At 70.2% G+C, this 51202-nt stretch carries 74 protein-coding genes, 2 tRNA genes and 1 pseudogene (2 of these 77 cut by a window edge); 10 read left to right on the top strand and 67 right to left on the bottom strand.

Annotated features, from left to right (window positions below; translation table 11 throughout):
- From AB0C75_RS03545 to AB0C75_RS03525, 5 genes and pseudogenes are all read right to left on the bottom strand, one after another.
- A pseudogene (locus tag AB0C75_RS03545) lies at positions 1-431 on the bottom strand (dolichyl-phosphate beta-glucosyltransferase); its annotated part reaches 304 nt to the left of the window's first position; the annotation flags it as partial.
- A 111-nt stretch (positions 432-542) separates the two neighbouring features.
- A complete protein-coding gene (locus AB0C75_RS03540) occupies positions 543-2132 on the bottom strand; it encodes a HAMP domain-containing sensor histidine kinase (RefSeq protein ID WP_362886651.1) in 1590 nt (529 codons plus the stop codon).
- A 37-nt stretch (positions 2133-2169) separates the two neighbouring features.
- On the bottom strand, positions 2170-2907 hold the full coding sequence (locus tag AB0C75_RS03535) for a response regulator transcription factor (RefSeq protein WP_362886649.1): 738 nt from the start codon (positions 2905-2907) through the stop codon (positions 2170-2172).
- Positions 2908-3077: 170 nt separating this feature from the next.
- Positions 3078-3959 carry an amidohydrolase family protein gene (locus tag AB0C75_RS03530; RefSeq protein ID WP_362886647.1) on the bottom strand — a complete coding sequence of 294 codons (882 nt, stop codon included), beginning with the start codon at positions 3957-3959 and terminating at the stop codon, positions 3078-3080.
- Positions 3960-4090: 131 nt separating this feature from the next.
- Positions 4091-4978, bottom strand: coding sequence for a DUF2797 domain-containing protein (locus AB0C75_RS03525; protein ID WP_362886645.1), 888 nt, complete (start codon positions 4976-4978; stop codon positions 4091-4093).
- A gap of 116 nt (positions 4979-5094) precedes the next feature.
- On the opposite strand from AB0C75_RS03525, the gene AB0C75_RS03520 reads away from it, so the two are divergent.
- Together AB0C75_RS03520 and AB0C75_RS03515 are read left to right on the top strand one after the other, a co-directional pair.
- Positions 5095-6039, top strand: a complete 945-nt coding sequence (locus AB0C75_RS03520) for an RNA polymerase sigma-70 factor (protein ID WP_362886643.1) — start codon at positions 5095-5097, stop codon at positions 6037-6039.
- A 105-nt stretch (positions 6040-6144) separates the two neighbouring features.
- A complete protein-coding gene (locus AB0C75_RS03515) occupies positions 6145-7341 on the top strand; it encodes an FAD-dependent oxidoreductase (protein ID WP_362886641.1) in 1197 nt (398 codons plus the stop codon).
- A gap of 331 nt (positions 7342-7672) precedes the next feature.
- On the opposite strand, the gene AB0C75_RS03510 is transcribed toward AB0C75_RS03515, so the two are convergent.
- Positions 7673-7828: a hypothetical protein gene (locus AB0C75_RS03510; protein ID WP_362886639.1), complete on the bottom strand. Its 156-nt coding sequence runs from the start codon at positions 7826-7828 to the stop codon at positions 7673-7675.
- A gap of 108 nt (positions 7829-7936) precedes the next feature.
- Positions 7937-8134, bottom strand: coding sequence for a hypothetical protein (locus AB0C75_RS03505; RefSeq protein ID WP_362886637.1), 198 nt, complete (start codon positions 8132-8134; stop codon positions 7937-7939).
- Between the two features lie 170 nt (positions 8135-8304).
- On the opposite strand from AB0C75_RS03505, the gene AB0C75_RS03500 reads away from it, so the two are divergent.
- Entirely contained in the window at positions 8305-9240 is a 936-nt protein-coding gene (locus AB0C75_RS03500; RefSeq protein ID WP_362886636.1) for a LuxR C-terminal-related transcriptional regulator, read from the top strand.
- Positions 9241-9353: 113 nt separating this feature from the next.
- Positions 9354-9611 carry a helix-turn-helix transcriptional regulator gene (locus tag AB0C75_RS03495; protein WP_362886634.1) on the top strand — a complete coding sequence of 86 codons (258 nt, stop codon included), beginning with the start codon at positions 9354-9356 and terminating at the stop codon, positions 9609-9611.
- A gap of 30 nt (positions 9612-9641) precedes the next feature.
- On the opposite strand, the gene AB0C75_RS03490 is transcribed toward AB0C75_RS03495, so the two are convergent.
- The 40 genes from AB0C75_RS03490 to AB0C75_RS03295 form a co-directional block, all read right to left on the bottom strand.
- The gene (locus tag AB0C75_RS03490; protein ID WP_362886633.1) at positions 9642-10187 is read right to left on the bottom strand and encodes an NUDIX domain-containing protein; all 546 of its coding nucleotides are present in this window, start codon (positions 10185-10187) and stop codon (positions 9642-9644) included.
- A gap of 9 nt (positions 10188-10196) precedes the next feature.
- Entirely contained in the window at positions 10197-11318 is a 1122-nt protein-coding gene (locus tag AB0C75_RS03485; protein WP_362886632.1) for an adenosylhomocysteinase, read from the bottom strand.
- A 189-nt stretch (positions 11319-11507) separates the two neighbouring features.
- Positions 11508-11684, bottom strand: a complete 177-nt coding sequence (locus AB0C75_RS03480; protein ID WP_362886631.1) for a hypothetical protein — start codon at positions 11682-11684, stop codon at positions 11508-11510.
- A gap of 106 nt (positions 11685-11790) precedes the next feature.
- Positions 11791-12975, bottom strand: a complete 1185-nt coding sequence (locus tag AB0C75_RS03475; RefSeq protein WP_362886630.1) for a helix-turn-helix transcriptional regulator — start codon at positions 12973-12975, stop codon at positions 11791-11793.
- A 162-nt stretch (positions 12976-13137) separates the two neighbouring features.
- Positions 13138-13401, bottom strand: coding sequence for a hypothetical protein (locus AB0C75_RS03470; RefSeq protein ID WP_362886629.1), 264 nt, complete (start codon positions 13399-13401; stop codon positions 13138-13140).
- Positions 13402-13404: 3 nt separating this feature from the next.
- Positions 13405-13662, bottom strand: a complete 258-nt coding sequence (locus tag AB0C75_RS03465; protein ID WP_362886628.1) for a hypothetical protein — start codon at positions 13660-13662, stop codon at positions 13405-13407.
- Positions 13663-13672: 10 nt separating this feature from the next.
- On the bottom strand, positions 13673-14455 hold the full coding sequence (locus AB0C75_RS03460; protein ID WP_362886627.1) for an N-acetylmuramoyl-L-alanine amidase: 783 nt from the start codon (positions 14453-14455) through the stop codon (positions 13673-13675).
- Between the two features lie 78 nt (positions 14456-14533).
- Positions 14534-15739, bottom strand: a complete 1206-nt coding sequence (locus AB0C75_RS03455; RefSeq protein WP_362886626.1) for a hypothetical protein — start codon at positions 15737-15739, stop codon at positions 14534-14536.
- A gap of 1 nt (position 15740) precedes the next feature.
- The gene (locus tag AB0C75_RS03450) at positions 15741-16679 is read right to left on the bottom strand and encodes a hypothetical protein (protein WP_362886624.1); all 939 of its coding nucleotides are present in this window, start codon (positions 16677-16679) and stop codon (positions 15741-15743) included.
- A gap of 3 nt (positions 16680-16682) precedes the next feature.
- Positions 16683-17867 (bottom strand): hypothetical protein, encoded by a 1185-nt coding sequence (locus tag AB0C75_RS03445; RefSeq protein WP_362886623.1) that lies wholly within the window; start codon positions 17865-17867, stop codon positions 16683-16685.
- 16 nt (positions 17868-17883) lie between these two features.
- Positions 17884-18867 carry a phage tail protein gene (locus AB0C75_RS03440; RefSeq protein ID WP_362886621.1) on the bottom strand — a complete coding sequence of 328 codons (984 nt, stop codon included), beginning with the start codon at positions 18865-18867 and terminating at the stop codon, positions 17884-17886.
- Positions 18868-22437: a phage tail tape measure protein gene (locus tag AB0C75_RS03435; protein WP_362886619.1), complete on the bottom strand. Its 3570-nt coding sequence runs from the start codon at positions 22435-22437 to the stop codon at positions 18868-18870. It lies immediately after the preceding gene.
- Between the two features lie 3 nt (positions 22438-22440).
- Positions 22441-22746, bottom strand: a complete 306-nt coding sequence (locus AB0C75_RS03430) for a hypothetical protein (RefSeq protein WP_362886617.1) — start codon at positions 22744-22746, stop codon at positions 22441-22443.
- 116 nt (positions 22747-22862) lie between these two features.
- Entirely contained in the window at positions 22863-23186 is a 324-nt protein-coding gene (locus tag AB0C75_RS03425) for a hypothetical protein (protein ID WP_362886615.1), read from the bottom strand.
- Positions 23187-23294: 108 nt separating this feature from the next.
- Positions 23295-23969 (bottom strand): phage tail protein, encoded by a 675-nt coding sequence (locus tag AB0C75_RS03420; protein WP_362886614.1) that lies wholly within the window; start codon positions 23967-23969, stop codon positions 23295-23297.
- Positions 23970-24032: 63 nt separating this feature from the next.
- Positions 24033-24422, bottom strand: a complete 390-nt coding sequence (locus tag AB0C75_RS03415) for a hypothetical protein (RefSeq protein ID WP_362886612.1) — start codon at positions 24420-24422, stop codon at positions 24033-24035.
- A complete protein-coding gene (locus AB0C75_RS03410) occupies positions 24422-24733 on the bottom strand; it encodes a hypothetical protein (RefSeq protein WP_362886610.1) in 312 nt (103 codons plus the stop codon). The genes AB0C75_RS03415 and AB0C75_RS03410 overlap by 1 nt, the downstream gene beginning before the upstream one ends.
- Complete coding sequence (locus AB0C75_RS03405; RefSeq protein ID WP_362886608.1) at positions 24730-25068, bottom strand: hypothetical protein; 339 nt, start codon at positions 25066-25068, stop codon at positions 24730-24732. The genes AB0C75_RS03410 and AB0C75_RS03405 overlap by 4 nt, the downstream gene beginning before the upstream one ends.
- Entirely contained in the window at positions 25065-25610 is a 546-nt protein-coding gene (locus tag AB0C75_RS03400) for a mobile element protein (protein WP_362886606.1), read from the bottom strand. The genes AB0C75_RS03405 and AB0C75_RS03400 overlap by 4 nt, the downstream gene beginning before the upstream one ends.
- A 1-nt stretch (position 25611) precedes the next feature.
- Positions 25612-26298, bottom strand: coding sequence for a hypothetical protein (locus AB0C75_RS03395; protein WP_362886604.1), 687 nt, complete (start codon positions 26296-26298; stop codon positions 25612-25614).
- On the bottom strand, positions 26295-26558 hold the full coding sequence (locus AB0C75_RS03390; protein WP_362886602.1) for a hypothetical protein: 264 nt from the start codon (positions 26556-26558) through the stop codon (positions 26295-26297). The genes AB0C75_RS03395 and AB0C75_RS03390 overlap by 4 nt, the downstream gene beginning before the upstream one ends.
- Entirely contained in the window at positions 26558-27844 is a 1287-nt protein-coding gene (locus AB0C75_RS03385) for a phage major capsid protein (protein ID WP_362886600.1), read from the bottom strand. The genes AB0C75_RS03390 and AB0C75_RS03385 overlap by 1 nt, the downstream gene beginning before the upstream one ends.
- Positions 27841-28665, bottom strand: coding sequence for an HK97 family phage prohead protease (locus AB0C75_RS03380; RefSeq protein ID WP_362886598.1), 825 nt, complete (start codon positions 28663-28665; stop codon positions 27841-27843). The genes AB0C75_RS03385 and AB0C75_RS03380 overlap by 4 nt, the downstream gene beginning before the upstream one ends.
- Before the next feature lie 2 nt (positions 28666-28667).
- Entirely contained in the window at positions 28668-29366 is a 699-nt protein-coding gene (locus tag AB0C75_RS03375) for a hypothetical protein (protein WP_362886596.1), read from the bottom strand.
- A complete protein-coding gene (locus AB0C75_RS03370; protein WP_362886594.1) occupies positions 29363-30706 on the bottom strand; it encodes a phage portal protein in 1344 nt (447 codons plus the stop codon). Before AB0C75_RS03370 ends, AB0C75_RS03375 begins: the two co-directional genes overlap by 4 nt.
- A 14-nt stretch (positions 30707-30720) precedes the next feature.
- Complete coding sequence (locus tag AB0C75_RS03365; RefSeq protein WP_362886592.1) at positions 30721-32502, bottom strand: terminase TerL endonuclease subunit; 1782 nt, start codon at positions 32500-32502, stop codon at positions 30721-30723.
- Complete coding sequence (locus AB0C75_RS03360) at positions 32471-32953, bottom strand: phage terminase small subunit P27 family (protein WP_362886590.1); 483 nt, start codon at positions 32951-32953, stop codon at positions 32471-32473. Before AB0C75_RS03360 ends, AB0C75_RS03365 begins: the two co-directional genes overlap by 32 nt.
- 112 nt (positions 32954-33065) lie before the next feature.
- Positions 33066-33209: a hypothetical protein gene (locus AB0C75_RS03355; protein ID WP_362886588.1), complete on the bottom strand. Its 144-nt coding sequence runs from the start codon at positions 33207-33209 to the stop codon at positions 33066-33068.
- Between the two features lie 2 nt (positions 33210-33211).
- The gene (locus AB0C75_RS03350) at positions 33212-33601 is read right to left on the bottom strand and encodes an HNH endonuclease (RefSeq protein ID WP_362886586.1); all 390 of its coding nucleotides are present in this window, start codon (positions 33599-33601) and stop codon (positions 33212-33214) included.
- A gap of 80 nt (positions 33602-33681) precedes the next feature.
- The gene (locus AB0C75_RS03345; protein ID WP_362886584.1) at positions 33682-34074 is read right to left on the bottom strand and encodes a hypothetical protein; all 393 of its coding nucleotides are present in this window, start codon (positions 34072-34074) and stop codon (positions 33682-33684) included.
- A gap of 37 nt (positions 34075-34111) precedes the next feature.
- Positions 34112-34399: a MerR family transcriptional regulator gene (locus tag AB0C75_RS03340; protein ID WP_362886582.1), complete on the bottom strand. Its 288-nt coding sequence runs from the start codon at positions 34397-34399 to the stop codon at positions 34112-34114.
- Between the two features lie 183 nt (positions 34400-34582).
- Positions 34583-34741, bottom strand: a complete 159-nt coding sequence (locus AB0C75_RS03335) for a hypothetical protein (protein WP_362886580.1) — start codon at positions 34739-34741, stop codon at positions 34583-34585.
- Between the two features lie 83 nt (positions 34742-34824).
- Positions 34825-35022: a hypothetical protein gene (locus AB0C75_RS03330; protein WP_362886578.1), complete on the bottom strand. Its 198-nt coding sequence runs from the start codon at positions 35020-35022 to the stop codon at positions 34825-34827.
- Positions 35023-35212: 190 nt separating this feature from the next.
- Positions 35213-35809, bottom strand: coding sequence for a hypothetical protein (locus AB0C75_RS03325; protein ID WP_362886576.1), 597 nt, complete (start codon positions 35807-35809; stop codon positions 35213-35215).
- Positions 35806-36318, bottom strand: coding sequence for a hypothetical protein (locus tag AB0C75_RS03320; RefSeq protein ID WP_362886574.1), 513 nt, complete (start codon positions 36316-36318; stop codon positions 35806-35808). The genes AB0C75_RS03325 and AB0C75_RS03320 overlap by 4 nt, the downstream gene beginning before the upstream one ends.
- Positions 36315-36881 carry a hypothetical protein gene (locus tag AB0C75_RS03315; RefSeq protein WP_362886572.1) on the bottom strand — a complete coding sequence of 189 codons (567 nt, stop codon included), beginning with the start codon at positions 36879-36881 and terminating at the stop codon, positions 36315-36317. Before AB0C75_RS03315 ends, AB0C75_RS03320 begins: the two co-directional genes overlap by 4 nt.
- Positions 36878-37045, bottom strand: a complete 168-nt coding sequence (locus AB0C75_RS03310; protein WP_362886570.1) for a hypothetical protein — start codon at positions 37043-37045, stop codon at positions 36878-36880. Before AB0C75_RS03310 ends, AB0C75_RS03315 begins: the two co-directional genes overlap by 4 nt.
- Entirely contained in the window at positions 37042-37491 is a 450-nt protein-coding gene (locus AB0C75_RS03305) for a hypothetical protein (protein WP_362886569.1), read from the bottom strand. Before AB0C75_RS03305 ends, AB0C75_RS03310 begins: the two co-directional genes overlap by 4 nt.
- 138 nt (positions 37492-37629) lie before the next feature.
- Complete coding sequence (locus AB0C75_RS03300; RefSeq protein WP_362886567.1) at positions 37630-37797, bottom strand: hypothetical protein; 168 nt, start codon at positions 37795-37797, stop codon at positions 37630-37632.
- The gene (locus AB0C75_RS03295; protein WP_362886565.1) at positions 37797-38141 is read right to left on the bottom strand and encodes a hypothetical protein; all 345 of its coding nucleotides are present in this window, start codon (positions 38139-38141) and stop codon (positions 37797-37799) included. Before AB0C75_RS03295 ends, AB0C75_RS03300 begins: the two co-directional genes overlap by 1 nt.
- A 136-nt stretch (positions 38142-38277) precedes the next feature.
- Here AB0C75_RS03295 and AB0C75_RS03290 point away from each other — a divergent pair, with 136 nt between their 5' ends.
- Together AB0C75_RS03290 and AB0C75_RS03285 are read left to right on the top strand one after the other, a co-directional pair.
- Entirely contained in the window at positions 38278-38532 is a 255-nt protein-coding gene (locus AB0C75_RS03290; protein ID WP_362886563.1) for a hypothetical protein, read from the top strand.
- A gap of 401 nt (positions 38533-38933) precedes the next feature.
- A complete protein-coding gene (locus AB0C75_RS03285) occupies positions 38934-39149 on the top strand; it encodes a hypothetical protein (protein ID WP_362886562.1) in 216 nt (71 codons plus the stop codon).
- Positions 39150-39152: 3 nt separating this feature from the next.
- Here the strand turns inward: AB0C75_RS03285 and AB0C75_RS03280 are convergent, their stop codons facing one another.
- The 18 genes from AB0C75_RS03280 to AB0C75_RS03195 all read right to left on the bottom strand — a co-directional run bounded on the left by AB0C75_RS03280 (position 39153) and on the right by AB0C75_RS03195 (position 47454).
- Positions 39153-39872, bottom strand: a complete 720-nt coding sequence (locus AB0C75_RS03280; protein WP_362886560.1) for a DNA methyltransferase — start codon at positions 39870-39872, stop codon at positions 39153-39155.
- Positions 39873-39987: 115 nt separating this feature from the next.
- A complete protein-coding gene (locus tag AB0C75_RS03275) occupies positions 39988-40734 on the bottom strand; it encodes a hypothetical protein (RefSeq protein WP_362886558.1) in 747 nt (248 codons plus the stop codon).
- A 25-nt stretch (positions 40735-40759) separates the two neighbouring features.
- Entirely contained in the window at positions 40760-41074 is a 315-nt protein-coding gene (locus AB0C75_RS03270) for a hypothetical protein (protein WP_362886556.1), read from the bottom strand.
- The gene (locus AB0C75_RS03265) at positions 41071-41439 is read right to left on the bottom strand and encodes a hypothetical protein (protein WP_362886554.1); all 369 of its coding nucleotides are present in this window, start codon (positions 41437-41439) and stop codon (positions 41071-41073) included. Before AB0C75_RS03265 ends, AB0C75_RS03270 begins: the two co-directional genes overlap by 4 nt.
- Positions 41436-41768: a hypothetical protein gene (locus tag AB0C75_RS03260; RefSeq protein ID WP_362886552.1), complete on the bottom strand. Its 333-nt coding sequence runs from the start codon at positions 41766-41768 to the stop codon at positions 41436-41438. Before AB0C75_RS03260 ends, AB0C75_RS03265 begins: the two co-directional genes overlap by 4 nt.
- Positions 41765-41983 (bottom strand): hypothetical protein, encoded by a 219-nt coding sequence (locus tag AB0C75_RS03255; protein WP_362886551.1) that lies wholly within the window; start codon positions 41981-41983, stop codon positions 41765-41767. Before AB0C75_RS03255 ends, AB0C75_RS03260 begins: the two co-directional genes overlap by 4 nt.
- Positions 41980-42297, bottom strand: a complete 318-nt coding sequence (locus AB0C75_RS03250) for a hypothetical protein (protein WP_362886549.1) — start codon at positions 42295-42297, stop codon at positions 41980-41982. The genes AB0C75_RS03255 and AB0C75_RS03250 overlap by 4 nt, the downstream gene beginning before the upstream one ends.
- Positions 42294-43754: a hypothetical protein gene (locus AB0C75_RS03245; RefSeq protein WP_362886547.1), complete on the bottom strand. Its 1461-nt coding sequence runs from the start codon at positions 43752-43754 to the stop codon at positions 42294-42296. Before AB0C75_RS03245 ends, AB0C75_RS03250 begins: the two co-directional genes overlap by 4 nt.
- Positions 43755-43930: 176 nt before the next feature.
- A complete protein-coding gene (locus AB0C75_RS03240; RefSeq protein WP_362886546.1) occupies positions 43931-44371 on the bottom strand; it encodes a hypothetical protein in 441 nt (146 codons plus the stop codon).
- A complete protein-coding gene (locus AB0C75_RS03235) occupies positions 44368-44574 on the bottom strand; it encodes a hypothetical protein (protein ID WP_362886544.1) in 207 nt (68 codons plus the stop codon). The genes AB0C75_RS03240 and AB0C75_RS03235 overlap by 4 nt, the downstream gene beginning before the upstream one ends.
- Positions 44571-44813, bottom strand: a complete 243-nt coding sequence (locus AB0C75_RS03230) for a hypothetical protein (RefSeq protein WP_362886543.1) — start codon at positions 44811-44813, stop codon at positions 44571-44573. The genes AB0C75_RS03235 and AB0C75_RS03230 overlap by 4 nt, the downstream gene beginning before the upstream one ends.
- Complete coding sequence (locus AB0C75_RS03225; protein ID WP_362886541.1) at positions 44806-45111, bottom strand: hypothetical protein; 306 nt, start codon at positions 45109-45111, stop codon at positions 44806-44808. Before AB0C75_RS03225 ends, AB0C75_RS03230 begins: the two co-directional genes overlap by 8 nt.
- Positions 45112-45238: 127 nt before the next feature.
- Positions 45239-45865, bottom strand: coding sequence for a hypothetical protein (locus tag AB0C75_RS03220; protein WP_362886539.1), 627 nt, complete (start codon positions 45863-45865; stop codon positions 45239-45241).
- A complete protein-coding gene (locus AB0C75_RS03215; protein WP_362886537.1) occupies positions 45862-46260 on the bottom strand; it encodes a helix-turn-helix transcriptional regulator in 399 nt (132 codons plus the stop codon). Before AB0C75_RS03215 ends, AB0C75_RS03220 begins: the two co-directional genes overlap by 4 nt.
- Positions 46257-46607 carry a phiSA1p31-related protein gene (locus AB0C75_RS03210; protein ID WP_362886535.1) on the bottom strand — a complete coding sequence of 117 codons (351 nt, stop codon included), beginning with the start codon at positions 46605-46607 and terminating at the stop codon, positions 46257-46259. The genes AB0C75_RS03215 and AB0C75_RS03210 overlap by 4 nt, the downstream gene beginning before the upstream one ends.
- Complete coding sequence (locus AB0C75_RS03205) at positions 46604-46924, bottom strand: hypothetical protein (RefSeq protein ID WP_362886533.1); 321 nt, start codon at positions 46922-46924, stop codon at positions 46604-46606. Before AB0C75_RS03205 ends, AB0C75_RS03210 begins: the two co-directional genes overlap by 4 nt.
- A gap of 90 nt (positions 46925-47014) precedes the next feature.
- Complete coding sequence (locus AB0C75_RS03200; protein WP_362886531.1) at positions 47015-47224, bottom strand: DNA-binding protein; 210 nt, start codon at positions 47222-47224, stop codon at positions 47015-47017.
- The gene (locus tag AB0C75_RS03195) at positions 47221-47454 is read right to left on the bottom strand and encodes a helix-turn-helix transcriptional regulator (RefSeq protein ID WP_362886529.1); all 234 of its coding nucleotides are present in this window, start codon (positions 47452-47454) and stop codon (positions 47221-47223) included. Before AB0C75_RS03195 ends, AB0C75_RS03200 begins: the two co-directional genes overlap by 4 nt.
- Before the next feature lie 348 nt (positions 47455-47802).
- On the opposite strand from AB0C75_RS03195, the gene AB0C75_RS03190 reads away from it, so the two are divergent.
- Both AB0C75_RS03190 and AB0C75_RS03185 read left to right on the top strand, forming a co-directional pair.
- Positions 47803-48042 carry a hypothetical protein gene (locus tag AB0C75_RS03190; protein ID WP_362886527.1) on the top strand — a complete coding sequence of 80 codons (240 nt, stop codon included), beginning with the start codon at positions 47803-47805 and terminating at the stop codon, positions 48040-48042.
- A 109-nt stretch (positions 48043-48151) separates the two neighbouring features.
- Complete coding sequence (locus AB0C75_RS03185; RefSeq protein ID WP_362886525.1) at positions 48152-49345, top strand: site-specific integrase; 1194 nt, start codon at positions 48152-48154, stop codon at positions 49343-49345.
- Positions 49346-49448: 103 nt separating this feature from the next.
- Here AB0C75_RS03185 and AB0C75_RS03180 read toward each other — a convergent pair.
- Positions 49449-49521: transfer RNA gene (locus AB0C75_RS03180), tRNA-Arg, on the bottom strand.
- Positions 49522-49726: 205 nt separating this feature from the next.
- Positions 49727-49817 (bottom strand) — tRNA-Ser (locus AB0C75_RS03175).
- Positions 49818-50157: 340 nt separating this feature from the next.
- Between AB0C75_RS03175 and AB0C75_RS03170 the strand changes: the two genes are divergently transcribed.
- Positions 50158-50628 (top strand): SSI family serine proteinase inhibitor, encoded by a 471-nt coding sequence (locus tag AB0C75_RS03170; RefSeq protein WP_362886523.1) that lies wholly within the window; start codon positions 50158-50160, stop codon positions 50626-50628.
- A 547-nt stretch (positions 50629-51175) separates the two neighbouring features.
- On the top strand, positions 51176-51202 hold the 5' portion of the coding sequence (locus AB0C75_RS03165) for a PAS domain-containing protein (RefSeq protein WP_362886521.1). Its footprint extends 4143 nt past the window's final position; the window shows 27 of its 4170 coding nt (coding positions 1-27); the start codon lies at positions 51176-51178; the stop codon falls past the right edge of the window.

Genomic DNA, 51202 nt, shown 5'->3' with positions numbered 1-51202 from the left:
ATGGCCAGGTCGGAGTGGCCGGAGATCAGCGGGGCGACCAGCGGCAGCAGGGCGTTGAGGTCGGTCGAGAGGTCGACGTCCATGTAGGCGAGTACCGGGGAGTCCGAGTGGGACCAGACGGTCCGCAGCGCCCGGCCCCGGCCCTTCTCCTCCAGCCGGTACGAACGCACCTCGGGGACGAGGTCCGCGAGCCCGGCCGCCACCTGGGGCGTACGGTCGGTGCTCGCGTTGTCCGCCACGGTGATCCGGAAGCCGTAGGGGAACGTACGCGCCAGATGGTCGTGCAGGCGCAGCACGCACGTTTCGAGGTCCTTCTCCTCGTTGTACACGGGGATCACGATGTCGAGTACGGGAGCGCCGGCTGCGCCGACCGCTGTGGCCAGGAGATGGTCCCGGGCCGGCAGGGTGCTCCAGGGAGTGTCGGTTCGCATGACACCGACACTCGCCAACCGCGCTGTCACGTCCGTGTGCTGAGCCTGTGGTCGGCCTGTGAGTGCACCACGGAAGCGTCGCCGGGTGTATTTCCCCGGTTCATGGGCGTGTCATGAGGCCGTTCCCCGGGGTGCCGTAGAGGTTCTCCGGCCCTCCCCCGTGGACCGCGGGACGTTCTCCGGCCCTCCCCCGTGGACCGCGTCGGCCGGCAGATGGACCGCGAACACCGTGTCGCCCGGCACCGAACGCACCTCGGCCAGCCCTCCGTGGGCGGAGACGACGGCCTGCACGATGGCAAGCCCGAGCCCCGTCGACCCGGCGTGCCGGGAGCGCGAGGCGTCACCGCGCGCGAACCGTTCGAAGACCCGTGGCTGTAGCTCGGCCGGGATGCCCGGCCCGTTGTCCTGGACCTCCAGGGTCACCCAGGGCAGATCCCTGCGCGCCTGACGGAGACGGACCGTGACCGTGGTGCCCGGCGGGGTGTGCGTGCGGGCGTTGGCGAGCAGGTTGACCAGCACCTGCTGGATCCTGGTCGGTTCGGCCGACACCGTCGTGGGCACCTCGGGCAGTTCGAGCCGCCAGTGATGGGTGGCTCCGGACGTGCCGTCGGGGGTCCGGTCCGCGACGCGCGCATCGCTCACCGCGTCGATGACGAGCGGCGAGAGGTCGGTGCTCTCGTACGAGAGCGGGCGCCCGGCGTCGAGACGTGCCAGGAGAAGGAGATCCTCGACCATGCCCGTCATCCGTTCCGCCTCGGACTCGATCCGTCCCAGGGCGTGCCGGGTGTCGGGGCCTGTGCTCTCCCGTCCCCTGCGCGTCAGTTCGGCGTACCCGCGGATCGAGGCGAGCGGTGTGCGCAGCTCGTGGCTGGCGTCCGCGACGAACTGCCGTACCCGCGTCTCGCTCTTCTGCCGGGCCTCAAGGGCCGAACCGACGTGGCCCAGCATCCTGTTGAGTGCCGCGCCGACCTGGCCGACCTCCGTACGAGGATCGGCCTCGGCCTCCGGGACGCGTTCGAGGAGGGCGACCTCGCCGCTGTGCAGCGGGAGTTCGGAGACCCGTGTCGCTGTGGCGGCCACCCTGCGCAGCGGGCGCAGGGCGACACCGACCATCGCCGCACCGGCGATACCGGCGGCGATGAGACCGGCCCCGGTGACACAGACCTCCACGACGATCAGAGTGTTGACGGCCTTGTCCACCTCGGCCGTGGGAATGCCGACCAGCACGGACGTGCCGTCGCCGGACGGGGCGACCTGTACGCGATAGCCGCCGAGCCCGGGGAGCTCGACGTCATGCGCTTCGCCGTCCGGGGCCACGTCGGCGGCTGCGAGGGCGTTCGCCTGCGCGCCGGTCAGCTCCTCGGCACTCTGCCTGGCGTCCGGACCCTTGATCACCTTCGAGCTGGTGACGGACCCGCCGGAGACCACAGCGCCGAACGTGTCGAGCGTGCCCCTGCCTATGAAGGCCAGCGGATCCTCGGCATTGGCCTCAGGGCCGCCCCGGTCGATCTTGCCGCTGCCCGGCGGAGGCTCCTTGGCCAGCATGGCGATGTCGTGCAGCTGGCTGTCCAGCTTCCCGTCCATGTAGCTCTGGAAGGCGATCGCGGTGACCGACCCGATCACGGCCGCGACGACCGCGATGAGCGTCACCGCGTGGACGACGAGCCGGGTACGCAGGGTCCAGGGGCGGCGCGCGCTCATACGGCTACGCGTGCTCGTACGGCTACTCACCCGGCTGCTACTCACCCGGCTTGATGAGGTATCCCGCCCCACGCCGGGTGTGGATCATCGGGGTGCGGCCCGCGTCGATCTTCTTGCGCAGGTAGGAGATGTACAGCTCGACGACATTGGCCTGGCCGCCGAAGTCGTAGTTCCACACCCGGTCGAGGATCTGCGCCTTGCTGAGCACCCGGCGCGGATTGCGCATCAGGAAGCGCAGCAGCTCGAACTCGGTCGCCGTGAGGTGGATGGAGTCATCGCCCCGGCTCACCTCGTGGCTGTCCTCGTCCAGCACCAGGTCACCGACGACGAGCGTCGACTCGCTGCGGACCGTGGCGGTGCCCGAGCGCCGGATCAGCCCGCGCAGCCGCGCCACGACCTCCTCCAGGCTGAACGGCTTGGTGACGTAGTCGTCGCCACCCGCCGTGAGCCCGGCGATCCGGTCCTCCACCGCGTCCCGCGCTGTCAGGAACAGCACCGGCACATCGTTCAGCTCCCGCCGCAGCCGGCCGAGCACGGCAAGACCGTCCATGTCGGGGAGCATCACATCGAGGATCACCGCGTCGGGGCGGAAGTCACGCGCCGTACGGACAGCACCCGCGCCGTCCCCCGCGCTGCGCACCTCCCAGCCCTCGTAGCGCAGGGCCATGGAGAGCAGCTCGGCAAGCGGAGCTTCGTCGTCCACGACCAGTACGCGGATGGGGTTGCGGTCGGGCCTGAGCAGTTCTGTACGCCCCAGGGGCGAGGTCGTCGTCATGGCTCAAGCCTGTGAGACGGCCGTGAGAGAGAGCTTTCGCCTACCTGTGAATTTCCTGAGAATCGCGTCGGTGGAGACGTCGGTGGAGGTTCGAGGTGCCGGTTACGGTCGCGTCAAGGCCGGTGGGGGCGGTCGTAGGCGTCCGCAAGTACCGGGCCCATTCTGGGGGCCTACCCGAACAGCCGGCTCGCGTTGTCGTGGCAGACCGCTCGCAGCCACGCGTCACCGAGCCCCAGCCGTTCGAGGGCGTGCAGCTGGTGGGCGTACGGATACGGAATGTTCGGGAAGTCCGTGCCGAGCAGGATCCGGTCCCCCAGATCGGCGAGACGCCCGCGCAGGCCGGCCGGGAACGGCATGAAACTCTCGGCGAAGTCGGTGAACGCCACGGTCGTGTCGAGCCGCACCTCGGGATGCGCCGCCGCCAGCGCGAGGAATTCCGCATACTCCGGCATCCCCATGTGCGCCACCACCAGCTTCAGCCGGGGATGGCGGGACAGCACCCGGCCGATCGGCCCTGGACCCGTGCAGGCACCTGGCGCGGGCCCGGAACCGCAGTGCGCGACCACCGGGATCCCGGCCTCCGCCAGCAGTCCCCACACGGGATCCAGCAGCGGATCGTTCGGGTCGTAGGCCCCCACCTGGATGTGCGCCTTGAAGACGCGCGCCCCCGCCTCGACCGCCTCACGCACATAGGCCCCCGCGTCCTCCTCAGGGAAGAACGTCGCGGTGTGCAGACAGTCCGGGACCCGCGCGGCGAAGTCCGCCGCCCAGCCGTTCAGCCAGGCCGCCATGCCGGCCTTGTGCGGGTACAGCATCGAGGTGAACCGGAGCACGCCGAAGGAGCGCAGCAGCGCGAGGCGCTCATCCTCGTCCCGCCGGTAGGTGATCGGCCACTCGAGCCCGGTCAGCGGGCCCGCAGAGTCGAAGTACGCCCACACCTTGTCGAGCACGCGCTCGGGCATGAAGTGTGTGTGGACGTCGATGATCCCGGGCAGCCCGAGTCGCTGCCAGAACCGCACGACATCATCACGGTCGCGCTCGTCGCCGCTCATCCGCCCCACCTGTCTCGTCTGCCCCCGCCCGTCTCACATGCCGCGTACGCCTTGCATGCCGCGTAGGCCTCGTACGCCTTGCACGCCTCGCACGTCTCATGCGGCACCGGGAACGCTCTCCGGCGACGATCTCAGAACAGCCCGTCCTGCACTCCACCGGCCCCCAGGGCCACGACCGGCACACCGACTCCCGCCCGCGCGTCGGCGGCCACCAGGTCCCATCCGGGGAGGAGCCGGGTGTCCAGCACCACGATCCCCGCGTCACCGGCCTCCAGATGCAGATCGGGCCCGGCCGCCGCCACCAGCCGCCCGGCGACCACACCGCCGTCCACCAGGCCGGTCACCACCCGTGCCGCCGGCCCGGCACCGTCGAGGCCGAACACCCCGGCGTGGTCGATCGCGTCGAACGGCAGCCGCTCCAGCGCCTCCGGCCAGCCGGCACCCTCCAGGGCGGCGGCCCGCCGGTACAGCTCCTCGATCTCGGCGGCCCGTTCCGCCGCCCCCGGCAGCTCGCCCCGCGCCGCGCGCTTGCGCGCGTACGGGATCCGGTCGGGCACCCCGAGCGCCGAGCGCAGCAGCTCCTCCGTGCGCCGCGCGGCCATCAGCGGGCCGCGCCCCAGCCAGCTGAACACCACGGCCCCCTGCTCACGCAGCCGCGCCGCGTCCCGCGCCTCCCCGGTGATCCCGACCTTGACCATGCCAGGACCGAACCAGGCCAGATAGACCCGGTACGTACGCGGGTCGTCGGCGATCGTGTCGGCGGCCACCGAATGCGCCCGGTCAAGGCGTGCGCACTCCGGGCACCGCGCCCCCGTGCTCCGTACGGGCACCACGGCCGCGACCGGGCACGGGGTGCCACGCGCCCCCACGCAGTGCCGCGCCCCCTCGGCCCGGAACCCGAGCTCCTTCCCGTACGCCAGGACACTGGCCCGCCCCTGCCCGGCCCCGTCGCTCCGCACCCAGCCGAGCACGGGCCCGTCGTGGGGCCAGCGAAGCCCGGTGCACCGCCAGCCGCCCATGCCACCCCTTGCCCGTGCCCTTGCCGATGCCCGTGCCGGAACTCGGAAGTCGAAGACACCACTCTCGCTCAGACGCCGGGGCGAACGGCTGCCGCCCCGGCGCTAGGATCCGGGCCATGGCTCCGACCGCGAACGACATGGACCGGTTCGAGACCTTCATGCCCCGCCTGAAGGCCATCGCCTACCGCCTCCTCGGCTCCGCGAGCGATGCCGAGGACGCCGTACAGGACACGTTCCTGCGCTGGCAGGCAGCCGAGACGGACCGTATCGAGGTCCCGGAGGCGTGGCTGACGAAGGTCCTCACCAACCTCTGCCTCAACCAGCTCACCTCGGCCCGCGCCCGGCGCGAGACGTATGTGGGCCAGTGGCTGCCGGAGCCGCTGCTCGCCGGGGACCCGATGCTCGGCCCCGCCGACACCGTCGAGCAGCGCGAATCCGTGTCGTACGCCATGCTCCGCCTGATGGAGCGCCTCTCCCCCGACGAGCGCGTGGTGTACGTGCTGCGGGAGGCCTTCGACTACCCGCACCGGAAGATCGCGAAGATCCTCGACATCACCGAGGCGGGCTGCCAGCAGATCTTCCACCGCGCCAAGAAGCACATGGCGGACGGCAGGTCCCGCACGGAGATCGACGAGGCCGCGGCCCGGCGGATCGTCGAGGAGTTCCTCGCGGCCGCCACCAGCGGCCGCACCGAGCCGCTCGTACGCCTGCTCACCGACGACGCCGTCTCGATCGGCGACGGCGGCGGGAAGGTCCCGGCCCGCACCAAGGCGTTCGAGGGCGCCGTCGCGGTCGCGAAGTTCATGCGGGGCCTCTTCAAGCCCGGCAAGGCCAAGCGGCTCATCGTCGGCGGCTCCCCCGAGGTGTACATCTCGAGCGCCAACCACGCCCCCGCCGTCCTGGTGGTACTCGACGGCCGGGTCATCGGTGTCATGTGCCTGGACATCACGGCCGAGGGCATCACCGCGGTCCTCAACCAGGCCAACCCCGACAAGCTCGAACGCGCGACCCGGCGGTGGGAGGCCTCCGACCACGGAGAACCCCTGTTCAACGCCTTCTGACCGCACCTCCAGCTGCGATGTGACCTGCTTCACACCACATCCCTGTCAGGAAACGACGGGCTGCCCGGTTCAAGGGACGAAGCCGCGCGAGACAGGAGCCAGGAAATGAAGCATCGCATCATCGTTCTCGGAGCCGGATACTCCGGAGCCATCGCCGCCGGCCGCCTCGCCAAGAGGCTGCGCCGCGAGGATGTCACCATCACCCTCGTCACCGCCGAGCCCGACTTCGTCGAGCGGGTGAGGATGCACCAGCTGGCGGTCGGCCAGGAGCTCAGGCCCCGGCCCTTCGACAAGATGTTCGCGGGCACGGGCGTCGACCTCAGGCTCGCGAAGGTCACCTCGGTCGACGTCGACCGAAGGACTGTCGCCGTCATCGACGCGAACGGCGCCGACGAGCTGGAGTACGACAGCCTCGTCTACGCCCTCGGCAGCGGCTGGAACAGCCAGGGCGTCCCCGGAACCGCCGAGCACGCCCACGAGATCGCCGGCCGCCCCGGAGCACTCCGGCTCCGCGAGCGCCTGGCGGGCCTGGAAGCCGGACAGCCCGTGGTCGTCATCGGCGGCGGCCTCACCGGTCTGGAGGCCGCGACCGAGATCGCCGAGACCCGCCCGGACCTCGACGTCGCCCTCGCCGTACGCGGCGGGCTCGGCGAGACGCTCTCGCCCAAGGGCCGCAACCACCTGCGCAAGGTCTTCGGCAAGCTCGGCATCACCGTCCACGAACACACCGACGTCACAGGCGTGGAGGCCGACCACGTCACCACCGCCGACGGCACGGCCGTCCCGTCCGCCGCCACCGTCTGGACCACCGGCTTCGCGGTCCACCCGATCGCGGATGCCACCGCCCTGGAGGTCAACGGCACGGGTCAGATCGTGGTCGACGGGGCCATGCGCTCGGTCTCGCACCCGGACGTGTACGCCATCGGCGACGCGGCCATGGTGATGGGCCCAGGCGACAAGCCGCTGCGGATGTCGTGCGCCTCGGGCATCCCCACCGCATGGCAGGCCGCAGACGCCATCGCGGCGGCCCTGACCGGCGGGAAACCGCCGAACACACCGCTGCGCTACTTCAACCAGTGCATCTCCCTGGGCCGCAAGGAAGGCCTGATCCAGTACGTCACCGCCGACGACCGCGCCGTCGAACGAGCTCTGACAGGCCGGTTCGCCGCGTTCTACAAGGAAGTGGTCTGCAAGGGCGCGGCCTGGGGCGTCGCCAACCCGACACTGGGCCTCCCGACCAGGCGCCGCCCCGTCGTACGAACCCAGCCCCAGCAAGCCTCCCCCGTCCCGGAGTCGGCCTGACACACCTCGCGCCCGAGGCCCGCAGCACCGGCACGCACCCGGCCCCGGGCCCCAACTCGGGCCCCGCACACCGACATACGCGAGAGGCCCCCAGGACTTCTCCTGGGGGCCTCTGGCCTGCTGTGCACTCGGCAGGATTCGAACCTGCAACCTTCTGATCCGTAGTTGTATGACGGCCGTCCATGGTGTCCATACAGTCCAGGAGTGAGGCTCTAAGGCCATGCGGAGCGGCCTGATTCCCACCGCTCTCGCGCAGTCTGTGAGACGAGTGTGAGAAAACGTGAGGGGCCGACCCGCTGGGGCGGCCCCTCCACAAGAGGGCTGGGAGCAGTCACGGTACCGGGCTGTCCCTGTCGAGGGCGCCCGCTATTCGGGCGGCCGCGATCTCTGCTCGTAGCGACTCGATCTGACGCCGCACGCCCCGGCCGAGCAGGAGAATCGCGACGATTCCCACGACGATGAGAACTCCGAGTGCCACCGTGATCATGTTGCTGCCTCTCCCCGTTCTTGGTTCTGTACTACGGCCTGGTGGACGGTGACGTCTGCCAGACCTGCCCCGGCCGCTCAGTCTCGGCCGGCGGGCCCTGCCCGCGTGCTACCCCCAGCCGAGATCGCTGGGCAGTGCGGCAGAAGTAGGAGACGGAGCGGCACCGGGCCCGGCTGCGCCCGGCTCGAGCTCCTCGGTGACGGTGCGCGTCGAGGTGGCGCTGCCCTCGTCGGCGATGGCGGGGATGGCGGGGATGGCAAGCACGGCAGCCAGTGCGGCGCCGACAGCCAGGATGCGGATTCTCATCGGGATCCTCCATGCGGATATGCCTCGAACAACTGTCCGAGTCACTTGCAGTGAGGTCATGGTTACATGTGATTGACAGGTGAACCAAGGGACCTGTCGTGCCAGAATCGGCACCTGCGCGAAGTGGCATCAGTAACACATGGGGGGTTGTACGGATGTTGAGTAAAACTTTGCGGCCGACCGAGATCGCCGCCTACCAGTCCATCGCAGCCGGCGAGCACCCCGAGTCCTCCCTGGCCACTGACAGGCTCGCAGCGCTCGGGCTGGTGGAGCGCCGACCGCACGACGGGGCATGGGTCGCGCACGACCCTCGCGCCGCCGCTCAGAGCCTCATGGGGGACGCCCTCGCAGAGTTCCGCGAGCTGGTGGCACGCATGCACGAGATCCCCACCCTTGCCGCACTGGCAGTCGACTACGACCCGCATCGGATGTACGGAGGGCCGGCCTCTGAGTTCCTGGCGACTCGGGACTCGATGAACGGGCGCATCGGGGACGTGTCGGCCGCCGCCTCCACGTCCGTACTCACCGCACAGCCGGGAGCACCGGCAGACCGTGACCCCCGCGTCGTCGCCCTCGGGGCGCAGCGCATCATCGAAACGCTCAGCGCGGGCGCCGAAGTGCGGAGCCTCTACACCAGCGCAGCCGTAAGCCACAGCCAGACCGCCGCGTACGTAGGGGAGATCATCTCTGCCGGAGCAGAGGTGCGCACTCTGTCCGGCAGGTTCCCCCGCATGATGATCGTGGACAGCCGTCATCTGTTCGTGGAGAACCACATCATCACCGGGGCCGACAACGATGCGGGCTGGCATGTCACCGACCGCGGCTGTGTCGCCTGGGCGGAGACCGTGTTCGGAACCCTGTGGGACCGGGCAACCCGCTGGAGCGGCCCCGGGCTGGACGCGAACGTCGTGACGACCGGCCGCCAGCGGCAGATCTTGGTGGAGCTCGAGGCGGGATACACCAAGCAGCAGGCCGCGAAGCGTCTGGAGATCAGCGAGCGCACCGTGACCGGGGAACTGTCCGCGCTCCGTCGGGCGCTGACCATGCGGACGCTCTATCAGGTGATGGCGTGGTGGGCGACCAGCCTGGACCGGGATCTGCCGTAGCACCTGCCCCCCCCCATCTCTGATCTTGCTGGGTCGCAGCGCGCAGCACAAGATCCAAAAATGCAGCTAGGTAGCTGCTGACTTCAGCCTAGGCAGGCCACAGCGTTTGTCGAGTGCCGCGCCAAGATCATCCGCCCTGGCTCCTCAACGAGCGTCGACGCCTCGGCGTCCAGATACGGGAGAGGCGCATGCGGCAAAACTTCACTCAGGAGGAACTCGCGGAACGCGCCGGCGTTTCTCGAGACACTGTCCAACGCATTGAGCGCGCCGCCAACAACCCTCGGCTGACCGATCTGCTCCAGATCGCCCGGGCGCTCGAGGTCCCGCTGGCTGAACTTGTACGGGACCGAACGGAGCCCCCGGCCGCCTGAGGGGGACAGGCGGCCGGGGGCGGTCGATGGCTACACCATGGCGGTCAGCACTCGGCTGCGCAGAGGCTCGGTGACGAGCATGTCGGCGAACTGCCAGGACGCCGCAGTGACCTCTTCCTCCTGGAGAACGAAGTCATCCGCCGTGGTGTGGAACATGAAGCGGAAGTCAAAGTGGAGGTGTTCCTCCTCCTGCTTCGCGGGGTTCGCCGGGATAATGTGCGCGTCGATGTGCAGCGGGAGATCCATGCTCAGCGTCACCTGGTCGGCGGTGATGCCGGTCTCCTCCGTTAGCTCACGCAGCGCCGCCCCGACGAGCGTCTCGTCCTGGGGCTCTACGTGGCCGCCGGGCAGTAGCCACTTCGAGAGCGCACGGTGCTCGATGGTCAGGACCCGACCGTCGGGGCGGTGGAGCACGGCGCCGGCGGTGACGTGGCCGCGGAACTCCTTGCGCGAAGTGATTCCGTCGCCCGCCCTGTCGAGGACTTGGAGCAGCGAGGAGAGCGGCTCGGCGTCCTCGGGGTGCTGGACGAGGTACGCATCGAGCGTCTCGCGGATGTGGTGGGCAGTGATGGGCATGGGGGCTCCTTAGCGGTTGAAGTAGCTCAGCCAGGTGGACGCGATGGTGGCCCGGTCGGTGGGAGCCACCTCGTGCATACCGTCTCCCAGCGCGCCGTGCGCGAGCATGCGGATGCTCGCCAGGATCTCCGCCTGGATGAGGAAGATGAACGGGCCGACGCTGGCGCCGTGCAGGAAGTTGACGGCGTTGCCCCCGTTCAGCAGGTAGAAGTAGTGGCCGGTGGTCTGGTAGCGGGTCACGTGGTCGCCGGACGGTGTGCGGGTATAGACGTCGGGCAGGCCGTCCAGGTCGAGCTCGTCTTCCGACGACGTAACTGTGGCGACGTAGGCGCCGTTACGGAGTGCGGAGAAGTCCTCGCTGCGCAGGGAGACCGAGCCGGTGGCGCACAGGACCAGACCGGCGCCTTGCAGTGCTGCGTCCCGGTCCCGTGCCACCGTGAAACCCTGTGAGAGCGCCTGTGTGCGCCGCACAGGGTCGATGTCGTACACAGTGACCTGGACACCCTTGGCGTGCAGCAGGCGGGCGATGCTCGATCCGAGCTTGCCGAACCCCATGACGAGGGCGGGGCGGCCGTGCAGGATGTCACCGCGCGCCCGCATGAGGGCCTCTGTGGAGAACACGACGGACTGGCCGACGAGGAAGTCCTCGGGGTCCTTCAGCGGCGACCGGGCTACGGACACGACGGGGCAAGGGAGCTTCTCGATCCCGGCGTACCGGCGGTGGCCGTTCTCGGTGTCCTCGACCACGCCCAGGATGCGCCCGGAGAAACGGTCACAGATCGCATCGAGGCTGGGCGCGAAGTACCCGCCAACGTCCAGGAGCACGAGCTCCTCGCCGGCCGCGCGCGACTCAAGGAAGTCGACCGCCGCGTCCGGGTCAGTGAACAGTTCGCGGGAGAGAACGGCGCACTGGGTGATCTTCTCCACCGCGCGCTGGGCCGACGCGTCAATCGACTTCGGCTTGGGGAGGACGGCCCGCAGCTGGGTGGCGGCTGCCACTGCTCGCACGAAACTGGGGCGCTCCGGTAACAGGTGGGTGATGAGCAGGGACGCGACCACCTCCGAGGGGCGGAATTGGGTGTTGATCCGGGCGAAGTACGCGTCGAGCCGGGCGTTTTCGAACGCTTCCATGGGCGTCGCCTTTCGGGTCTCAAGCGCGGGTGCGATGGCAGGGGCAGGCGCAGCGGCTCACTTCGATGGGGCGCTCCCACGCGGGCGCGCCCGGTAGCCGTAGCTCGCGCGGCCCGGAGCATTCGCTGTGCTCGCCGATGCGGCAGGCAGGAGCGAGCGTCTCTCTGGACGGCGCAGACGGTGCGGTCTTCACGGCTGCGGCTGTGCGGGCGGGATGGGTGATGCGGAGGCGCAGCGTGGGCACTTACAGGCGGCCCACGCGGAGACCGGCTCGACGTGGGCCAGAGGGGCGACCTCGATCTCCGGCCGCACGACGTGTCTGTTTCCGTCGCGGTCGACCGCGTACACCTTCAATGTCATTGCCATGGTCGACACTCCATGTCGTCACTGACTGGTGACCACATGGTGAACCCACGTAAAGGCCCCAACTACCATCACTTGGTGGTAGTTGGGGCCAAGGATTGACTCAACGTTAGGCGCCCAGCCAGGAGCCGTAGGAGAGGAACGAATCCGGCAACTGGCGCTTCGCCGCCTCCAGCCCCGCGTACGTCTCCCGAACCGTCTGGTGATAGCGCGCCTGCTGCGGAGCGGTCCTCCTCGCCCGCAGCAGATTGGCAAACGCATCGTCGAGCTGCCCGCTCCACATCTGCGCCCGCGCAAGCTCTGCGAAGTGGTGTGATTTCCTCGAGGCCGGCCACGTCTTCGGCATGGCCACGGCCCGGCCGATCTGTGCGGCCTGCCCATACTCGTCCAGTTCAGCGAGGACGCTGACCCGGTGGACCGCTACGTTCGTCGGACCGAACGACAGCCAGTGCACATCCGACGCGTCCCCGGTAGCGGCCGCGATCCGGTCCGCTTCGGCGAGGTGCCCCTCGGCACGACCGCGGTCCTGCGCCCTCCCAGCCACGACCGCGGCCCCGAGATGCAGCTGCCCCGTGACGACGTCCCGTTCTCGGCCGGCGTCCGCCTGCTCCAGCGCGGACAGGCCGACGTGTACCAGACGCTGCCCAGTTCGGTACTGCCCGGCCCGCAGGTACGTGAGCCCTCGCATATAGCGGCTCATCGCCCCGACCACCGCGGACGATGCGCGCTGCGCCGCCCAGTCCATGCGGGCCAGGGCGATCGCGGCGAGGTCCGGATGCCCGAGCTTCGACGTGACGTCGTACGCGGTGCGGTAGTACGACGCGAGGACCGACCACCCTTGCGTCGTGTTCTCGAGGTGTGCCGCGGTCGTCTGCTCGAGGATCAGCCCCGGGAGCTGGCTGGCGACGCGCTTGATCTCACCGGCGCGGACCGCGACGAGGAGGCCCTGCGCGTCGTCATCGAGGAGGCGGCCCGGCCGGGGCGAGATCTCTGGGTCCGGCCCGAGGTCGTACACATCGAGCGCCTCGCGGATCGGCTGGATCAGAACGTCCAGCTCATCCGCGCGGAGCTCCGTGGTGTACGGCTGGCCGGTGACGGTGGCCACCTCGACACGCAGCGCGCGGGCCACGGCGGCAATGAGCCGCGGGGACGCGGGCAACGTGCCTTGCTCGGTCTTCGTGAGGGTGGAGTACGGGACTTGGGCCAGGTCGCACAGGGCCCGTTGGGTGAGGTGGCGCTCGAGGCGCAGGCGCTTGATGCGCGCGCCGGTGTGGTCATGGGGCAGAGCATGCATACTGAACTCCGTTCTGACTCGACACCAGAACGGTACCCCCGGTCGGCTCCGGAGGTACCTCCGAAGACCCCACCCCCCATGGCGGTGGGGTCTTCGCGCACCCGGACACGACGAAAGGCCCCCGCCCAACCCCGAGAAGGGGCCGGACAGGGAGCGTTCGTTTCAGCGGATCAGGAACTGTGCGAGGAGTCCGGTGCCGGCGCCGATGGCAGCGGCGCCGCCAGCAGCCCGCCACACGGTGGCCTCCAGCGAACGGAGGCGTGCCTCATGGTCGGCGACGTCACCGCGGATGTCCTTGGTCTCGTTCAGAACCTCGTCGAGCTTGAGCTCGATGCGGTCCACCGTTCTGGCCAGGTCCCGCACCTCCTGGTACGTCTGCCCGTTGCTGATGTAGACGCCGGAGTCAGGCGGTTGTGGCGTCGCCACTGGCTACACCCCCTTGGCGAGGGAGGCGCTGTTGGTGACGTCACGCCACCGGGCGACCAAGCCCTTGATCAGGGCGAGGGCGGCACCCACACCACCGGACGCTGCGGCGTACCACATGCTGCCGTCCAGCGGCTGCGTGACGACGATGCCCGCGATGGCGGCCTGGAGGAATGTGGAGAGGACGCGTTCCACGAGGTCACGCCCGTAGGACGCGGCGCCCTTGATCACGGTCTGTGTCGAGGGCAGGGGGAAGTCAGTCATGGCGGTGTCCTTACTTCTTGGGAAGCTTGAGCTTCTGGCCGACGGCGAGCGTGTCGGTCTTCAGGCCGTTGAGGGTCTTGATCTCGGTGTAGCGGGAGCCGTTGCCGAGCTTCGCCGTGGCGATCGACCACAGGGTGTCGCCCTTGACCACGGTGTACGTGGCGGTCGTGCCGCCGCGGGACCACGACGCGGCGTGCTCCAGGCGCTCAGCGACACGGCGCCGGATGCCGCCCATGCTGACGCCGCGCGGGTCGATCTTCCCCGGCTGCCATTCGAGGTGACCGATGACCGAGGTGGTGCCGTCCTTGCCCCAGCCGTGCGCACGGACCAGCGCGGCCGACGCGCGGACCATCGCCTCGACCTGGACGTCGGGCCACGGGTCCTTCCCGTCGCCGAGGTTCTCGCACTCGAAGCCGTAGAAGCGGGCGTTGCCGTCGGTGTTCGCCTCGTTGTCCGCGGGCAGGGACCGTTCGGCGATGACCGCGGCCAGCACGTCGTCATCGCCAAGGCCGGCATGGTTCGCCCGCCCGTAGCCGACGAGGTGCACCGTCCCGTCCTTCGCGATCATCCCGTGACACAGCGGACCGGGCAGGCCGGCGTATCCGTCGCGCACGATCTTCACGGTGTTCGCGGTGCCCTTCGTGACGGTGTGGTGGATCATCACCCCGTGCACCGGGCCCCACGCCCCGTGGCCGGCACGGTTGTGGGTGCGCCAGTTGCCGACCTCGACAACGCGGACGCCCTCGGCCTTCAGCGCGGCAAGGAACTTCGCGGCGGTAAGTGGTGTGGCCATGCGGTATCTCCAGACATGCGAGGAGCCCCGGCCGTTGCGGCTCGGGGCTCGGTGGTGGGTGGTGGGTGGTGGTCAGGGTCAGACGATCGCGGCCCAGTAGCAGGTCTGCGTCTCAGCGAACGACGCGGACGTGAGCGTCCCGGTGGTGGGCAGGCTCGTGTACGACGTGGACGTGGACTGCAGCCACCGGTGAACACCGGACGTGGACACCCCGACAGCACCGGAGGTGGTTTCCGAGCCGGTCCAGTTCGTGGCCGCCAGGTACGGAGCCGACGTCGTGGACGTCCCCCGGAACAGAATCGCCACGTAGTAGTAGCCAGCCGACAGGGACACCGCCGACGTGAGGTTGATCCGCGCGATCTGCCCGCCCACGTTATGGACCTCGGGGAGCTGCGCCATCTGGTTCGTTGTCGCCGACAGCCGTGTGAACTCCGAGTCGTAGATCCCGAAGTACGCGTTCGTCAAGGTCGTCGCCGACTTGTTGTAGCCCATCACGTGGATCGCGACCTGCGACACAGACTTCGCCTGACGGAGCGGGACACCGATCAGGTAGAGGCGCTGCGCCTCGCTCGGCGCGTCGCCCGGGGTGCGGCTGCTGGCATGCAGGTCATAGGCCCAACCGGACAGCCCGTAGTCGGAGGGGAGCCAGACCCCCGGGGCGACCGGTGCGGCCGGGAGTTGCTCGGCAGGGACCTGCCCCGTGCCGTCAAGGGACGCGACACCGTTCGTCGCACCCCGCGCCGTCGCCGCGAGCGCGCCCACGTCGTCCGCGGTCAGTACGACCTCGCCGGTCTGCCCGTTGACGGACTCCACATCACCCGACCCCGCCGGCCCTTCCGGCCCGGTGAGGTTCGTCTGCAGTGACCACGCTGTCCCGTTGTAGGAGTACAGGTCACCGCTCTCGGTGTCGACGAACAGGTCACCGTCGACAGGTGTGATCTCTGCGTCGTCCGGGCCGCCCGTCCCGAAGTGCCAGTGCGCCCCCGGGTCACCGGGTGCGCCCTTGCCCCCGGAGTGGGCGTACAGCCAGGCCCGCCGCCCGCCGCCCGCGTCCGCCCACATCCCGAACACCTCGTCAGGTCCGGAGAACCCGGGGATCTGCCCGTATTCATCGCTGGTCACGAAGGCGATGGGGTTGGCCTCGGCGTCCAGGAGGTCGGTGTACTGCTGGCCGTCGTCCTGAGCCGACCAGAACGTGACCTCGGTGTTCGCCGACACCATCCATATGCCGTCGGCCGGGGCCACGACGAAGTCTGCGACGCCGCGCCCGAAGTCGTACCGCACGTCAGCTCACCGCCCATGAGATCGACGAGCCGAGGATCGATCGGCCCGTAGGGATGTCGGGTTTCTGTGTGAGCCAGAGCTGGCCGGGTCCGTCGGTGGCCGCGGAGTGGAGTGTGGCCCGGCCGATCTGCAGCCCGCTGATGTACATGATCACGTATTGGTCTCGGGTCGGGTGCCGGTACGCGGCCGGGATCAGCACCGGCAGACGGCTCTGCACATCACCGGACAGGGCGCCGGCCGTGCGCACGAACGAGCCGAGGCGCAGATGAGCCGACCCGTCCCGCACCTGCAGTACGGATTGAGTCTGAATGCTCCACGCCGACAGGGCGCTGTCCACGTTGATCTGCCCGCTGTCCATGTACGTGTCACGCCAGCTACTGCCGTCCCACACCCGCAGGCGCTGCGTGTCCGTCGTCCAAGCCATCTCGCCCACCTCCGGGTAGAGGTTCAGGTGAGAGGCCAGGGCCGGCCGCACCCGCGTACCGACGTACAGCTCCCCGCGGGTCACGGTCACCGACGTCGCCCCGGCCGGCACAGTCACCCCGGCGAGGAGTACCTCCCAGACGCCGGTGTCGCCCGGGTCGCGGACGAGCGCCGGTGCCGGGGATCCTGCGGTGCCCTGGCGGACGGCCGCGCGGACCGTCCAGTCGGAGCGGTCCAGGCGCAGGACGATGCGGTCGGTACGCGACGACCCAGAGCTGTTCGCTGCGATGGTCAGGGTGATGTTGCTGGTCCCTGACGTCCAAGCGTGCCCGCGCACGCTCGCGGTCACGTTCGCGCGGATGGTCACGGTCAGCCCTGCCCCGGCGGTCACGACCGCGGGGTCGGTCGGTGAGCCGTACACCCCGTCGTCGGAGAACCGGGCGGCCATCATCTCGTATTCGCTGTCGGTGACAGCTCTGCCGTTGTGGTCCGGGCTGGGCCATGAGTCCTGTGCCACGGGTCACCCCCTCGCTTCGATTTGTCCGAGCCGGTACGCGAGGTCGCGCACCGTGCCGACCAGCGATGCGCTGGTCGTTGAGTCGCCGTTGCCTATGACGGCGGTTACCTGCTCGCCCGTGTCGGCGTCGTCTGCGGACAGGCGGATACTGCGCACGATGTCCTGGAGGGTCAGCCCTGTGGGCAGCACCACGGCGACTTGGTCGCCGAGCTGGTAGTCCCGGCCTGCCTGCAGGTCCACGGTGTCGATCGTCTCCGTCGTCAAGGACGCCTGCGGGTTGTCGTTGCCCAGGGCCAGGACCCCGTCTTGCGTCAGCTCCCCGTCGGCGTCCGTCTTGCCGCTCGACTGGACCAGCTTTTCCACGCGGTACCAGTCCGCCGCGGCGCCCGAGGCAACCTCGACATACGCGCGCTGGTTGGCGGGCTCGCCATCGCTGACCTGCTGGGCCGGATCGTCGCCGCCCATCACGAGCTCCGAGGTGCCCAGCGGCGCGGACATCGTGAAGCTGACCTTGCGCAGGTTCCCGATGCCGGCAGAGAACCGGGCCGTTCTCGTGAGGTCGCGGGGCTGGTACACCCCGAACCGGATCTGAGTGCCGACCTGCTGGGTGCGGAATCCGATCTCGTCAGGCACGGCGACGGTGCGGCATGCGTCCAGGAGCGGTTCCATGCGGGTGGTGAGGGTGCGGGTGGTTCCGACCCCTGCGGGCGTGTCCAGGACGAGATGGGGGATCTGCCGGGCCGGGATGGCGGACGGCCCACAGTTCTCGTCGACCAGCTGCCGGATGATCGTCTCTCCGGTGGCTGTGATCTTGCGGACGACGTCCGTCGTTGTGGTCTGCGTCGCCCAGGTCTTCGCTGGCTCCGGGTAGGTGAGGTAGCCCGCGATCCGGGCGAGGTCGTCGGTGAAGTTCACGGTGACCTCGCCCGGATCGGCGTTCCCTTCGAGGTCCCACTCGTAGTCCTGCGGGACCTCCAGGGGGCCGCTCATCCAGATCTGTTGGTCACGGACCACGACGAGCCGGTTGCCCGGCTGCAGCTGCGCCATGACGTCCGGGTAGGCGGTGACCGTCACCGTGCCTGCCCCGGGCTCCCGGTAGCGCTGTTCGGCGCTCAGACCCCGCCACCCGGTGAGCGGGTCGCCCTGGACGGCAAGGTTCCTGTCGGTGATCCATAGCTCGATCGTCACGTGTCTGTGCCCCCTTTCACGCTGTCTCGTAGCGGGGGTGGAACTCCAGATCCACGGCCGAGCCGGGGCCGGAGCCGTCGAGCTGGAACGTCACCGCGTTCTCTCCGGGTTCCAGCCCCCAGAGGACTGCCTCGGGCCAGTTCAGCGCCGCCACCCAGTTCGCCCCGTCCTCGAACCGCACCTGCGGCGGGTCGGTGCGTACCGTGATCTGCTCGCCGGCACTCAGGTTGCCGTGGCCGGTCTCGGACGGGTCGAGCGAGAAGCTCTCGCCGGTGCTGTTGTTGGTGAAGGTGATCAGGCTCGCGGGCCCGGTGATCGTCCAGGTCGGCCACACCACGGCGTCCCCCGCGTTGGTGATCGTCGTCGCACCCAGGACCTGGGAGGACGACACCGTGGGGAACGGGTCGAGGAAGTCGGACAGTTCGCCGGCCTCGCGGTGCACGGTGACGGCCGCCGAGTCCGTCCAATACGGGTCCTCGCACCACAGAGCGAGCGCCGCCCCGTCGGACACCAGGCCACTCCCACGCGTCCCCCGCCCCTCGAAGCCTTCGCGATAGAACACGTTGACGCTGCGGCTCGATCCGTCCGGCCGGGAGATCGTGAGCACCCCGGGGGTTCGCCTCCCATCCCGCCCTCGGCGCAGGGTGCGGGTGAAAGCGGTGGCCAGCTGGCGCCACCGCTCCACGAACTGCAGGTGGTTCTCCCCGTACACGTACAGCGGCCACACGATGGTGCGCGGCTGTGGCTGTGCGTGCCGCAGTCGTGCGCCGCCCCGTGGCTGTGCGTCCGTGGTGTGGGTGTAGGTGGCGGCTCCGAGCCCGGACACGCCCTCGCCGAGGGTGAACCAGCCGGCAGACGGCTGGGACAGTGGCCATACCGTCCCGGTCGGATCGGTGTACGAGGCGGTGGCTTCACCGATGCCGGGCAGGGCGATCGGTGTCCCCCCGCCCGGCCCTCCAGGGGCAGGCGGGGCGACATACGGGGCTGTGATGATCGGCATCTACTTCTGCCTCCCCATCCGGGCCAGAGCGTCCCGACGGCGCTGCAGAACATCGAGGTCGGTGACCGTCATGTCCAGCGTGCGCGGATAAAAGTTGTACGTGTCGCTGCTGGACTGCGCCGAGGCCTGCCCGCGCGGTGCGGCCACAACGGTGCGGCCGCGGGGTGCGGTGAGGTCCTGCGGGGCCAGGGGCCGGGTCATGCCCTGTACTGCCGAGGCGCCGACCCCGGCCGCAGCAAGCTGCATCGACGTGTCGTTGTCGATGACACGCCCGCGGCCGTCGAACTGGTACAGCTCGGGGCCGTTCTCCCCGACCCACGCCACCTCGCCCTTCCGGGGCCGGCCGCCCGCCTTGTAGCCCTTGGCGGTGAAGCCGTACCGGTGGGTGAAGAGCGGGTCCATGTAGCTGCGCGCCCGGGACCCGACGACAACCCCGTCGCCGCCTCTGCTCTCCACGTTGACCCCGTTGATGGTGCCCGCGGTGTGGCCGACACCCGCGTTCGTGATGCCGATCATGTACGGGGAGCGGGCGTTGAGCGTCCACCCGCCCGGAGCTGTCGCCCCGGAGAAAGCGCCGGTGGCCCACCGGCGGTGGGGCTTCTCGCCGCGGATGACGGACTCGATCGCGGACACGAACCCGCTGCAGTCCCAGGAGGGATTGCCGTTGCCGCCCCACTGGTAGTCCTTGCCCGCCTGCGTGCGCGCCCAGGACAAGGCGCCCTTGTACCCCTTCCCGCCGATGCCGGCCTTTTCCAGCGCGGCGTCAGCCTTGCCGGAGTACCCCACGATCGTCTTGATCATCTTCTTGGGGATGCCGGTCACCATGTCGCGGTACACCGACGCCGAGCCGCTGATCTTGTTCAGAAGCGGTTTCACCACCGCGTTCAGCCCGGCCTCGGCCGACGCCTTGACGCCGTCCTTCAGCCACGACACCCCGGACTTCGCGAGGTCGATACCCTTGGAAGCGGCGCCCTTCACCCAGCCGAAGATCCCGCCCTTCGCGAACCCCTCACCCTGGAACGGGCGCAGCGACTGCCCGCGCATCGCGGCCGCGTTGACGGCCAGGAGACGGGAGCGCTCGTAGGGGTCGCGCATCGCCTCGGACACGGCGACGCCCTCACCACGGCGCATCGGGACCAGCTGATCATCACCCGCACGGTAGGACGACTGGCCCGGCAGGATGCCGACGCCGCCCTTCGCGAACCCGTTCAGGGACTGCTTCTCGATGGTCGGCGCCCCGAACACCTTGGCGACCTTGTTCCAGACGGGCACGATGCCGGAGTTGTACACGTGTTCGATAATGAAGCGGACGGGCTTTTTCGCGATGCCCTCCACCTTGTCCCACGCCTTCTTGATGGCGTCTTTCGCCTTGTCGAAGGCGCCAGCGAAGGCGGCCACCCCCTTCTTCCCGGCGTCGAACGCCGGCCGCAGCGCCTTGTCCCAGAGCCACCCGGCCTTGTCGCCGACCCACTGGAACACGGGCCTGGCGTACTTGGTCCAGAGCTCCGAGATCTTCCCGCCGACGAGGCCCACGCCGATCTTGATGAGGTCGAACGCGGGCTTGATCTTCTGTGACCAGAGCCACGCTGCTCTGTCTCCGATCCAGCCCAGCACGGGCTTGAACACGGAGGTCCAGAGCCAAGACGCGACCGCACCGACAGCGCGGATCCCGTTCATGATTCCGTTCCACGCGGGCTTGATCATGCTGGTCCACAGCCAGGCGGCTTTCGCGCCGATCCATGAGAAGACCGGAGAGATCACGGACGACCACAGCCAGGTGGCGACGGCCGCAACGACCTTGAACGTGGCGATGATCGGCAGTAGTGCGATGACGACGACGGCAGTGAACAGGATGCGGGCGGCTGCTCCGATGAACCCGAACACGGGTGACAGGACAGTCGACCAGAGCCACGACGCGGCCGTACCGACAGCGCGCAGCCCGACCATGAACGCGTCGATGCCCGGCTTCAGGTACGACCACAGAACCTGCCACCCGGCTTGGATCGCAGACCACGCGCCCTGAACGATGTTCCGGAACGTCTCGCTCTTCTTGTACGCGACGACGAGCGCCGCCCCGAGCGCCACCACACCGATGATGATCAGAGTGATGGGGTTCAGGGCCATGATCCCGTTGAACAGGGCCTGCGCGGCCGCCCACGCCCGGGTCACCGCAGCGACCCCGCGGACCGCCAGGGAGTACGCGCCGAGGATGCCCATCGTGAGGCTGGTCGCGATGGCGTTCGCGGACATGGCCAGGGTCACGCCGCCAATCGCGATGGCGAGCGGGGCGAACCACAGCCCGTACTCCTTCACCCACCGGGCGCCGGACATGAACGCCGAGCCGATGTCCTTGATCACGGGCACAACACGGGTGCCGACGAACGAGGCGAACGTCTGCAGCTTCGGCAGCACATCGGAGTTGAGGAACCGGCCGAACTCCATCAGCTTCGGCAGGACGTACTTCGCGGCGGCGTCGCCCACGACCATGAGCGCCCGGCGTTTGAACTGCTCGAACTTCGCACCGGCGTTGTCGCGTAGGTCGTCTCCGGCCTGCTTCGCAGCGCCGCCGACCTTGCCCAGGTCGTCGACCGCCTTCGACGGGTCCAGCTTAAACAGGGCCTGGCCCATGTCCTCGGCCTTGGTCCCGAACAGGGCGACCGCTGCGGCGTTGCGGTCGACCGGGTCTTTCATGTTGCGGAGCTTGTCGAGGATGGTCTGCAGTCCCTCGGACGCGCCCTTGCCGCCCTTCGCGAAGAGGGCAGTTGCCTTCTCGGCGTTCATCCCGAGGAGCTTGAAGCCCTCGGCGGACGCGGCGGACCCGTCCGTCGTGCGGATCTGGAACTCTTTCAGGGCGTCGGCGACGACGTCCGTGTCGCGGGCGCCGGCCTTCATGCCCTGGGAGAACAGGCCGGTGACGGTCTTCATGTCCAGGCCGAGCGACCGGAAGATCGTGGAGTACTCGTTGAACGTGTCGGCCAGGTCGTCGGCCCGCGGGCCCATGACCTGGAAGCCGCGGTACATGACGTCCAGAGCCTCGGTGCCGTTCTTCGCCAGCCCCGTCTTGACCGCCTGGCCCGCGGCGTTCGCGGCCTGTCCGAGGTCCACCTCGAAGAGGGTGGCCATGTCCTGGACCTTGGTGCTGATCTCGGCCAGCTGCTTCGTCGTCGCCTTCGGCGGTGCGAGGCCGGCGGCCATGGTGGCGCGCACCGCTGCCGCCGCGTCGTCCACGCTCTCGGTCACGGTGTCGCCGTACAGCTTGCCCGCGGCCTCACCCGCACGCTTCGCGTCCTGCGCGGACAGCCCGAGCTGAGCTTTCAGCTTGCCGGTGGCCTTCTGCTTCTCCATCGACTGCTCAAGGCCCTTGGCTACCAGGGCGCCGGTGGCAATACCTATCGCCGCAGCCCCCGCCAGCATCTTCGTCTTCATGCTGGTCATCAGGCCCTCGCCGCCCTGGGCGCCCGCGCGGGCGGACGCCTGGGCGACGGGCTCCCCGATCTGCTGGTTCAGCTGCCGGCCGAAGCCAGACATGTTCGGCAGGACGTCGACCCAGACAGCACCCGCGCGGGGCATGGCTCACCTCTTCCCAGCGTGCCCAGGTGTCACCTGGGAGACGATCCTCAGATAGCCGGCGCGTGCCTCTTCGGCCTCGTGCCTGGCCTGCCGTTCCCGCTTCTGCTTCGCGGCGGGCTTCTCCGGCCGCCATGCCCGGTCCGGGTACGGCGTCGGCGGCGTCTTCTCCGCACGGTTGACGTTGCGGAAGTCGGTCACCAGCTGGCCCAGGGCGTCGACCACGTCGGCCAGCATGAAATCCCGGTGTTCCCAGTGGTGGCCGGCCAGGCGGCGGGCCAGCGCCCCGTCAGGGGGCAGGCCTTCCACCATCACGCGCAGTTCGCGCAGGGTGGTTTCCCCACGCCAGTACTCCCGGATCGGGCGGCGTGGGGCGTAGTGGTGATTGAGGTCGGCCTCAACGGCCTCGGGGTGGCGCCCGAGGACGTCTAGGACCGTGTAGGGCGGCGCTTGATCTGCCCCTGCATGTCCTGCTGTACGGCCAGCATCAGAAGGGCGATGTCGCCGTCCGCGTGACCGGCCGCCGAGTACAGCTCGTACTGGTCCTCGCCGAGGATGGCGATGGCCTTGTCCCGGGCGGTCTCGGCGCCGTCGACCCTCGCGTCCCACTCCTCGTCCGTGAACAGAGGGTGGGGGAAGGTCAGGACGTCGCCGGCGTCGGTCTCGAACTCAACCTCGTTGCCGCCCACCGCCTCTTCCATCTGGGCCTTGACCTCGGACAGGCGGTAGCGCTTGCGGTTGGGCTTGCTCATGGTTCTCGTCTCTCACTTCTGGGTGGCCGGTGGGTGAGCCGGGTGGTGGCACCGAGACGGCAGGGCTCACCCTGGGCCGCCGTCTCGGTGCCGGTGTTGGGGGTGGGGCTACGATCCGGCGCCGCCGCCCGCGTCCTGGTCGGCGTACTCACGCCAGCCGGGGCCGTCGATCCACGAGATGGAGTCCGTACCGGCGGCGTCGTCGATGTACGCCTGGTAGGTGACGCCCCGGGAGATCTCCGACGTGCGGGTCCACTGCTCGTCCTCCCGGCCCGTACGCAGCGAGCTGGGGAAGTGCCGGACGATGTACAAGGGGCTGCCGGTCGCCTTGTTGAGGTCCTCGGCAATGAAGATCAGACGCCGGTAGAGGGTCGGCGGGGTCTTGGGCCGGGACCACGTCCACGCCGCTGTACCGAGGGTGGGCAGAGATCCGGCCCCGGACAGCGGGAGGTTTTCGTACAGGGCGACCGACGCGGCGTTCGTCTCCTGCGGCACCCACTGGGCGGTAGCGGTGTCCGATTCCACGTCCGAGCGGGTCGGCGAGGATGCCTGACCCGATTCCACATCCGAGGTGGACAGGTCACCGGAGAAGGTGACGCCGTCGGTCGTGGTGTACCCGACGGGCAGGTACCCCTCGGGGAGCTCCTGCAGGATGCCCTCGGCGTCGAACGGGTTGGTGACGGCGTCGGCCGTGGTGTCGGCCGCGAAGATCGCGTACCGGAGTGCCTTGCGGATCAGCGATGTGCGCAGATCCGCCATGGTGGTGAAGTCAGCGGCCGGCATACCGGCCCCCTTTCATGACGAAGGCCCCGGGCAGATGCCGCGGGGCCGGGACTGTGTGGTGGGTCAGGCGGCCGCGCGCTCGCGGGTGGAGACCGTGTACGTGGCCACTGCGCGCCGCAGCGCCGGGTTTCCGTAGGGGATGAGGGCCGGGCGCTGAACGGTCGCCACGTCGTCGATGACGGCTTTCTGGCCAGGGACGTGCGTGGCGGTCAGGGCCTGCATTGCGGTGCGGGTCTGCTCGGCCAGGGTCCACGTCGCCGCCCGGGTCGCGCCGAACGACTGCACGTCGACGGTGCCCACGTCGGTGACCTGGTCGTCGGCGCCGCCCGCGACCTGCACCCACACGAGCGGGAGATGGTTCTCCAGCTGGTCAGGTAGTTCGTCCGCGACCCGCACCCCGGGCAGGAGCGGGCGCAGGCCCGTGATGATGGCGAGCTCAAGGTCTGCCCACATCACGTGACCTCGATCCGAGTGTGGGCTGCGCGGCCCAAGACCCGCCGCCGCGGAGTGTTCGACGTGCCGTGCTCGTGGTCGGCGGCGTCCGCGCGGTCGGCTACCACTGCGGCGGTCGGCCGGCCTCGGGGCCGGATCTCCTCCACCACCTTGATCGACGCGGCGAACTCCTCGCCGATCTCGTCCCGGCCGATGGACCGGGCCACCGGCGCGATGCGGTTCGCCTCGGTCCTGAGCGCGGACCGGACCTTCTGCGACTGCATGACCTCGGGCACACACCGGGGGTCGAACTCGAAACGAATACCGCTCATCCGGTCACCAGCTTCAGGAATGCCTCGGTGTGATCCATCAGTCCTCCGAAACTCCCGAACACTCCGGGCTCTCCGTCGACCTCGTACAGGACCCCGCCGAACCGGACGCGGGACATGTTGCTGAGCCCCATGTCCGATGGTCCGGCGAGCCGCCACCGGGTGACGACCTGGACCCGGTCATCGGTCGCCTCGGTCGACGAGACGGGCTGCATGTTGCAGCGGTCCACGTCGCGCTCCTGGTCCTCGTAGACGTCCTGCCCCCGCTCGTCCACGCCGGTCAAGACCCGGTCAATGACGGTGACGGTGTCCCGCCGCAGCGGGTTGTCGATCGTCACGCGTCGTCCCCCCGGTTCAGCCGGTGCGCCTCCACGGCGGCCTGCCACTGCGAGGTGATCCCCACCGCGGCCGTCGCCGCGAAGGACACGGACTCGGTGCCGGTGGTGATCTGTTGGATTGCCGGGTCCAGGCGGTAGATCGCACGAGCCTGGTCGATGACCGCCTCTGCGACCTCCTCCGGCACGGTGGCGTGCCCATGGTCGTATGTGACCGTGATCTCTGCCCAGTCCGGCCAGCACCCGCCCGGGTGCAGCAGCACCCCGGACCGGCGCTTGGCGCGCACCCCAACGAGCGGCTGCTCGTCGACCACGACCGCCCCGAGGCTGACGATCGGCGCGGCCGGGAGCTGCAGGAGCGCCCGGCCTGTCCCGTCCAGGTGCACCGTGTCGTCGGTGACGAGGGATACCGGGTGGCGGACCGCGCCGCGGAACCGCCGAGTGGCGGCCCGCAGCGCGGCCAGCAGCCGGGGATCATCGGCCGGGATCTTCAGGAACGTGGCGAGCTCGGCGGGGTCAGCCAAGTACGGCTCGGCCGCCGCCATGTCAGGCCGATTCGAGCGTGGCGATCCGCGCCGCCAGCTCGGCGAGGATCCCCTGAACGGTGGTTGCCGTGCCGGGTGAAATGGCGGTGGCCGGAACGGTCGTCGCGGTGGTGTTGCCCGCGAGCGCCGTGGTGGCGGTGGTCCCGATGGCGCGCACCGACGCCGTGCCCGCGGCAGCAGCCGTGAGGCGGGCGTCGTTGCCTGCGACGGCGGTCGTCGCAGTCGCCCCGATCGTCGGCGCGAACGTCGACGGCTTGTCAGTGATGTCGGCCCACGCCGTGGACCCGCCGCCACCGCCACCGCCGGCGAGACCGACCGTGCGCAGCGGGGCGACACGGATCACCGTGCCGGGAGTCTCCCCGTCCGGGGCCTCTCCCGCGTCCAGGGCCATAGCCACGGCGTAGGGGTCACCCTCGTCCACCGGCACCGCCCGACCGGCTGCCCCGGCCGCGACGAAGCTCCCCGCCGCGATGTCGTCCCCGGCTTCGACCTGCCACACCGGCCGGCCGCCGACCACGAACGGGAACTCGGCCTCGTCGTCCAGCGCTACAGCGTTGGTGACCCCGACCGGAATCTCATCCGCGACGGCGAGCCGCATGACGGCCTGCCCGTCGACCGCAGTGTCCGTGGTGAGGAACCGCCTGGCGGGCGCGTCCCCGTCCAGCGTCACCATGAATGCGTCGCTCATGACGCCCCTTCCAGAATGGTCTTGCGGTTCTTCCCGGCGGCCTCGGCCGCCAGGACCCGCGTGGTCTCGTCCTCGTCCGCGTCGGCGAGGTGTGCCAGCACGGTGGGCACGTCGTGTGATGCCGGGTCGAAGACCTCGGCCGGGGCCTGCGGTTCGGCCTGCGCCATGCTCAGCGGCCCGGTCGCGGACCGGCGGGCGCGCGCGGCGTCCTCCGGCCGGTAGCGCACCCCGTTGAGCGTCAGCATCTTGTGGGCGGGCATCAGCTGCCGCCACCGGCCGGCGTCACGACGATGAGCCGGTTCGGCTTCCAGATGACCTGAGCCGCCCGGAGCTCGGCACGGACGTAGACGAGGTTCCGCTGCGCGTAGTCCTTGTGCTGGTTGAACGCCAGCACGGACAGGCCCTCACGGTCCAGGAGCGCCATCTGCCGCCAGTCGCCGAGGATGACGGTGCCCGGGGCGAGGCGCTGCGACAGCGCGCGGGTACGGCCCCAGGAGGTGGACGGGCCCTGACCGAACGGGCCCTGACCCATGAACCGGTCCGTGGTGTCCTGCAGGAGGTCCCACGCCTCATCGTCCTCGGGGGACATGAGGCACGCGGTGACGTTCCCACCGGGCAGCGTGGTGATCTTCGTGATGGCCTGACGGATCGCCTTGACCTGCGCCATGGCGTCCGACCCCGGGGTGTAGGTCAGCTCCTGCACACCGGTGGTGTGGAGCAGGCCGCGAGGCTCACCTCCGGTGCCGGTGCCGTTCAGGAGCTTGTCCTCGATGACCGAGTCGAGGGAGTACTCCAGCTCCTGATCCATGTACGTCGCCAGCGCGGGCGCGTCCGAGAGCAGGGAGTTCGTGACGTCGTAGCCGTCCGCGTAGGTGTACGGCTTCGCGTCGGCCAGTTCGGTCTGGATGGTCGACGTCGGCTTGAGCGCCGCGGCGTCGTCGCCCGGCAGGATCTCGTCCTGCACAACCGCCGCGTTGCGGGTCACACCGGTGACCTGAAGGTACTCGAACGCGCCGGCGGTCTCACCGCGGCTGATGAGGTCGAGGATCGTCAGGTTGTCGCGGTCGACCTGATCGACCATCGGCATCCGGATCGGGGCGACGTGGCCGAGGGCCACCTGCAGCGGGGAGGCGGTCGCCTTGCGGGACGCCATCCATTCCTTCATCGAGCCGACGCGGACACGGCCGATGTCGACTGGGGAGCCCTGCCCGACCCCGGACGGGTTGGACTTGCGGAACTCCTCGTACAGCCCCGACTTGGTGAACCGCTCGCCGAACGTCGCGGCGTCGCCGTCCTCCTGGCGGTCCTTGACCCCGGACAGCTTCGGGGCCGGCCGGTCGGCGGCCTTGCCCGCCATCGCAGCGGCTGCGGCCTGCGCGTCGTCGGCGGCCTTGACCTTCGCCGTAAGGTCGTCCGTCTCGGACTTGATCTCGTTGATCCGGGTCACCTCGTCCTCGGTGAACTCCCGGCCGTCCTCGGTCTTGGCCTTGGCGACGATGTCGGCCGCTTCCTTCAGCAGCGCCTGAAGCTTCTCGCGCAGCGTCATCCTGTACTCCTCATGGTCATCAGTTCTTGTGTGGTGACCCATGCGGCTACCTGGGCGGGCGTGAGCGCGGGCGACTTCGCGGCGGCCTCATCGGCGGCGGCGGTCTCCTCGGGCGGCTGCTGGCCGGTCTCCTGCTCGGGTGTGGCCCCGCCCGCGGGCGCGGGCGGGGAAGTCTTCCGGGTCTTCTCCGGAGTGGCGGCGGCGAGCACGTCACCGATGGAGACGTGCGCCGCCGACAGTGCGTCGTAGTTCGACTGGGACAGCACACGGCCGGCCTTCGCACCGCGGACCAGATCGGCGGCCTTCGCGGCCAGCAGCTCGGTCTGCTGGTTGGCGCCGACCAGACACGGCCCGACCTCGAAGAGGGAGCCGAACCGCTTGATCTCGTAGTACTCGCCCCACGGGTGCGCGTCGGTGTCGTCGGTGTCGACCCAGCCGCCCTCGGCCACCTCGTAGGCGAACGAGAACTGCTTGATGCGGCGGCCCTTCAGCAGCCCGTGCACGTGGCGTGCGGTCGGGTTGGTGTCCATGTCCTCGATCTGCGCAAGGACCTCGAGACCGTCAGCCGTCTCCGTCGCCTCGAGCACCGAGCCGATGTGGGCGAACGGGTCCGCCCACTTGTGGGACCAGACCACCGGGATCGGGTCTCCGGTGGCCTTCCACTCGGCGAGGACCTGAGCGAACGCGCCCGGGGCGATCACGTCGCCCATGCTGTCCTCGTTGCCGAAGACAGAGACGAGCGCCCGGAACTGGCCTTCGGCGAGCCCGTCGGCGGGGCCGGCGGCCTTGATCCGGGCCTTGCATTCCTTGGTGCGGGGCACGGTCAGCCCCCCTCTCGGATGTAGTCCAGTCGGCAGTTGCAGTTCGCGGTTTCGGCCGCGTCACCGTTCGCGTCCCCGGGCCAGCGCAGCCCGTTGGCGAACGTCGTCCCCAGCGGCACGGAGTCGCCGCCCATGCGCACGTGCGAGGCGCGCGGGTTCTTGCCCCCGGTGCGCCACACCTTGTGGGTGAGACCGGAGGCGCTGGCCGCGTCGTGTCCGCCGAACGAGCGGGCCTCGGTGGCCGAGGTGACCGCGCGTACTGCGGCGGCTGTGACCCATGACGCCAAGCCCGTACGGAGGTTGGCGCGCCAGTCGCCTTCCTCAGCGACGGCTGACGTCGCCGCGGCGTAGGCGGCCTGCTCGTACTCGGCGGCGTGCGAATCGGCGGCCTTGGCCAGCCACGCCTCCATGACCGCCGCATCCCACCCGTCCGCCTCCGGGTTCCACACCCCGAGGACGTCCCACGCGCCGATCTGAGCGAGCCGGAACCCGTAGCCCTGCATCAGCGCGGCCAGCTGTGTCTGCCGCTCCGGGGACGAGGCGGCCCACAGTTCGTAGAAGTCGGGCGGCCCGTCGGCTTTCGCGTCAGCCGCGGACAACAGCCCGTCCGCCTGGCGCTGCGCCCATGCTGTGAGGGCCTCGGCGTAGGCGCCCCGCTCGGTCTCGAACGTGGCCAGGTCCTCCGGCCGCCCTGCCTTCATGCGGGGCGGCCCTGTCCTTTTGGGAGGGAGGGAGGCGGGGCCGTGTCCGTCGGCGAGGCCAGACCGCCGACCACCACGTTGAGCGGGGTGATCAGCTCTTCCGTGCCGTCGACCTTCGGGAGGTTCTGAACCGCCCGGGCCTCGGAGCGCAACATGTACGGTGCGCCGACCGCGGTCTGCAGCAGCGTCGCCTGCTCGGTGAACGAGCCGCGCAGCTTCGCTTCGACGTTCGCTTCGATGTACAGGTTCGAGCCGGGGGCGAGGACCGGCACCAGCATGGTGTTGAGGACGTCCTGCAGCATCGTGATGTCCGGGCCGATGCTGTGCGTGTAGAGCATCTGGCGGAACGCGTCGACGTTGGAGAACGTCCCCTCGCGCGCGCCCACCAGCTCGGGCGGGATGTGGTAGCTCGAGGCCACCTCGGCGTCTGTGAGCTTGCGCCCCTCGATGTCCTGCGTCTCCTGCGGGTTGAACGCCGTGACGGTCTTCAGCGTCATGCCGTCCTCGAGGATCGGTGTTCCGCCGGCGGCGGACCCCCGGCCGATGAACGCGTTGAACGCAGCCTGGAACCGGGCCTTCGCGGATGCCGACCAGCTCGGTGCGTCCGCCGGCCTTTCGATGACCGTGGGGACCCTGGCCCCGTTCTTCCACACCGAGCGCCGCCACTGCACCGCCTCGGCCTGCTCGGCGAGAATCTGCTGCATCGTTTCCATCGGCGACGTGCCGTCCGCCCCGACCGTCGCGTACCCGTGATCGAACAGGTAGGCGGCGGGCAGCGTGACCACCTGCGCGGGGCCGCGCGAGGAGATCAGGTAGAGGGCTGCAGGCTGGTCGTCGTCGTCGGCCAGGATGTGCATACGGCGGGCGGGCTTACGCCGGAGCTCCCACCCGGACGAGGTGTCGGCGTTGGGCAGGACCTGCACGCACCACCGGTCGTGGATCAGCCAGTCCAGGATCACCGAGTGCCACAGCCGCGACGGCGGCACCGACGGCGCCGGGTTCGCCAGGAGCCGCGCCAGGGGGTGATCGGTGACCCTGCGCCGGTCGGTGTCCGAGACCCGCTCGTACACCTGCCAGGGGATTGTGCAGAGCGCGCGGGCGATGTAGTCCGTGACCTTGCGGACGCTCGGCTGTGTCTCCCAGACATTCAGCGCGGCCGCGGTGCCCGCGTAGTTGGACAGCGGGACACCCGGGTCAACGACCCGGATCCCGTGCTCGGTGACGTACCGGCCGAGCTCGGCCAGGTCGTCGAACTGCTCACTCTTGACGGGGACAAGCGCACCGGACTGGTCGATGACCTGACCGGAGGCTGCCGCCTTATTGCGACGCCACCAGGGCACGGGCGCCTCCTCTCTCAGACCACTTCGAAATCGCTGTCCTCGTATGCCGAGACGCGCTTGGGCGGGCGGGCGAGGATCTCGGAGATCGCGTCGCACAGCGCCGATACGCCGTCGATCTTGTCGCCAGAGTTGGCCTTGTCCGGCTTGACGTTGCCCGCGGTGTCCATGGCCACGGCGAGGTTGTCGACCATCCACGTCATGACCGGGTTGCCGCCGTGGCGCAGCATCGGCCGGCCCTTCACTCCGAGGAGCAGCAGCCGCTTCACGGCCTTCAGCGCGGGCGACATGGTCTTGTATCCCTGGCCTACGCCGACCATCGGGGCACGCTCGCCCTCGAGGTCGTTGGTGAGCGAGGTGCTGCCCCACCGGTCGAACCCGAGCCCCTTCACGTCGAACGAGTCGAGGTCCTTACGGATCTGCGCGCCGATCGTGTTGTAGTCGGTGACGTTGCCCGGTGTGGTGCGCAGCCACCCCTCCTTGACCCACCGGGACGCGGCGTCCGCAGTGCGCTTGTCCAGGGAGGCGAGGTTGTCCTCCGGTGTCCAGAACCGCAGTACCAGGTCCAGGCTGCCGTCGGTGTCGTCCGGGAACAGCCACGCCAGCGCGTTAAGGTCGGAGACGCTGCCGAGGTCCAAGCCGCCGTACGCCTCGCGGCCGCGCAGCTTCACCTCGTCGACCAGGGCCGCGTTGGCGCGCCAGGCGTCCAGGTCCAGGAACTTGGTGACCTGCTTGGTGCGGATCCCCAGGTGCAGGCGCTGGAAGCTGGCCAGTTCGGCCGGCGACTGCTGAGCAGCCCGAGCCTTGCGTGCCAGGTACGCCCGGGTCGGGCTGATTCCGAAGCCGGGGTTGGCCGCCCGCCACGTCTCTTCGACAAACGGGTCGGCGTCCTTCGGCACGGCGAAGATGACGCCGTACACCGACGGGTCCTCGAGGACTCCTCGCGCCAGCTGCTCGATGCGGGTGCGCTTGCGGGCGTAGACGGTCTCCGGCTTCCCGGAGTCGGCCGTGGTGATGATGACGATCAGGGGCTGTCGCCTCGAGCCGGTACCGGACTCGATGACCTCCACCAGGTCCGGGCTCTTGTGGACGTGCAGTTCGTCGATGATGCCGGCGTGAAGATTCGCTCCGTGCTGGGCGTCCGCCGCGTTCGCGATCACCTCGAAGTAGCTGCCGCTCTTCGGGTGAACGATCTTGCCCTGGTAGGCCTTGACGTGACCTTTCAGTGCGGGGGCCCGCTCGGCGAGCTGCTTGATCGGCGTGAAAACGAAACCCGCCTGGGTCTTGGTCGTCGCCGCGGCGACGACCTGGGCGCCCGGCTCTCCGTCCGCGCACGTCATGTAGATGGCGATGCCGCCGGAGATGGTGCTCTTGCCGTTCTTGCGGGGCACGTCGACGTACAGCTCGGAGACGACCCGGACGTACATGTCGGCGTCGTCGTCCCACTGCACCCATCCGAAGACGGGGGCCAGGATGTACGCGACCTGCCACGGGTCAGGAACGAGCGGGCGGCCGGCCCACTGCCCTTGTGTGTGGCGCAGCAGGGAGAACGACTTGATGACCCTGTCGACCCGCTCGGGGTCGAACCGCGCCCCGGCCACGTTGCGGGGCTCGGGCGTCTTGATCAGGGGCGGGCAGTCCGGGAGGGCGATGCCCCGGGAGACGAGGTACCAGCCGACCTCGGGGGACAACTTGAGCCGCTCGAGCTCGGCGTCGTCCAGGAATGCGCCGGGGACGGGCGGCGCGTCCGGCTCGGCGGCGGCCTTCCTACGCGAACGGGTTGTCCTCTCCGTCGCCATCGTCGGCCCCTCTCGCCAGGGCCTGCTCTGACGAGGGTGAGAGGCCGAACTGGGCGGCGAACCCGCGGAGCTCGCGGCCGGCGTTCCGCGCGATCGCGACGGCCGGATTCGGCACGGTCTTCTCGGTCGACGATCCGTCGGGCCGGTTGGTGATCTGTAGAACGGTCAGCCCGTCCAGGGTCACCTCGCGGGTCGCGGTGACGAACACGGACCAGGTCTCGCAGTAGGCGGCGAGCATCGCCCGGTCCTCCTCCTTCAGGAGGTCCAGGCGCTGCAGGCCGGGCACGACGCGGCGCCACTCGGCGGCCGCCTCGCGGGACAGCCACGTCGGGGGCTTCGGAGGGATCCGCCGGAAGGCTGGCGGAGGCTTGACCGTACGGCCGCCGGAGTCGCGCCCCTCACCTCTACCGGTCAGCAACTTCAGTGCTGCGGGTGCCGCGGTGCGAGCCATGCCCACCCCCTGACCTGCGCAGTTACTGGTGACGCTGTGTCATTTCCCCAGTTTCGGTTTCACAATTCTGAGCGTGTATGTGCCGAGCTGACGGCGCCGGGCCCCGTGGCGATCACCCTGGAAATCCGGACTCCCCTACCCCGGGGGGAGGCGGGACCAGGACGAAGTCGCGCCGCTGCGCGGAGGCGGCCTTGGCGACCAGCTCGGCGACGCGCGCCAGGGCCTCGTCGGTGATGACGTGCTCCTCGCGGATCACGCTCAGGCACGTCGGCGTGCTCTGTTGGCCCGTGCGGCCTCGGCCTTGCTCTTGACGATGTGGCATGGCTCGCAGATCAGTCCTAGGTTGTCGAGGTTCTCGGCCGCGCCGCCCTCGGCGATCGGCGTGATGTGGTCCAGCTGATGCTGATGCTCGCCCTCGGGATCGTCGTCCAGGTCGGGCTGCTTGATGCCGCATCGGTAGCAGCACGCGTTGTCGCGGTCAGTGACACGTCGCTTGAGCGTGCGCCATCTGCCAGAGCTGACGCCGTACCTGGCTGCCTTGTCGTCTCTGCCTGCCCATGGGATGCGCTGGTGGTCTTCACAGCGGCCCTTGGGGACGAGGGCATGGCAGCCGGGCTCGGCACACCGGGTAGGGGGCCGGGAGGGCATGGGGGGACTCCCCGGGTGGGGTGGGGGCATGGGGGAGGCCCCGGCTCGGGGGGTCGGGGCCTCCGGGGGGTAGGGGTGGGTCAGCCTGTGGGGGGCTCGGCGGGGTGCTTGGCGTGGACAAGCATGGCGAACTTTCGGGCGCCTGCTTCTCGCTTGGCCGGGCACTCCAGCAGCATGGCGGACGCGCCGTCTGCGCCCTCGATGGTGACGAACAGCTTGGTGGAGTCTTTCTTGAGGGCCAGAGCGAAGATCCCCGTCAGGGCGACGCGGGTGGCTGTTATCCGCTTTGCGGCTTCCCCACGGTCGATCGTGACGGTGGCGCCTTGGACAAGGACGTCCATCTGGCCGGGTGCAGTGAAGCGGAGAGGGTCCTTGCGGACCATCACTCCGCCGACGGCTGCGGTGGCGAGCCGGAGTTCCGTGAGTGCTTTGGACGCGGCCTTCTCGTCGTCGGTCTTCTTGCTGCCGAACATGGTCCCCCCTGGGACTGATGGGTGAGGGGGAATCGTGTCATGCCGGTGAAGGAGTTGTAAGCGTCTCACCGAGGCCGACCAGGCGCAGGGCGCGGCCGCGGGTCTTGCGTTCGGCCATGGCGACGTCGGCGAGGCGGTACAGCCTGGTCCTGTTGTCGTCGGCCAGGCCGACGGCGGCGAGGTGGCCGCGGCTGCTCCACTGTCGGATGGTGCATGGGCGGATGTGCGCGGCGGTCGCGCTGAGGGCCTGGCGGGCTCGGTCGGCGTGGGCGGCTGCCTGTGCCGTTGTGAGCAGGTCGGTGTCCAAGGGCCTCCGTCCGGGCATGCGAAAGCCCCTGGCCGGTGGTCAGGGGCTCGGGTGGGCACACGTGTACTGCTGGCAGCAGTGTGACGCTTAGCGACGATCTTGTCCAGCAGGACGCGGTGCGCCCCGCGCCGATGAGGTCGGGTCCGGGCGGCAGCATCGCCTGGACGTGACAGACGGTACGGCGCAGCACTGACAGGGCGGCTATTTCTTGTGCCAGCCGCCGCGGGAGGCCTGGTAGGTGGTCTCGTGGCCGCTGCCGCGGGGGTCCCCATCAGGGAGGCGTGACGGCATCGTCTTGCGGAGCGTCCCGGCGGGCTTGCTGACGGCGGGGGTCTCGTTCTTCTTCCGGCCGAATGCCATGATCAGGGTCCTGTCTCTGTGATCGGGGATGGGTGACCCGGGGCCGGCCGTTCGCCTGGCAGTGATGCGGCCGGCCTCGGGGGTTACGCGTTTCTGGTGCTCTTGTGGATGGAGCGGGCCATGCCCTCGAACGCGTCGATCGCGCGGGGGTCGTGGCGCCCGACCCGCACTTGAATGTCCTTGCCGAGCTGGTCGTAGAGGCTGATCGCCTGGTCGTACTGGCCGCTCTCCTCGGCCTGCGCGGCCTCTTCCATGCGGCCGGTGATCTCGGTGGCGTCCATGGATCAGCGCTCTTCGTCCTGCGCATCGAGCAGCGCCTCGGCGGCCTGGTCGTACTCGTGCGTCTCCTCGCCGCTCATCACGTCGGCGTTCGTCATGTCGTCGTAGTCGCTCAAGGGGTCCTCCTGGGTTGGGTAGACCGGCGGTAGATGGGCCGGTAGATCGGGGTAGATGGTGCGGTAGACGTGCAGGTCAGGCAGCGGTAGACGGGGCGGGAGATGCCGCCGTGGGGTCGGGCTGGGAGAGGGGCGGGAGTTGGGCCCTGACGACCCCTCGGCTGGCCCCCCTGCCGCCGGTCTTGAGCCGCATCTCTACGGGGATGCCGAGGGCCTCCAGTCGGGTGCGGAGGTCGGCCACTTTCCAGTCCTTCCCGTGGCCCTGCTCCTGGAGGTGCTGGAGGAGGTCGGAGAGGTACATCGAGGGGCGGTCTCCGAGGGCGTCGTAGAGCAGTCGGAGGACGGCGTCACGGGGGTCGGTCTGTGGCTCCTCGGGCGCCTCTTCTGTGGCCTGTTCGGTGGCGGTGTGGGGGGCGGCGCGGATGGCTCTCCAGCACCACAGGGGGGCGATGAGCCACAGGAGCCCTGGCACGGCGCGGATGAGGCGCCAGAGCAGGTACAGGCCGAGGAGCGCGAGGAGTGCCCGGACGATGCAGCCGAGGACCGCGGCGAGGCCGGTGAGGTCGTCGCGGCGGCCCTTGCGCACCCAGGCGGCCACAGGTTCGGCAAGGCGACGGACGAGAACGCTGCTCCCGTCGACTAGGCGGCGGGCGAGGTCCTGGAGGCGGGTCACAGGTTTCGCTCCAGCAGTCCCCGGGCGGCGCCGCCGGCCTGGTTGATGAGGCCGGGCAGTCCGTCGAGGGCGCCAGCGATTCCGGCGGTGACGCAGAGGATCATGCCGGCGGCGAGGCAGGCGAGGAGACGGCCCTTGTCGGCTTTCGCCGCGGCCTTGTAGGAGACGATCAGGATGAGGAAGATCACGAAGACGACGACGCCGCCCTCCTCGGTGAGCTGGCCGAGGGACCCGGTGGCGATGGGGGCTCCGGCTTCGGTGCCGGTGGTAGCGGTGATCGCGGTGCCGCCTGCGCCGCTCACGCCCTGGCGGGTGCAGCCGGAGACCCACCCGGCGAGACCCCCGACGCAGATGGTGGCGAGGCCGCCGGTAAGGAAGCCCTGCGCCGGGATGATCAGGTCTTTCATGGCTCGTCCGCCGGTCCACCAGGAGCGGAGGGTGAGGACCAGGATGGCGATAGCGATCGTGCATCCGGCGAGGCTCGCGCCGACGGTCTGAGACGTGTTCACGGGCGTACTCCGGTGATCCAGGTGATCGGGTCGTAGAGGGCGATGGCGCCGGTCAGTCCGACGAGGGACACGGCAAGGAGCAGGAGGCGCCGCAGGGTGCCGCCACCGGTGGTGATGCGGATGACGGCGATGGCGAGCGGGGTGAGGGCGAGGGCGTATCCGGCGCCCTGGCCCCACTCGGTGCGGGTCCAGGAGACGCAGGACGCCCAAGTCGTGGCGGCGCTGTAGCCGACGCCGGGGATCGGGATCAGGGCGAGGGCGAGGGCCCCGCACACCTGCCACGGCCGGCCGATGGTCCGCAGCCACGCCCAGAGACGCTCACGCCGGGTGGGCTCGGGGGGCTCTTCGTAGGGGAGGACGACGTGGACGTGGATCTGCGGCTCGGGGAGCGGCGGGGGTGTCGACGGCGGTACGGGTACGGGTGCGGGGGGTTCCGCGGCGGGCGGTGGTGGCGGTGTGGGGGGTTCCCACCAGGGCGGTACCTCCCCCGGGAGCGGGCCGCGGTCGGGGAGCGGTGCGCCGGCCGGGATGATCCGCGTCGGGGTGATCGGGCGGTCGGTCATGGCGGTCCCTGTGGGATGGCCGCGGCGATGGCGGCGAGCGTGGTGATGATGGCGAGGGTGGCGAGAATCCGCGGCACGGCGTGGAGGGCGATGGCGCAGAGGATCAGGAACGCGCCGAGGGTGGCGCATGCGAAGAGCCAGCCGAGGGCGGTGGTGGCGCTCATGGCGCACCTGCCCGGTCGATGGTGCTCGTCGTGGCGCGCGCCACGGTGTCCGGGTAGTACTCGGCGAACGCGTTGGCGCACTCGGTGAGCTGCGCCAGGGTGGCGCTCAGGTCGGCGTACCAGCGCGCCGCTGTCGCATCGTCGGCCGGGGTGTACGCCGGCCGCGCGTCCGCCACGGCTTGAGCTGCGGCGCTCAGCTGACGCATGGCTGTCTCGGTCTGGGTGCGCCGGTGCGCCAGGCGCTGCGCCAACGTCTCAGATGGCGCGTCCTGTGGCGCAGGCGGCGCGGGTGGCGCGTCCTGTGGCGCTTCGGTGGCGCGGAGGTCGCGCGCCACGGTGTCCTTGCCGATGTTCAGCTGCGCCGCGATGGCGCGATTGGATGCGCCGCCCTGCGCCAGGCGGCGCACCTCTGCGCGCCGGTGGCTCACGTCGAGTGCGGTGGTCATCAGATGCCCTTGCGATGAGGTAGCCGAGGGAGGCGACGAGGGTGATCAGCGACAGGGGGAGGAGAGCGCGCACGGTGGTGTCCCCTTTCCGGGGCCGGAGACCGCCCCGTGGTGCGGGGCGGCCGGCGGGTCAGGGGGTCAGCGGGCGCCGGCGGCGTTGTTGCCGTTGGTGAGGGCCGAGCCGAGTTGTGTGCGGGTGTCCGCGGTGGACGGGCGGGGGCCCTGTGCGGCGGCGGTCTGTCCCCGGCGGTAGGCGTCGGCGGCGGCGGCCGGACTGGTGCTCGGCAGCGGTTCGCGCTTGGCCATCAGACGGTCTTCGCGGCGGACCGCAGCGAGATGGCCCACTCCCCGCGGGTCCGGGCACCGTCCCAGAGCTCGGCGGAGAGGGCGCTCATCGCCCGGCGGGCGGCGTGCTGGGCAACGGCCTGCGGGTAGCCACTGAGGACCCGCTGGTCGGCGCGGGCGAGCGTGCGGCCCCAGCCGGTGATGGTGAGGTCGTCGCCGGGACGGCTCTTGCTGAGTTGGTCGGCGGCCGAGAGGAGCAGCTGCGCGGCGAGGCTCGGCAGGGCCATGAGCTCCTGCAGGCGGGCGTCCAGGGTGGCGCGGGCTGCCGGTACGGCAGAGGCGCGGATACGATCGGTCACGGTCATCTCTCCTGGTGGTTCAGGTGGATGGCTGGCCCCGGCCAATGGCGTTGCGAGCGCCGGCCGGGGCCGTGTTCGTTGCAGGCCCCACCGTAGGGAACCTGCTTTACAGTGTCAACAAGGTTAGGGCAGGATGACGCCTATGCCGGACAAGAAGGAGCCGGAAGAGTCGGACGAGGGAGAGCTGGTGAACCTGTCACAGCTGGCTGCGGAGCTCGGCGTCACGCGCCAGTGGCTGCACAGCCTTCGGACTAAGGACCCGGCGTTTCCCCCGTCCCGTCGACGGCCAGGCAGCACACGGGAGTTCTGGGACCTCGCCGAGGCGCGCGCCTACTACAAGGGGCGCGAGCTGCGCCCTGGCGAACGAACAGACCTCAAGCCACCGGCCGAGCAGTAACACATGCAGCTGCGCCCCTCCCAGGAGCATTGGGAGGGGCGCAGTCGTCTCTGCAGCCTACGTCCGGGTGCAGCCGGGCCTACGCCTCTGGCCACTGATCGTGGTTGTGCCCGCAGGTCGCTGGCCGAATGCACTTCCGACAGTGCCTACACTCAACGTGAATCGTGCCCCCTGCCATGGGACCGCCGCAGTCGGCGCAGCGCTTCGTGGGCTGCGCGTCGGGCTGGTTAACGTCGTCCATTGGACTCCTACCTGTTGTTCGCGGCTTGCCCGCGCCACCTAGGAGTGACATGTGACGGCGGCGGAAGGTTGCACCCAGCAGTCATGAGCCCCCACCCGACCGGGTGGGGGCTCGCTGCCGTGCGGATGCGGTACTTGTCGAGGTCGCGCAGGCTCGGACCATGTCCGCACTGCCAGTGGTCGTCTATCCGCCGTCACCGAGCGGCGGCCGCCGCGTGCGGGTGGACGGAACGATTCTCGGGCTGGCCACCTCGCTTCGGGATGTGGCCGAGTTTCTGCGCCGTGCGGGCATGGACGACATCGAGGAGAGCGACGTGCGGCAGTCCGGGCTGATCGACTGGCGCGGGGGCGGACCGGACGCGTGGTCCGCCCCGTGACGTTCAAGCCACGGCGGCCAGGCGCCCCTCCGCTCCTGCCGCGTACACGGCGGACTGCTCGATGCCGACGAAGCGGCGGCCTTCCTGCAAGGCGGCGACCCCGGTGGTACCCGACCCGGTGAACGGGTCCAGGACGGTGCCGCCCTCGGGGGCAATGCGGACCAGCTGACGCATGACGTCCACCGGCTTCTGCGTGATGTGAATCCGGGATCTCCCGCGCGGCTGTGATCCCTCGAGCCAGCCGGGCAGATAGATCGTCGGGGTGTGCCGCAGCGGATCCCCACGGCTACCCCAGAGCACGTACTCGCACTCGCGCCGGAACCCGTTCTTGACCGGGCGACTGATCGGCTTGCGCCACGGAACGATGCCGCGCCACGTCCAGCCCGCCGCCTGCAGCGCGTCGCTCGTCGCCGGGAGCTGCGCCCAGTCGGTGAACACCAGGCTGCTGCCGCCGGAGCGGGTGAGGCGGTAGCAGTCGGCGAGGACCAGGCCGAGCCAGTGGGTGTACGAGCGCTGGTCGCGGCTGTCGCCGTCGAAGTCCGGTAGGGCGTGCTGCGCGTCACCGGAGACGTACTTGCCCCGGGCCCCCTGCGCCCTGCGCTCGGCGTTGGTCCGCCCTCCGGAGTTGTACGGCGGGTCACAGATGACGGCGTCCACGGTGATGTCGAGCGTGGGGAGCAGGGTCAGGGCGTCGCCCTGGTGCAGCGTCCAGTCGTCGGGCATGTCGTCTCTCCTGTCGCGGGTCGCGTACGCCGTCCATCCGGCGAGCGAGTCGATGCGTCAAAACGATCATGCACTCGAACGGGCATTCGATACAGCAGCCAGGTAGCTGCCTCGGTCAGGCAGCGGTACGCCGGGCCTGCTCGTGGGCAGCCTGCATCAGCAGAGCGGTGCGGACGAGACCGGGCATGACGACGGCGCGGTGGTCGGCGTACTGCTCGCGGGTCAGGCGTACGGAGCAGACGGTGCAGCTGATGTGGAGCTCGTCCTCCCGCTCCTGCAGGGCGAACCCGGAGCAGCCGGGGCACGGGGCGTCCATGGGGCGGCTGCCCGGCCGGGTGTGCGTGAGTCGGCGGATCCGGTGCACCGTCTCCTCGAGCTGTTCGTACATGGCGTGGGCCCACGGCTGACGGGCGGCGTACGGGAGGTAGGCCTGCAGCCACGCGCACCAGGCCGGCACATCGGCGCCGCGCCGCGCCCACGGTCCGGTGCACGGCTGGATCCTCACCGTGCCGTGGGCGTCCCGGTGGACGGACGGGAGCTCGCTGGCGATGTACCGGGCCCACCCGTACAGCAGCGGCTCGAGCGGCACACCACCGGTCTGGTCGCCGTGCGCGTCCACCCACGGCACGACGTGCCCGGGGCCGAGGAGATCCAGGACCCGGAGGTCGACGGGGAGCGGCGAATGGGCGCGGCCGCCGCCGCCGCGCTGCGCCGGACCGGAGCCCGGGCGCAGCAGGTCCTGCAGGAGCGGGAGGTGCTGGGGGATCTCCCGCAGCCACGTGTGCAGCCGGTACTGGCAGGCGTCGCACAGGTAGTGCTCGGCGGGGGCGTGGCCGTGGCAGATGCTGCAGGTGGTGTCCATGGGCGTGCTCCGGTCGTGCGGTGGGTCAGGAAGTGTGAGGTGCGGCGGCCGGAGCTCCGGCCGCGCGACGCTTGAGGTAGGCCCTGAAGTCAGCGACGGCCTGCGCGTCGCCGGGACTCAGCTGGACGCCAGGGTTGTTGCCGCAGCGCGGGCCGCCCCTTCGCGGGCGGCGCGGTGCGTGGGCGGGGCAGAGGTCGGCGCCAGCACCGCCGGCGGCCCATCCGGCGCGGGCGGCGACCGCGTACGCTTCGGCCTCCGTACGCGCCCCGGTGTGAAGCAGCGCCGCGCAGATGCCGTACGGGACGGAGCGGTCGCAGCTCACGACGATGCCGAGGCTCACGGCCGCTCCTCGGCGGCAACGTCGCCTCCGGACACGGCCGGGCCCTGCGCCTCCCCGGCCCAGTCCGCGATGGTCGGCGTGCCGGGGATCGTCTCCCCGTACTGGGTGCAGCCGCCGCACATCCCGCCGATCACGGGAGCCTCCGGGTGCCGTACGCACGGCTGGTCGGCCGGCGCCTGGTCGGCCCACTCGATGCGGGCCCCGTGGTAGCCGCCACGCAGCAGGTCCTCGAGGGAGGTGGCGATGGTGGCGAAGCCGTACTCCGGGTCGTCCAGGACGAAGACGCGCCCGGAGGGGAAGGCTGCGCCATCGAGGGCGGGGCCGCTGCGGGGATGGAGACGGAAGCCTCGGGTGAACTCGCTCATGACTGCTGCTCCTTGGTGCACTGGTCGGGGTGGTGGAGGTCGCCGCGGGTGAGGAACCCGTCCTCGCAGCACCAGCTGCTCCACGGCTCGGTGACGTCGGCGGCCTCGAGCTCGGCGAGGACCTGCTGCTGCGCCTGGCGGTGCCGCTCCTGCAGGCGTGCCGCGGACAGCCGTACGTACGAGGCGCCCTCGGCACAGAAGCCGGCGAGGAGCAGGCAGCCGACCGCGCCGATCCAGACCTGGCCAGCCGCGACGTAGGCGCAACCCATGGTCACGAACACCAAGGCGGCCAGGCCGAGCGCAACGCAGCGGAGTCGGGCGGATATCACGGGTTCCTCTTTTCGGTGGTGGTCGGAGGGGGTGGCCATGGGTGCTTGGCCCGGCTACCGAGGCGCCATCCGTCCAAGCCCTCGAGGAGCTCCTGGACGTGGTCGGCCGCCTCGGGGTCCGGGCGCGTGCGACGAGCGCCGCCGTAGGAGCCGTCCGGGAACTCCTCCCGGCGGGCGGCCAGCCGCGCGAGGATCTCGGCGTCCTCCCGGATCACGGCTGCCACCGCTGGGGCGCCGGCCGGACACCCGCACGGGTGCGCTGCCCCGAACTGCTACGCCTCGGCGGTGGCGAGATGCACGTCGCGTGATGGGGCATCGCCTGCCACTCACCGGGGCGCGTGTCTGGGCGGGCCGCGGTGATGCTGCGGACGTACAGCACGCCGTCCGGCCCCTGCATGACGGCGAGGTTCCCCTTGGCGCTGGGCTCGGCATCCACGGGCTGGCGCTTCCCGTTCGCCGTGGTGAGGGCCCAGCAGATCCGGGCGCTGCAGCGACGGCAGATGGTGATGTGGGCGGTGCTTGGCTTCATGCTGGGTTCCCTCCGGGGTGATCGATCGCGGCGAGGTGGGGCAGGACCAGGGCGTGGCCGTAGAGGTAGGTGGCCCGGGCGCGGCCGTACTCGGCGACGGCCCGGCGGATGACGTCCGGCGTCGCGGCCGCCCGCAGCTCCTGCAGCTGCTCGCGGGTCAGCTCCGGCGGCGGTGAAGCGTCGGGGGCCGGGGCCGGCCGGGGCACCCAGTCCGTCACCACCGCCCGCACAGGCCGCTCCTCCGGTACCGGCCGCTGCTGCTGCGCTCCGTCCGGTCCGGTGGCGTTGGCGGAGGCCAGCTGGTCGACGGTGCAGACGGGGCAGGGGGCGCCGGTGTGCCAGGTGAACCCGGACTCGCAGCTGTCGAGGTAGCAGCCGCCGCGGACGAGGGCGGCGCCGAGGAGCCACCGGCCGACGTCTCCGCCCCGCGGGGCCTCGGTTGTTGCGTAGCGCAGGCGCAGGCGGTCGGTGAGGCGTTTCTCGCCGGTTCCGGCGCAGAGCTGGCGGCCGATCTCCTGGCCAATGCGCCGCATGACGTAGGTGCTGATCTCAGGCAGGTGGTGACGTACGGGCTCGAGGACCCGCCAGACACGGGGCGACAGCTGCAGTCCCGGCCCGGAGTACGGCGTGCCGCCGCTGGTGTTGCTGCGCTTTTCGTCGTGACCCGCAGCGCGGAACGTCGTCGGAAGCGAGTTATCCACAGGGCGGCCCCGGTAACTACCCGCGGTTCGCCTCCGGCGGATCCCCCCACCCACCCGCTCTTTTGTCACCAGTCGGTCAGTCGTGTGGTCTTCCTTAGACGGGGATCCGTCAGCTGTGCGGGGAGCCGATCCGTCATGTGTGTCAGGAGACGCGGCAGGCTCGAAGAGGGCCTCCTGCACGGGCTCGGCGATCTCTGGGACGGTGTGGAGCGGGCGCTGGTGCGCCTCGTAGGCGTGGCGGCCGCGCGGGCCCTGGCGGCGGTGCACGGTGACCCAGCCGAGGTCCTCGAGGGAATCCACCAGCCGCATCACCTGACGCTCGCCGAGCCGTTCGCCGGCACTCTCGCCGTACTGGTGGCGCACGACGTCCTGCAGGTCCGAGAGGGCCAGCGGGATACGGCGGGCCTGGGCGTAGCTGATCGCGGCATACAAACGCAGCTGGCGGGGCGTGAGGGACGTCGCGGCGCGGCCGGGGAGCCATACGAACAGCTCCTCGTCGGTATCCACAGGGCGGACGCTGCGGTGTGCGGACTCTCCGTCGCCGTCGCGGGACGTCTTGCGGACCGTCACCACTTCGGCGATGCCGTCCGTGCCCGCAGTGTTGAGCTGGGTCAGCGACCGTTCGACGGCCGTCTTCGACAGGCTCAGATACTCGGCGAGGGTGCCGACTCGGGCACGGCACCCTTCGGGGCGCATACCGAGAGCTGCGATCTTGATGTAGACGCTCAGGGCGGCATCGCCGTACTGAGCGCCCACAACCAGGCGCAGAGGAACACAGACACGAAGACCACCGCCGGCGGGCCGTGCCGAGGCCGCGGGCTGCGGCGGGCACGGCGCAGCAGCAGCCGGGGCTGCTGCGTGCGCGACGGCGGTGGTCAACGGGGTCTCCGGGTTGTCAGGCGGTGGGCTGGGTGGTCTGCTGCTGGGTCTTCTCAGGCATCGGTGTTCTCCCGGGCCGCGGCGGTGGACTTCTTGAGCAGGCGGGCCATGACGTGGTTGGGGATGGTGAGCACCAGGTCGGCCCGTTCGTACGAAGCGCCGGCGTTGGTCTGCCGGAGCCATCCGCGCTGGCGGAGCGTGGTCAGGGCGACCACGACCTGACCGGCATGGAGGCCGGTGTCGTGGACGAGGCCGACGAGGCGGGGCTGCCGTGCGATCTGGCCGGCGGCATCGGCGTGCGTGGCCAGGGCAATGGCCACGTACCGGGCGTTCGACGTCATGTTGGAGGCGAGGACGCCCCGCTCGTACAGAGCCCGGTAGGCGCTGCCGTGCGGTGCGGTGCCGGGGGCGGTGAGCCGCCGGTCGGCGGCCGACGAGGTCTTGCGGGCCATGTCCGCGGGGGACGGGCGGCGAGGTGCTGCAGCAGTGGTCATGTCGACTGCTCCGTTTCTGCATGTGGTTCGGTGTTGTCGAGCTGGTTGAGGTAGGACCCGGCGGGCCACCCCGGGCCCGGCTGTGGCTCGGGGAGGTTCTGCAGGGAGGCGGGGGTATGGAGGTCGCAGCGCCAGCCGCACGGGTAGAGCCGGGCGGGCCGCAGGGCGTGCGGCTGGCGTACGGACTCGCAGGCCTCGCTCACTCGGAGGCGAGGACGTGGCCGCAGTCGCTGCAGCGCAGGCCGTCGGCGGTCACGTCGTGTCGGGTCTGCATGTGGCCGCACCGGGGCTCGTCGCACTGGACCCAGAGGGACGAGTCCTGGGTGATGAGGCGCCGTACGGCATCCCCCGCCCGGCGGGCGCCCGCGATCGCCAGCAGCGACCCGGCCACCAGCCAGGACAGGACGACGATCACCGCGAGGTAGACAATCCACTCAGGCATCGGCCCTCACCACCGGCCGCCGCTCGACACGGAGCTCGGCTAGGGCGACGCCGTACGTGGCGCAGAGGCCCGAGCACCAGACGCGGTCCGGGTCGGTGGACCCGTATACCCCGGCGCGCACCCACCCCGCTGGCAGGTCGGCCTCGTCCAGGGTGTCCGCGACGGCTCCGCAGCGCGGCCTGGCGCAGGTGCCGGGGACCTCGGGGTGCAAGCCCAGGCGCGGGAGTTCTCCCGTCCCCTGTGCCTTGGAGCGCTTCCCCTTGGGCTTGATTGCGGCGTTGAATCCGGGAGCAGCCATCAGCTGTTCTCCTTGCGGTGGTGCGTGGTGTGGGTGAGGTGTCGGTCTGCGAGCCAGCCGGTGACGATCGCGGCTAGGTCCAGCAGGCCGAGGGCGATCAAGGCGAGGAGTAACCACGCCTCGCCGGTCACTCGTCGGCGTCCGGGTCGTACGCCGACGCGACCTCGAGCGGGGTCACGGTGTAGCCGGTGACGATGTGCTCGCCGTCCACGCGGACGTCCAGCTCGGCCACCGCCAGGGCGTCCCCCTCCTCGTCCACGCACCACTCGAAGAAGACCGCGACGGCCTCCGGGTATTCGCGGGAGACGAGGGCCTCGCAGTGCTGCTGAGCGGCCTCGGCTGTGGTGTACGTACCGGCCGCGATCGCGTCGTGCTCGGCCCGGTAGACCACGGTCGGTGCGGCCGGGACGTCGTCGAGGTGGACAAGGTGGCACAGGGCCGCGACCCACCAGGCGATCTCGGCCGGTTCGCCGTCGCAGACGGAGAGCTCGCCGAGCTCGTCCAGACCCTCAAGCAGCTGGGCGCCTGTCGGCTGCTCGCGCAGCGCCCGGGCCACAGCGACAAGGACCGTGCCCGGAGTGGACGTCGCCCCGGCCGGAGCCGCGGTGTCCTTCTCCGGTTCATCGTCAGCACCGGGGAGGCACAGCATCTGCTGCGCCTCGAGGGCCATGGCGAGCGGGGCGGCCAGGGTCGTGCCGCGCCTCTGCGCGGCGAGGATGACCTGGGACGCGGCGGAGATGTGGCGAAGGTTCACGAGGCCCTCCGGTCACGCTGGCCGGGCACTGGGAACGAGCCAGCGTGCAGGGCGGGGTGGAGGAAGCCGTACGACATGGCGACGGCAACGGCTTGGGCGCCCGTCCTGACGCCGAGACGTCGGTAGAGGTGACGGAGGTGCGTCTTCACGGTGCTCGGGGTGAGGCACATACGGCGGGCGGTCTCCTGGGCGAAGTCGCCGCGGGCGAGACCGATCAGGACACCGAGCTGCTGGTTCGTCAGCTGTACCGGGGCGTCGGGGAGAGGGATGGCGAGCGCTGCGCCGAGGGCGGCCTCGGTCAGGGCTGCAGCGTCTGCCGTAGCGATGGGAAGGTCCCGCTCCTCGGCGACGGCCAGGAGCTGGGTGCGGATCGCGGCCTGCAGGGGGTGCGTCATGCCGACCGCCCCCGCAGCTGGCCGAGGAGCGCGGCGAACGCGCGGGGCGTCGGGGTGGCCTTCTCGCCCTGCTCGTCTCCGCTGGTGCAGATGGGAGCCATCAGGGCGGCGCGGCGCTCGGCAACGGTCACGGGGCGGGGCGCCGCGATGAGCGGCCCGTACATCCAATAGACCTGCGACAGACGCTCCGGGGTGTGGCCCTCGGTCTGCATCAACGGCATGCCAGTGGTGTCGGTCTCGCCGGTCCAGGCCCACCGGGACCCGTCCGCGTCGATCCACGTCAGGGCCAGGTCAAAGGTGCACCCGGCGGCTTCGGCGGTCGCCTTGATCTCGGTGCTGATCGTCACGCGGCACCGCCCGTCTGGGTGGCCCAGGCTCGGACCTCGATGCCGTCGACGGTGACGAGGGCGCAGATGCGAGTGTCGGTGCCGGTGGCGGGGGTCTCGGTCACGGTCACGCCGTACTCGGCGGCGATCGCGTGGACCGGGGCCGGGTCGGGGTAGTGGAGGTCCCCGGCGTAGGTGTCGCCGCGCTCGCGCTGGCTGATGCAGTACGGAGCGACGCTGGTGAGCGAGGAGACGTGCCAGGTGGCGTTCGTCGCCTCCTGCTGCGCGGACCGCCAGGGCGTGGGCGCCGGGGCAGGGGCGGTAATCTCGGTAGTCACGGTGCCCTCGATTTCTGATGGTTGAGGTGTGCCGGTTGAGGGGCTGCTCTCGGACCAGGCCCGGTCCGGGGCGGCCCCGATTACGTGAGGTCAGGCGGCCTCGAGCAGGCGGACCAGCGACGCGGTCACGACGCGGTGGCTCTTGCCGAAGCGGAGAGTGCGTACGGGCGCGTTGCCGCACTTGACCAGGGCGTAGAGGTGGGCCCTGCTCACGCCGAGCGCCGTGGCGGCGGCGGGGACGTCGACGGTGGCCGGCCACGCCCTCACCTCGTCGAGCGTGGGCCCGAGGTCGCGGCTCATGCCGTGGCCCGTGCCGGGATGCCGGGCGGGGGCATCAGGTCGGCGGACTCGCACCTGAGTGCCTCGGCCAGCCGGGACAGCAGCGGAGCGGAGGCGCCAGCCGCGCCACGCTCAATCATGGATATGTGCGCCTTGGACACCTTGGCCTGCTTCGCCAGGGCTTCCTGCGTGAGCCCAGCCTCGATCCGGCGCCTGCGGATCTGCGCGGGGTCCTGGTAGTGAGCTTTCATGGCGGCCACAGTAGCCAGAAGTTCAAGAAAGTACAAGAAAGAATGAGCCGCAGGTCGCCCTAAAGGGCCGTTGCCTACCGCTCAGGAGGGTGGTGTCATAAAGTTCAGCGAAGTTTGACGACCCGCATTCCTGAGAGGACTCCCGTGGTGAGCGCGCCCCCACCCGCACCACCGCCCGAGGCCGAGATCATCCGGGTCGCCCGGCTGGCTCGAGGCCTAAGCCCAGAAGCGGCAGCGGAGCGCACACCTGTCCGCCTGGGGGGCGGCCGGTGGCGCCACATCGAGCAGGGGTACTCGCGGCGTGAGCCGTTCACTCCGACCAGCGCGCCGGCGAAAACGCTTGCCCACATGGCGAACGTCGTGGGCGTGGAGCCCGAGCAACTGGACGGCGCGGGGCGGGCGGACGCAGCGGAGATCCTCCGGGAGATCCACCGCCAGGAGGCGGCCGAGGAACAGCCGGCCTCAGGGCCCACCGACCCGCGTGTGCAGATGGCGGTGGACATCCTCATGGACCTGCCGCCGCGCGTACGGGACGAGGCTCTGCGCCGGCTCGGCCCGGAGCTCAGGAAGCGGATCGAGGAAGGCTGAGGGCCACCCCGAAGTCCCCGTGGCCACGCGAACTATCCGCGGCCGCGGGGACTTCGGCATAGACGGACAGCCGCGGCGGCAGACGCCCGGCCGGCAGGAGGGGAAGGCAATGCCAGAGATCAAGAAGGTCACGGCGAGAGGGAAGACCCGCTACCGGTTCGTGGTCGACATCGGCGTGGACCCTGCCACCAAGAAGCGACGTCAGCTCACGGTGACCAAGGACACCTCGACCGAGGCCAAGAACGAATTGGCGCGCATCCAGCATCAGCAGACGACCGGCCAGTTCGTGGCGCCGTCCAAGATGACGGTGGAGGAACTGGTCGACATCTGGCTCGCGATGGTGACGCCTGACGTGGAGGTGAAGACGGCGCGGTCGTACGTGGACGCGATGGCGTACGTGAAGACACGACTCGGCGCGACGGCTGTCCAGCAGCTGACCGAGGAGGACGTGACCGAGATGGTCACGTGGATGCTCACCAGCGCTCGCCGGATTGGCGGGAAGCCGGGCACGGGTCTCAGCGTCCGGACGGTGGACCTCACGCTGGGGCGCCTGCGTGCTGTGCTCATTCTCGGGATCCGCCGCAGCATCCTCACGCGGAACGTGGCCGAGTACGTCACCGTGCCGAAGGCGGCCCGGAAGGCGGCCCGCGCCAAGAAGCGTGAGAAGACGCCGTGGAACGAGGACGAGGTGAAGCAGTTCCTTGCCGGCATCCGGGGCGTCCGGGAGTACGGCGGGTGGATGCTGACGTTCATTGCCGAGCGCCCGGCCGAGGTGTGCGGTGCTCGCTGGGAAGAGGACATCGACCTGGAGAAGGGCACCACCACGATCGGCAACACGAGGACCCTGACGTACGACCCGTCACGTCCGCGCGGGGAGCGGTCGGTGGTGGTGGAGAAGGACGCCAAGTCCGAGGCTGGCGAGCGCGCCCTCCCCCTGCCCCTGCCCACGTGGGCAGGACTCAAAGCCTTCCGCAAGGTTCAGGTGGCCGAGCGGCTCGCAGCCGGAGAGGCGTACGAGGGCGCGGGCTACGTGATGGTGGACGCGCTGGGCCGTCCGTGGAAGACGGACAAGCTGCGCCGCGAGGCGTACAAGTTGATGGACGCGACCGGGGTCCGGCGAGTGACGCTCTACATGGCCCGGCACGCGGTGCTGTCGTGGATGGCGAACAACGGTGTGCCGGACACGGTGGTGTCGGCGTGGGCCGGCCACGCAGATCTGTCCTTCACGAAGCGGGTCTACGTGCACCCTGACCCGCAGTCACTCCGGGCTGGGTCGGAGAAGTTGAACGAGCTGCTCGGCTGATCAGGCGAGCAAGATCAACTAGGTGTGTGAGAAAACGTGAGACGAAACGAGGAAGGCCCCGATCCTCCGAAGGAGAATCAGGGCCTTGACCTGGTGTTTCTTGTGCACTCGGCAGGATTCGAACCTGCAACCTTCTGATCCGTAGTCAGATGCTCTATCCGTTAAGCTACGAGTGCGTGTCCTCGGCCTGAGCCTCGGTCCCGCTTCCGGGGTTTTTCTGCCCCGTCGGCGTTGCGAGAACAACATTACATGACCTGCGCCGTGACGCGAAATCCATTAGCCAAACCCTGCCTGGCCTGCGGATACGGCCTTCTGGAGCCCGTTTTCCCGGCCCGGGTACGACCGAAGCCCCGTGCCTGGGGCACGGGGCTTCGGGTCCTGCGGAGGCGGAGGGATTTGAACCCTCGATGGGCTTTAAGACCCAAACCGCATTAGCAGTGCGGCGCCATAGACCGGACTAGGCGACGCCTCCAGCACACCTCGCGCAAACGCGAGTGGTGCGTGCAGATGATGACACAGACGAGCGCGCTGTCACCAATCGCTGCTCACGGTACTAGGCAGGTGGGCGGCGAGGCAAAGCGCCCTGCGGTTGCGGCGGGTGTTCCTGTGCGGTGCTCGTGGCCTGTGGTTCTGTCCGCTGTTCCGGTCGGCCCCCCATGAGTTGCGCAACGTGCGGGCGTGACGAGCGTTAGAGAGGACGAGGGCTCCGCCCTCCGTCCGTCACCCCGTGTGCCCGGTACGCGCCTCCACCCGGCGCCTGCCGGAGCAGGCAGGCGCGCTCCTGGGCGCGCCAGAGCAAACAGGAGCCCCGCATGCTGCGCCGTCTCGCCCTCACCGCCGTCGCGTCCCTCGCCGCGCTGTCCGCGGCCGCGCCCGCCGCCACGGCCGCGTCCCCTCTCATCCCGTTGCCTCCGCTCCCCGTACTCCAGGGGGACTGGCCCGCGGCGCGCGACACGGCGACCCGGCTCACCGTGACCGTCTCGGAGTCGGGCAACCCGACGGCCGACGGGGTCTTCGAGCTGGAGTGCGGCCCGGCGGGCGGCAGCCACCCCGAGGCACAGCGGGCCTGCGACCTGCTGGACGAGGCCGTGGAGTCGGGGGACAACCCCTTCGTGGCCACGGACCGAAACGCCATGTGCACCCAGCAGGCCGGCGGGCCGGCCACCGCCCGGGTGCGGGGCACCTGGCAGGGGGACGACGTCGACGCGCACTTCAGCCGGGCCAACGGCTGCGAGATCGCGCGCTGGAACAATCTCGTACCGGTGCTGCCCTCCGCGAGGTGACCGGCCCGTTCGCACCCCGCGTGGCTTCCGGGTCGGGCCCGGCGCCGTGCCACGTTCCACCGCGCGAGGTGCCAGGTTCTGCCCCGCGAGGTGCCAGGTTCTGCCCCGCGAGGTAGTCGGTCAGGCCCTGCCAGGTGACCCGTTCGGCCGCGCGAGGTGCCCGGTCCGGCCCGGCCAGATGCCCGGTCCTGCCCCCCGAGGTAACCGGTTCGGCGGGGCGTGCGCCGGGACTTCGGGATGGCCGGACGGCGCGCGCCGGGGCGTGTACGGGCGCCCCCGGAAGCCTCGCCGGCTGGTTCGGAGGGCGTTTCGGACGGCCTCCGGACCGGCCCCGGACGGCATCACCGCACGTCAGAGGGGGCGCTCGCCGTCACGACTTGGGCCACCGGCGTACACCGTGTGCACAGAACCTTGGTGAGAGCTCCCCCTCATCCGCCGCCCGCCATGCGCTCCCTGCCTTTAGACTCCTCCAGTGACAGCCTGAGGCCCGAGGGGCAGGATGGGGCCCGCTGTCGGCAAGGTGCGGTATTCAGGGAGGAAGCGTCTCGTGAGCAGCAGGCCATCCCGAGGCGCT

It is taken from the genome of Streptomyces sp. NPDC048565 (assembly GCF_040650935.1).
In the GTDB taxonomy this organism is placed as follows: domain Bacteria; phylum Actinomycetota; class Actinomycetes; order Streptomycetales; family Streptomycetaceae; genus Streptomyces.
This window is presented reverse-complemented; position numbering and strand designations above follow the sequence as displayed.

Bases quoted from the DNA above. Each gene is read 5' to 3' on its own strand.
- AB0C75_RS03540 (WP_362886651.1), bottom strand. From the start codon at position 2,132: ATGAGCGCGCGCCGCCCCTGGACCCTGCGTACCCGGCTCGTCGTCCAC.
- AB0C75_RS03535 (WP_362886649.1), bottom strand. From the start codon at position 2,907: ATGACGACGACCTCGCCCCTGGGGCGTACAGAACTGCTCAGGCCCGAC.
- AB0C75_RS03530 (WP_362886647.1), bottom strand. From the start codon at position 3,959: ATGAGCGGCGACGAGCGCGACCGTGATGATGTCGTGCGGTTCTGGCAG.
- AB0C75_RS03525 (WP_362886645.1), bottom strand. From the start codon at position 4,978: ATGGGCGGCTGGCGGTGCACCGGGCTTCGCTGGCCCCACGACGGGCCC.
- AB0C75_RS03520 (WP_362886643.1), top strand. From the start codon at position 5,095: ATGGCTCCGACCGCGAACGACATGGACCGGTTCGAGACCTTCATGCCC.
- AB0C75_RS03515 (WP_362886641.1), top strand. From the start codon at position 6,145: ATGAAGCATCGCATCATCGTTCTCGGAGCCGGATACTCCGGAGCCATC.
- AB0C75_RS03510 (WP_362886639.1), bottom strand. From the start codon at position 7,828: ATGATCACGGTGGCACTCGGAGTTCTCATCGTCGTGGGAATCGTCGCG.
- AB0C75_RS03505 (WP_362886637.1), bottom strand. From the start codon at position 8,134: ATGAGAATCCGCATCCTGGCTGTCGGCGCCGCACTGGCTGCCGTGCTT.
- AB0C75_RS03490 (WP_362886633.1), bottom strand. From the start codon at position 10,187: ATGCCCATCACTGCCCACCACATCCGCGAGACGCTCGATGCGTACCTC.
- AB0C75_RS03485 (WP_362886632.1), bottom strand. From the start codon at position 11,318: ATGGAAGCGTTCGAAAACGCCCGGCTCGACGCGTACTTCGCCCGGATC.
- AB0C75_RS03480 (WP_362886631.1), bottom strand. From the start codon at position 11,684: ATGGCAATGACATTGAAGGTGTACGCGGTCGACCGCGACGGAAACAGA.
- AB0C75_RS03475 (WP_362886630.1), bottom strand. From the start codon at position 12,975: ATGCATGCTCTGCCCCATGACCACACCGGCGCGCGCATCAAGCGCCTG.
- AB0C75_RS03465 (WP_362886628.1), bottom strand. From the start codon at position 13,662: ATGACTGACTTCCCCCTGCCCTCGACACAGACCGTGATCAAGGGCGCC.
- AB0C75_RS03460 (WP_362886627.1), bottom strand. From the start codon at position 14,455: ATGGCCACACCACTTACCGCCGCGAAGTTCCTTGCCGCGCTGAAGGCC.
- AB0C75_RS03440 (WP_362886621.1), bottom strand. From the start codon at position 18,867: ATGCCGATCATCACAGCCCCGTATGTCGCCCCGCCTGCCCCTGGAGGG.
- AB0C75_RS03435 (WP_362886619.1), bottom strand. From the start codon at position 22,437: ATGCCCCGCGCGGGTGCTGTCTGGGTCGACGTCCTGCCGAACATGTCT.
- AB0C75_RS03430 (WP_362886617.1), bottom strand. From the start codon at position 22,746: ATGGTGGAAGGCCTGCCCCCTGACGGGGCGCTGGCCCGCCGCCTGGCC.
- AB0C75_RS03425 (WP_362886615.1), bottom strand. From the start codon at position 23,186: ATGAGCAAGCCCAACCGCAAGCGCTACCGCCTGTCCGAGGTCAAGGCC.
- AB0C75_RS03420 (WP_362886614.1), bottom strand. From the start codon at position 23,969: ATGCCGGCCGCTGACTTCACCACCATGGCGGATCTGCGCACATCGCTG.
- AB0C75_RS03415 (WP_362886612.1), bottom strand. From the start codon at position 24,422: ATGTGGGCAGACCTTGAGCTCGCCATCATCACGGGCCTGCGCCCGCTC.
- AB0C75_RS03410 (WP_362886610.1), bottom strand. From the start codon at position 24,733: ATGAGCGGTATTCGTTTCGAGTTCGACCCCCGGTGTGTGCCCGAGGTC.
- AB0C75_RS03400 (WP_362886606.1), bottom strand. From the start codon at position 25,610: ATGGCGGCGGCCGAGCCGTACTTGGCTGACCCCGCCGAGCTCGCCACG.
- AB0C75_RS03395 (WP_362886604.1), bottom strand. From the start codon at position 26,298: ATGAGCGACGCATTCATGGTGACGCTGGACGGGGACGCGCCCGCCAGG.
- AB0C75_RS03390 (WP_362886602.1), bottom strand. From the start codon at position 26,558: ATGCCCGCCCACAAGATGCTGACGCTCAACGGGGTGCGCTACCGGCCG.
- AB0C75_RS03385 (WP_362886600.1), bottom strand. From the start codon at position 27,844: ATGACGCTGCGCGAGAAGCTTCAGGCGCTGCTGAAGGAAGCGGCCGAC.
- AB0C75_RS03375 (WP_362886596.1), bottom strand. From the start codon at position 29,366: ATGAAGGCAGGGCGGCCGGAGGACCTGGCCACGTTCGAGACCGAGCGG.
- AB0C75_RS03365 (WP_362886592.1), bottom strand. From the start codon at position 32,502: ATGGCGACGGAGAGGACAACCCGTTCGCGTAGGAAGGCCGCCGCCGAG.
- AB0C75_RS03360 (WP_362886590.1), bottom strand. From the start codon at position 32,953: ATGGCTCGCACCGCGGCACCCGCAGCACTGAAGTTGCTGACCGGTAGA.
- AB0C75_RS03350 (WP_362886586.1), bottom strand. From the start codon at position 33,601: ATGCCCTCCCGGCCCCCTACCCGGTGTGCCGAGCCCGGCTGCCATGCC.
- AB0C75_RS03345 (WP_362886584.1), bottom strand. From the start codon at position 34,074: ATGTTCGGCAGCAAGAAGACCGACGACGAGAAGGCCGCGTCCAAAGCA.
- AB0C75_RS03340 (WP_362886582.1), bottom strand. From the start codon at position 34,399: ATGCCCGGACGGAGGCCCTTGGACACCGACCTGCTCACAACGGCACAG.
- AB0C75_RS03335 (WP_362886580.1), bottom strand. From the start codon at position 34,741: ATGGCATTCGGCCGGAAGAAGAACGAGACCCCCGCCGTCAGCAAGCCC.
- AB0C75_RS03330 (WP_362886578.1), bottom strand. From the start codon at position 35,022: ATGGACGCCACCGAGATCACCGGCCGCATGGAAGAGGCCGCGCAGGCC.
- AB0C75_RS03315 (WP_362886572.1), bottom strand. From the start codon at position 36,881: ATGACCGACCGCCCGATCACCCCGACGCGGATCATCCCGGCCGGCGCA.
- AB0C75_RS03310 (WP_362886570.1), bottom strand. From the start codon at position 37,045: ATGAGCGCCACCACCGCCCTCGGCTGGCTCTTCGCATGCGCCACCCTC.
- AB0C75_RS03305 (WP_362886569.1), bottom strand. From the start codon at position 37,491: ATGACCACCGCACTCGACGTGAGCCACCGGCGCGCAGAGGTGCGCCGC.
- AB0C75_RS03300 (WP_362886567.1), bottom strand. From the start codon at position 37,797: ATGGCCAAGCGCGAACCGCTGCCGAGCACCAGTCCGGCCGCCGCCGCC.
- AB0C75_RS03295 (WP_362886565.1), bottom strand. From the start codon at position 38,141: ATGACCGTGACCGATCGTATCCGCGCCTCTGCCGTACCGGCAGCCCGC.
- AB0C75_RS03290 (WP_362886563.1), top strand. From the start codon at position 38,278: ATGCCGGACAAGAAGGAGCCGGAAGAGTCGGACGAGGGAGAGCTGGTG.
- AB0C75_RS03285 (WP_362886562.1), top strand. From the start codon at position 38,934: ATGTCCGCACTGCCAGTGGTCGTCTATCCGCCGTCACCGAGCGGCGGC.
- AB0C75_RS03280 (WP_362886560.1), bottom strand. From the start codon at position 39,872: ATGCCCGACGACTGGACGCTGCACCAGGGCGACGCCCTGACCCTGCTC.
- AB0C75_RS03275 (WP_362886558.1), bottom strand. From the start codon at position 40,734: ATGGACACCACCTGCAGCATCTGCCACGGCCACGCCCCCGCCGAGCAC.
- AB0C75_RS03265 (WP_362886554.1), bottom strand. From the start codon at position 41,439: ATGAGCGAGTTCACCCGAGGCTTCCGTCTCCATCCCCGCAGCGGCCCC.
- AB0C75_RS03250 (WP_362886549.1), bottom strand. From the start codon at position 42,297: ATGAAGCCAAGCACCGCCCACATCACCATCTGCCGTCGCTGCAGCGCC.
- AB0C75_RS03240 (WP_362886546.1), bottom strand. From the start codon at position 44,371: ATGACCACTGCTGCAGCACCTCGCCGCCCGTCCCCCGCGGACATGGCC.
- AB0C75_RS03230 (WP_362886543.1), bottom strand. From the start codon at position 44,813: ATGCCTGAGTGGATTGTCTACCTCGCGGTGATCGTCGTCCTGTCCTGG.
- AB0C75_RS03225 (WP_362886541.1), bottom strand. From the start codon at position 45,111: ATGGCTGCTCCCGGATTCAACGCCGCAATCAAGCCCAAGGGGAAGCGC.
- AB0C75_RS03215 (WP_362886537.1), bottom strand. From the start codon at position 46,260: ATGACGCACCCCCTGCAGGCCGCGATCCGCACCCAGCTCCTGGCCGTC.
- AB0C75_RS03200 (WP_362886531.1), bottom strand. From the start codon at position 47,224: ATGAGCCGCGACCTCGGGCCCACGCTCGACGAGGTGAGGGCGTGGCCG.
- AB0C75_RS03195 (WP_362886529.1), bottom strand. From the start codon at position 47,454: ATGAAAGCTCACTACCAGGACCCCGCGCAGATCCGCAGGCGCCGGATC.
- AB0C75_RS03190 (WP_362886527.1), top strand. From the start codon at position 47,803: ATGGCGAACGTCGTGGGCGTGGAGCCCGAGCAACTGGACGGCGCGGGG.
- AB0C75_RS03185 (WP_362886525.1), top strand. From the start codon at position 48,152: ATGCCAGAGATCAAGAAGGTCACGGCGAGAGGGAAGACCCGCTACCGG.
- AB0C75_RS03170 (WP_362886523.1), top strand. From the start codon at position 50,158: ATGCTGCGCCGTCTCGCCCTCACCGCCGTCGCGTCCCTCGCCGCGCTG.